60 protein-coding genes (2 of these 60 only partly in view) are annotated in these 54,457 nt (G+C 69.4%); 26 read left to right on the top strand and 34 right to left on the bottom strand.

Annotation, left to right across the window (positions count from 1 at the left end; genetic code table 11):
* The 9 genes from ribBA to tolA form a co-directional block, all read left to right on the top strand.
* Positions 1-223, top strand: partial view of a bifunctional 3,4-dihydroxy-2-butanone-4-phosphate synthase/GTP cyclohydrolase II gene (ribBA, locus tag HLB44_RS26935; protein ID WP_173130208.1) — the final stretch only. Its footprint begins 872 nt before the window's first position; 223 of the gene's 1,095 nt are visible here — the last part of the coding sequence; its start codon lies beyond the left edge, outside the window; the stop codon is at positions 221-223.
* A 25-nt stretch (positions 224-248) separates the two neighbouring features.
* Positions 249-713, top strand: a complete 465-nt coding sequence (gene ribH, locus HLB44_RS26940) for a 6,7-dimethyl-8-ribityllumazine synthase (RefSeq protein WP_173130211.1) — start codon at positions 249-251, stop codon at positions 711-713.
* Positions 710-1,198 carry a transcription antitermination factor NusB gene (gene nusB, locus HLB44_RS26945; RefSeq protein ID WP_173130215.1) on the top strand — a complete coding sequence of 163 codons (489 nt, stop codon included), beginning with the start codon at positions 710-712 and terminating at the stop codon, positions 1,196-1,198. Before ribH ends, nusB begins: the two co-directional genes overlap by 4 nt.
* 7 nt (positions 1,199-1,205) lie before the next feature.
* Entirely contained in the window at positions 1,206-2,384 is a 1,179-nt protein-coding gene (locus HLB44_RS26950; protein WP_173130217.1) for a pyridoxal phosphate-dependent aminotransferase, read from the top strand.
* A gap of 108 nt (positions 2,385-2,492) precedes the next feature.
* The gene (locus tag HLB44_RS26955) at positions 2,493-3,674 is read left to right on the top strand and encodes a protein kinase domain-containing protein (RefSeq protein WP_173130219.1); all 1,182 of its coding nucleotides are present in this window, start codon (positions 2,493-2,495) and stop codon (positions 3,672-3,674) included.
* A 122-nt stretch (positions 3,675-3,796) separates the two neighbouring features.
* Positions 3,797-4,222: a tol-pal system-associated acyl-CoA thioesterase gene (gene ybgC, locus HLB44_RS26960; protein WP_173130221.1), complete on the top strand. Its 426-nt coding sequence runs from the start codon at positions 3,797-3,799 to the stop codon at positions 4,220-4,222.
* The gene (gene tolQ, locus HLB44_RS26965; RefSeq protein WP_173130223.1) at positions 4,219-4,902 is read left to right on the top strand and encodes a protein TolQ; all 684 of its coding nucleotides are present in this window, start codon (positions 4,219-4,221) and stop codon (positions 4,900-4,902) included. The genes ybgC and tolQ overlap by 4 nt, the downstream gene beginning before the upstream one ends.
* A 19-nt stretch (positions 4,903-4,921) precedes the next feature.
* Positions 4,922-5,347 carry a biopolymer transporter ExbD gene (locus HLB44_RS26970; protein WP_173130225.1) on the top strand — a complete coding sequence of 142 codons (426 nt, stop codon included), beginning with the start codon at positions 4,922-4,924 and terminating at the stop codon, positions 5,345-5,347.
* A 10-nt stretch (positions 5,348-5,357) separates the two neighbouring features.
* A complete protein-coding gene (gene tolA, locus HLB44_RS26975; protein ID WP_343051576.1) occupies positions 5,358-6,149 on the top strand; it encodes a cell envelope integrity protein TolA in 792 nt (263 codons plus the stop codon).
* Positions 6,150-6,167: 18 nt separating this feature from the next.
* Here the strand turns inward: tolA and HLB44_RS26980 are convergent, their stop codons facing one another.
* Genes HLB44_RS26980 through HLB44_RS26995 form a run of 4 tightly spaced genes read right to left on the bottom strand, consistent with a single transcriptional unit; the run spans position 6,168 to position 8,644 of the window.
* Positions 6,168-6,644: a DoxX family protein gene (locus HLB44_RS26980; protein ID WP_217283820.1), complete on the bottom strand. Its 477-nt coding sequence runs from the start codon at positions 6,642-6,644 to the stop codon at positions 6,168-6,170.
* A complete protein-coding gene (locus HLB44_RS26985) occupies positions 6,641-7,462 on the bottom strand; it encodes an HvfC/BufC N-terminal domain-containing protein (RefSeq protein ID WP_173130227.1) in 822 nt (273 codons plus the stop codon). The genes HLB44_RS26980 and HLB44_RS26985 overlap by 4 nt, the downstream gene beginning before the upstream one ends.
* Positions 7,459-8,337 (bottom strand): MNIO family bufferin maturase, encoded by an 879-nt coding sequence (gene bufB / locus HLB44_RS26990; protein WP_173130229.1) that lies wholly within the window; start codon positions 8,335-8,337, stop codon positions 7,459-7,461. The genes HLB44_RS26985 and bufB overlap by 4 nt, the downstream gene beginning before the upstream one ends.
* 31 nt (positions 8,338-8,368) lie before the next feature.
* Positions 8,369-8,644, bottom strand: a complete 276-nt coding sequence (locus HLB44_RS26995; protein ID WP_173130232.1) for a BufA1 family periplasmic bufferin-type metallophore — start codon at positions 8,642-8,644, stop codon at positions 8,369-8,371.
* A 156-nt stretch (positions 8,645-8,800) separates the two neighbouring features.
* Between HLB44_RS26995 and HLB44_RS27000 the strand changes: the two genes are divergently transcribed.
* The gene (locus HLB44_RS27000; RefSeq protein ID WP_173130234.1) at positions 8,801-9,364 is read left to right on the top strand and encodes a sigma-70 family RNA polymerase sigma factor; all 564 of its coding nucleotides are present in this window, start codon (positions 8,801-8,803) and stop codon (positions 9,362-9,364) included.
* A complete protein-coding gene (locus HLB44_RS27005; RefSeq protein ID WP_173130236.1) occupies positions 9,361-9,555 on the top strand; it encodes an anti-sigma factor family protein in 195 nt (64 codons plus the stop codon). Before HLB44_RS27000 ends, HLB44_RS27005 begins: the two co-directional genes overlap by 4 nt.
* Here HLB44_RS27005 and pcp read toward each other — a convergent pair whose 3' ends face one another.
* From pcp to HLB44_RS27050, 9 genes are all read right to left on the bottom strand, one after another.
* Complete coding sequence (gene pcp, locus HLB44_RS27010; RefSeq protein WP_173130238.1) at positions 9,556-10,203, bottom strand: pyroglutamyl-peptidase I; 648 nt, start codon at positions 10,201-10,203, stop codon at positions 9,556-9,558. It abuts the gene before it with no gap.
* A 9-nt stretch (positions 10,204-10,212) separates the two neighbouring features.
* Positions 10,213-10,782 carry a nuclear transport factor 2 family protein gene (locus HLB44_RS27015; protein ID WP_246312496.1) on the bottom strand — a complete coding sequence of 190 codons (570 nt, stop codon included), beginning with the start codon at positions 10,780-10,782 and terminating at the stop codon, positions 10,213-10,215.
* A 20-nt stretch (positions 10,783-10,802) separates the two neighbouring features.
* Entirely contained in the window at positions 10,803-14,441 is a 3,639-nt protein-coding gene (locus tag HLB44_RS27020; protein WP_173130240.1) for a hydantoinase B/oxoprolinase family protein, read from the bottom strand.
* A 6-nt stretch (positions 14,442-14,447) separates the two neighbouring features.
* Positions 14,448-15,449, bottom strand: a complete 1,002-nt coding sequence (locus tag HLB44_RS27025) for a TRAP transporter substrate-binding protein (RefSeq protein ID WP_173130243.1) — start codon at positions 15,447-15,449, stop codon at positions 14,448-14,450.
* A gap of 49 nt (positions 15,450-15,498) precedes the next feature.
* Complete coding sequence (locus HLB44_RS27030) at positions 15,499-16,809, bottom strand: TRAP transporter large permease (RefSeq protein ID WP_173130245.1); 1,311 nt, start codon at positions 16,807-16,809, stop codon at positions 15,499-15,501.
* Between the two features lie 28 nt (positions 16,810-16,837).
* The gene (locus tag HLB44_RS27035; protein WP_246312518.1) at positions 16,838-17,428 is read right to left on the bottom strand and encodes a TRAP transporter small permease; all 591 of its coding nucleotides are present in this window, start codon (positions 17,426-17,428) and stop codon (positions 16,838-16,840) included.
* 39 nt (positions 17,429-17,467) lie between these two features.
* Positions 17,468-18,427 carry a TRAP transporter substrate-binding protein gene (locus HLB44_RS27040; RefSeq protein WP_173130247.1) on the bottom strand — a complete coding sequence of 320 codons (960 nt, stop codon included), beginning with the start codon at positions 18,425-18,427 and terminating at the stop codon, positions 17,468-17,470.
* A gap of 32 nt (positions 18,428-18,459) precedes the next feature.
* Entirely contained in the window at positions 18,460-19,275 is an 816-nt protein-coding gene (locus HLB44_RS27045) for a putative hydro-lyase (protein ID WP_173130249.1), read from the bottom strand.
* Between the two features lie 114 nt (positions 19,276-19,389).
* Positions 19,390-20,322 carry a LysR family transcriptional regulator gene (locus HLB44_RS27050; protein ID WP_173131095.1) on the bottom strand — a complete coding sequence of 311 codons (933 nt, stop codon included), beginning with the start codon at positions 20,320-20,322 and terminating at the stop codon, positions 19,390-19,392.
* Positions 20,323-20,407: 85 nt separating this feature from the next.
* Between HLB44_RS27050 and HLB44_RS27055 the strand changes: the two genes are divergently transcribed.
* The 11 genes from HLB44_RS27055 (at position 20,408) to HLB44_RS27105 (ending at position 31,427) form a co-directional block, all read left to right on the top strand.
* Positions 20,408-21,400 (top strand): TRAP transporter substrate-binding protein, encoded by a 993-nt coding sequence (locus HLB44_RS27055; RefSeq protein WP_173130251.1) that lies wholly within the window; start codon positions 20,408-20,410, stop codon positions 21,398-21,400.
* Positions 21,401-21,438: 38 nt separating this feature from the next.
* Positions 21,439-21,972: a TRAP transporter small permease gene (locus HLB44_RS27060; protein ID WP_173130255.1), complete on the top strand. Its 534-nt coding sequence runs from the start codon at positions 21,439-21,441 to the stop codon at positions 21,970-21,972.
* A gap of 24 nt (positions 21,973-21,996) precedes the next feature.
* A complete protein-coding gene (locus HLB44_RS27065) occupies positions 21,997-23,310 on the top strand; it encodes a TRAP transporter large permease (RefSeq protein WP_173130258.1) in 1,314 nt (437 codons plus the stop codon).
* 150 nt (positions 23,311-23,460) lie between these two features.
* A complete protein-coding gene (locus HLB44_RS27070) occupies positions 23,461-25,887 on the top strand; it encodes a GspE/PulE family protein (RefSeq protein ID WP_246312497.1) in 2,427 nt (808 codons plus the stop codon).
* Between the two features lie 174 nt (positions 25,888-26,061).
* The gene (locus tag HLB44_RS27075) at positions 26,062-26,694 is read left to right on the top strand and encodes a response regulator (protein WP_173130261.1); all 633 of its coding nucleotides are present in this window, start codon (positions 26,062-26,064) and stop codon (positions 26,692-26,694) included.
* A 169-nt stretch (positions 26,695-26,863) separates the two neighbouring features.
* Positions 26,864-27,292 carry a response regulator gene (locus HLB44_RS27080; RefSeq protein ID WP_173130264.1) on the top strand — a complete coding sequence of 143 codons (429 nt, stop codon included), beginning with the start codon at positions 26,864-26,866 and terminating at the stop codon, positions 27,290-27,292.
* 168 nt (positions 27,293-27,460) lie between these two features.
* A complete protein-coding gene (locus HLB44_RS27085; protein WP_173130267.1) occupies positions 27,461-28,522 on the top strand; it encodes a cytochrome-c peroxidase in 1,062 nt (353 codons plus the stop codon).
* Positions 28,519-28,902 carry a c-type cytochrome gene (locus HLB44_RS27090; RefSeq protein ID WP_173130270.1) on the top strand — a complete coding sequence of 128 codons (384 nt, stop codon included), beginning with the start codon at positions 28,519-28,521 and terminating at the stop codon, positions 28,900-28,902. Before HLB44_RS27085 ends, HLB44_RS27090 begins: the two co-directional genes overlap by 4 nt.
* A gap of 32 nt (positions 28,903-28,934) precedes the next feature.
* A complete protein-coding gene (locus HLB44_RS27095; RefSeq protein ID WP_173130273.1) occupies positions 28,935-29,249 on the top strand; it encodes a cupredoxin domain-containing protein in 315 nt (104 codons plus the stop codon).
* Between the two features lie 9 nt (positions 29,250-29,258).
* Entirely contained in the window at positions 29,259-29,831 is a 573-nt protein-coding gene (locus HLB44_RS27100; RefSeq protein ID WP_173130276.1) for an SCO family protein, read from the top strand.
* 15 nt (positions 29,832-29,846) lie between these two features.
* Complete coding sequence (locus HLB44_RS27105; RefSeq protein ID WP_173130279.1) at positions 29,847-31,427, top strand: methyl-accepting chemotaxis protein; 1,581 nt, start codon at positions 29,847-29,849, stop codon at positions 31,425-31,427.
* Here HLB44_RS27105 and HLB44_RS27110 read toward each other — a convergent pair.
* From HLB44_RS27110 to xseB, 5 genes are all read right to left on the bottom strand, one after another.
* Positions 31,424-32,647, bottom strand: coding sequence for an SUMF1/EgtB/PvdO family nonheme iron enzyme (locus HLB44_RS27110; protein ID WP_173130294.1), 1,224 nt, complete (start codon positions 32,645-32,647; stop codon positions 31,424-31,426). The two genes, HLB44_RS27105 and HLB44_RS27110, sit on opposite strands and share 4 nt — an antisense overlap.
* A 16-nt stretch (positions 32,648-32,663) precedes the next feature.
* Positions 32,664-33,455 carry a GTP cyclohydrolase FolE2 gene (folE2, locus tag HLB44_RS27115; protein WP_173130297.1) on the bottom strand — a complete coding sequence of 264 codons (792 nt, stop codon included), beginning with the start codon at positions 33,453-33,455 and terminating at the stop codon, positions 32,664-32,666.
* Between the two features lie 102 nt (positions 33,456-33,557).
* On the bottom strand, positions 33,558-35,474 hold the full coding sequence (gene dxs / locus HLB44_RS27120) for a 1-deoxy-D-xylulose-5-phosphate synthase (RefSeq protein WP_173130300.1): 1,917 nt from the start codon (positions 35,472-35,474) through the stop codon (positions 33,558-33,560).
* 8 nt (positions 35,475-35,482) lie between these two features.
* Positions 35,483-36,382, bottom strand: a complete 900-nt coding sequence (locus tag HLB44_RS27125) for a polyprenyl synthetase family protein (protein ID WP_173130303.1) — start codon at positions 36,380-36,382, stop codon at positions 35,483-35,485.
* A complete protein-coding gene (xseB, locus tag HLB44_RS27130) occupies positions 36,379-36,615 on the bottom strand; it encodes an exodeoxyribonuclease VII small subunit (RefSeq protein WP_173130306.1) in 237 nt (78 codons plus the stop codon). Before xseB ends, HLB44_RS27125 begins: the two co-directional genes overlap by 4 nt.
* Before the next feature lie 281 nt (positions 36,616-36,896).
* Here xseB and HLB44_RS27135 point away from each other — a divergent pair, with 281 nt between their 5' ends.
* Positions 36,897-38,024, top strand: a complete 1,128-nt coding sequence (locus tag HLB44_RS27135) for an aromatic ring-hydroxylating oxygenase subunit alpha (RefSeq protein ID WP_173131101.1) — start codon at positions 36,897-36,899, stop codon at positions 38,022-38,024.
* Here HLB44_RS27135 and HLB44_RS27140 read toward each other — a convergent pair.
* The 15 genes from HLB44_RS27140 to HLB44_RS27210 all read right to left on the bottom strand — a co-directional run bounded on the left by HLB44_RS27140 (position 38,021) and on the right by HLB44_RS27210 (position 51,382).
* A complete protein-coding gene (locus HLB44_RS27140; protein ID WP_173130308.1) occupies positions 38,021-38,272 on the bottom strand; it encodes a hypothetical protein in 252 nt (83 codons plus the stop codon). The genes HLB44_RS27135 and HLB44_RS27140 overlap by 4 nt on opposite strands.
* Positions 38,269-38,826 (bottom strand): RNA polymerase sigma factor, encoded by a 558-nt coding sequence (locus HLB44_RS27145; RefSeq protein WP_343051578.1) that lies wholly within the window; start codon positions 38,824-38,826, stop codon positions 38,269-38,271. The genes HLB44_RS27140 and HLB44_RS27145 overlap by 4 nt, the downstream gene beginning before the upstream one ends.
* Positions 38,823-39,035, bottom strand: a complete 213-nt coding sequence (locus tag HLB44_RS27150) for a YgaP family membrane protein (RefSeq protein WP_173130311.1) — start codon at positions 39,033-39,035, stop codon at positions 38,823-38,825. Before HLB44_RS27150 ends, HLB44_RS27145 begins: the two co-directional genes overlap by 4 nt.
* Before the next feature lie 91 nt (positions 39,036-39,126).
* Positions 39,127-40,275: an ABC transporter substrate-binding protein gene (locus HLB44_RS27155; RefSeq protein WP_173130315.1), complete on the bottom strand. Its 1,149-nt coding sequence runs from the start codon at positions 40,273-40,275 to the stop codon at positions 39,127-39,129.
* Positions 40,272-40,940: a TetR/AcrR family transcriptional regulator gene (locus HLB44_RS27160; protein ID WP_173130318.1), complete on the bottom strand. Its 669-nt coding sequence runs from the start codon at positions 40,938-40,940 to the stop codon at positions 40,272-40,274. Before HLB44_RS27160 ends, HLB44_RS27155 begins: the two co-directional genes overlap by 4 nt.
* An 8-nt stretch (positions 40,941-40,948) precedes the next feature.
* Positions 40,949-42,259: a phenylacetate--CoA ligase PaaK gene (gene paaK, locus HLB44_RS27165; protein WP_173130322.1), complete on the bottom strand. Its 1,311-nt coding sequence runs from the start codon at positions 42,257-42,259 to the stop codon at positions 40,949-40,951.
* A gap of 196 nt (positions 42,260-42,455) precedes the next feature.
* Positions 42,456-42,941 (bottom strand): MarR family winged helix-turn-helix transcriptional regulator, encoded by a 486-nt coding sequence (locus tag HLB44_RS27170; protein ID WP_173130325.1) that lies wholly within the window; start codon positions 42,939-42,941, stop codon positions 42,456-42,458.
* 14 nt (positions 42,942-42,955) lie between these two features.
* The gene (locus HLB44_RS27175; RefSeq protein WP_173130328.1) at positions 42,956-43,690 is read right to left on the bottom strand and encodes an ABC transporter ATP-binding protein; all 735 of its coding nucleotides are present in this window, start codon (positions 43,688-43,690) and stop codon (positions 42,956-42,958) included.
* On the bottom strand, positions 43,690-45,459 hold the full coding sequence (locus HLB44_RS27180) for a branched-chain amino acid ABC transporter ATP-binding protein/permease (protein WP_173130331.1): 1,770 nt from the start codon (positions 45,457-45,459) through the stop codon (positions 43,690-43,692). The genes HLB44_RS27175 and HLB44_RS27180 overlap by 1 nt, the downstream gene beginning before the upstream one ends.
* Positions 45,459-46,496 carry a branched-chain amino acid ABC transporter permease gene (locus tag HLB44_RS27185; RefSeq protein WP_173130334.1) on the bottom strand — a complete coding sequence of 346 codons (1,038 nt, stop codon included), beginning with the start codon at positions 46,494-46,496 and terminating at the stop codon, positions 45,459-45,461. Before HLB44_RS27185 ends, HLB44_RS27180 begins: the two co-directional genes overlap by 1 nt.
* Positions 46,497-46,517: 21 nt before the next feature.
* On the bottom strand, positions 46,518-47,654 hold the full coding sequence (locus HLB44_RS27190; RefSeq protein WP_173130337.1) for an ABC transporter substrate-binding protein: 1,137 nt from the start codon (positions 47,652-47,654) through the stop codon (positions 46,518-46,520).
* A gap of 35 nt (positions 47,655-47,689) precedes the next feature.
* Positions 47,690-48,109, bottom strand: coding sequence for an acyl-CoA thioesterase (locus HLB44_RS27195; RefSeq protein WP_173130341.1), 420 nt, complete (start codon positions 48,107-48,109; stop codon positions 47,690-47,692).
* Positions 48,106-48,915, bottom strand: a complete 810-nt coding sequence (locus tag HLB44_RS27200; RefSeq protein ID WP_173130344.1) for a crotonase/enoyl-CoA hydratase family protein — start codon at positions 48,913-48,915, stop codon at positions 48,106-48,108. Before HLB44_RS27200 ends, HLB44_RS27195 begins: the two co-directional genes overlap by 4 nt.
* A 113-nt stretch (positions 48,916-49,028) precedes the next feature.
* Positions 49,029-50,153, bottom strand: coding sequence for a M23 family metallopeptidase (locus tag HLB44_RS27205; protein ID WP_173130347.1), 1,125 nt, complete (start codon positions 50,151-50,153; stop codon positions 49,029-49,031).
* Between the two features lie 50 nt (positions 50,154-50,203).
* Positions 50,204-51,382: an MFS transporter gene (locus HLB44_RS27210; RefSeq protein WP_173130350.1), complete on the bottom strand. Its 1,179-nt coding sequence runs from the start codon at positions 51,380-51,382 to the stop codon at positions 50,204-50,206.
* A 72-nt stretch (positions 51,383-51,454) separates the two neighbouring features.
* Here HLB44_RS27210 and HLB44_RS27215 point away from each other — a divergent pair, with 72 nt between their 5' ends.
* On the top strand, positions 51,455-52,339 hold the full coding sequence (locus HLB44_RS27215; RefSeq protein WP_173130353.1) for a LysR family transcriptional regulator: 885 nt from the start codon (positions 51,455-51,457) through the stop codon (positions 52,337-52,339).
* Between the two features lie 77 nt (positions 52,340-52,416).
* Here HLB44_RS27215 and HLB44_RS27220 read toward each other — a convergent pair whose 3' ends face one another.
* On the bottom strand, positions 52,417-52,821 hold the full coding sequence (locus HLB44_RS27220; RefSeq protein ID WP_173130356.1) for a hypothetical protein: 405 nt from the start codon (positions 52,819-52,821) through the stop codon (positions 52,417-52,419).
* A 115-nt stretch (positions 52,822-52,936) separates the two neighbouring features.
* Here HLB44_RS27220 and HLB44_RS27225 point away from each other — a divergent pair, with 115 nt between their 5' ends.
* On the top strand, positions 52,937-53,659 hold the full coding sequence (locus HLB44_RS27225) for a helix-turn-helix transcriptional regulator (RefSeq protein ID WP_173130359.1): 723 nt from the start codon (positions 52,937-52,939) through the stop codon (positions 53,657-53,659).
* A 356-nt stretch (positions 53,660-54,015) separates the two neighbouring features.
* On the top strand, positions 54,016-54,457 hold the 5' portion of the coding sequence (locus tag HLB44_RS27230) for a response regulator (RefSeq protein WP_343051581.1). It continues 26 nt past the right edge of the window; the window shows 442 of its 468 coding nt (coding positions 1-442); the start codon lies at positions 54,016-54,018; the stop codon falls past the right edge of the window.

Genomic DNA, 54,457 nt, shown 5'->3' on the forward strand with positions numbered 1-54,457 from the left:
GAACTGCGGGCACGATGTGAAGACGCTGCTGCCGCAACTGCTCGGCGACGGCGCCGGTGTCCCTGCGGCGCGCAGCGGCCAGCTCGACCTGCGCACCTACGGCGTCGGCGCGCAGATCCTGCGCGACCTGGGCGTCGGCCGCATGAAACTGCTCGGCAGCCCGCGCCGCATGCCCAGCATGGTCGGCTACGGCCTCGAAGTCACCGGCTTCGTCACCGCCTAGCCACTGAAGAACAACGAAGGACTGAATGCAAAACGCCAACCAGGGCCGCGCAGCCAACCTCGACGGTGACGGTCTCGCGATCGGCATCGTGCAGGCGCGCTTCAACGCCGAGCTGACGGCCAAGCTCGCCGAAGCCTGCCTCGCCGAGCTGAAGACGCTGGGCATCGAGCCCAAGCTGATCACCCACGTCACGGTGCCCGGCGCGCTCGAGATCCCGGTAGCGCTGAAGGCGATGGCCGACAGCGAGGACTACGACGCCTTGATCGCGCTCGGCTGCATCATCCGCGGCGAGACCTACCACTTCGAGCTGGTCGCCAACGAGAGCGGCGCCGGCGTCACCCGCGTCTCGCTCGACCACCAGCTGCCGATCGCCAACGCGATCCTGACGGTCGAGAACGAGGCCCAGGCCTGGGCCCGCGCCGAGGACAAGGGTCGCGATGCGGCGCGCGTCGCGGTCGAGATGGCCAATCTGATGGACGAGCTGGAATGAGCGACGCTCCGAAAACGGCCGCGAAGGCAGCGGCCAAGCCGCCGCGGCCGAAATCGGCGCGCCGCCGCTCGCGTGAGCTGGCTCTGCAAGGCCTGTACGAATGGCTGGTCGGCGGCGCCGAAGTCACGACGATCGAGGCCCACATGCGCGAGCAGGAAGGCTTCGACAAGGCCGACCGCGTGCACTTCGATGCGCTGCTGCAGGGCTGCATCGCCGAAGCCGTCGACCTCGACGCGGTGCTGGCCCGCCACGTCGACCGCAAGACCACGGAGCTGTCGCCGGTCGAGCACGGCGTGCTGCTGATCGGCGCCTACGAGCTGAAGCACTGCATCGACATTCCGTACCGCGTCGCGATCAACGAGGCGGTCGAGCTGGCCAAGGCCTTCGGCGGCACCGATGGCCACAAATACGTCAACGGCGTGCTCGACAAGACGGCCGGCGATCTGCGACCGGTGGAAGTGGCCGCCAAGCGCGCTGCCGGCTGAAGCGCCGATGAAAACCGCGCGCCGGCTCGACCACATCGAGCCCTTCTACGTCATGGAGTGCGCGAAGGCAGCGTTCGAGATCGCCGCCAGCGCCGAGTGCGACCCGCGCCAGGGCGGCGAGCCGATGATCTTCCTGAACATCGGCGAGCCCGACTTCACCGCGCCGCCGCTGGTACGAGAAGCCGCCGAGCGCGCGATCCGCGACGGCCGCTCGCAGTACACGCAGGCCACAGGGCTGCCGGAACTGCGCGAGCGGCTGTCGCAGTGGTACGCCACGCGCTTCGGGCTGGACATCCCGGCCCGCCGCATCGTCATCACCGCCGGTGCGTCGGCCGCGCTGCAGCTGGCCTGCCTGGCGCTGTTCGAGGCCGGCGACGAAGTGCTGATGCCGGACCCGAGCTACCCGTGCAACCGCCATTTCGTCGCCGCCGCCGAAGCCGTGGCGCGGCTGCTGCCGGCGAGCGCGGAACACCGCTTCCAGCTCGACGCCGCGGCTGTCGAGGCCGCCTGGAGCCCGGCGACGCGCGGCGTGCTGCTGGCCTCGCCGTCGAACCCGACCGGCACCTCGATCCATCCCGACGAGATGCGGCGCATCGATGCCGTCGTGCGCGCGCGCGATGGGGTAACGATCGTCGACGAAATCTACCTCGGCCTGAGCTACGACGAGACCTACGGCCACAGCGCGCTGCAGCTCGGCGAGCACGTGGTCTCGGTCAACAGCTTCAGCAAGTACTTCAACATGACCGGCTGGCGCCTGGGCTGGCTGGTGCTGCCGGAGGCGCTGGTGGCGCCGGTCGAGCGGCTGGCGCAGAACCTCTATATCTGTGCGTCGACGATCGCCCAGCATGCGGCGCTGGCCTGCTTCGAACCCGAGTCGATCGCCGAATACGAGCGCCGGCGCGCCGAGTTCCGCCGCCGCCGCGACCACGTCGTGCCGGCGCTGAACCGGCTCGGCCTGAGCGTGCCGGTACTGCCCGACGGCGCGTTCTACGCCTACGCCGACTGCAGCGCGCACCATGCCGACAGCTGGGCGTTCTGCTTCGAGCTGATGAAGAGTGCGCACGTCGCGCTGACGCCGGGCCGCGATTTCGGCCGCGCCGAGCCGCGCCGCTGGCTGCGCCTGTCGTTCGCCAATTCGATGGAGCAACTGGACGAGGCTTTGCAACGGCTGACACGCGTGCTGTGACATTTGCACGCCGTGCGGGCGTGCAGGGGTGACAACCGGTAAACATCCGGCACAAGCCCACGCATTTGGAATCACGGTCTCCCCGCAGCGCCCTTTAAGCTGCGCCCGGTGAAGCCAAGCCGCCCCTCCGCCCGCGACATGCCGGCCTTCGCGCCGACGCAAATCGATCCGAATCCGCCGCCGCTGGCGCCGGACGAGTGGCCACCGGCCACCTTCGCCGACGATTCGGCGCCGGTGCCGCTGGACCTGATGCCCGAGCCCAACCAGGGCGAGCCGACGATCGGCCATGTCGGGCGCTATGCGCTGAAGCAGCGGCTCGGCGAAGGCGGGCTGTCGCGCGTCTACACCGCCTGGGATCCGATCCTGTCGCGCAACCTGGCGATCAAGACGCTGGAGCTCGGCGCGGTCGGCACGATGCGCGAGACGCTGAACGCGATGATCCTCAACGAGGCCCGCGCGGTCGCCGGCCTGTCGCATCCGAACATCGTCACGGTCTTCGACGCCGGGCTGTCCGAGCGCGGCGTCTACATCGCGATGGAGCAGCTGCCGGGCCAGGACCTGCGCGCGCTGCTCGCCGAAGGCTGGCGCCCCGACGTCTACCGCACCGCGAAGCTGGTGCGCCGCGTCGCCGATGCGCTGACCTATGCGCACGCCAAGGGCGTGATCCACTGCGACATCAAGCCGGCCAACATCCTGATGGTCGACCAGCGCAAGCCCAAGGTGCTCGACTTCGGCATCGCCCGCATCGCCCACCAGCCCGGCGCGCCGATGCTCGAAGGCCTGATCACCGGCACGCCGCACTACCTGGCGCCGGAGCAGATCCGCGGCGGCCCGGTCGACGAGCGCTGCGATGTCTATTCGCTCGGCGTCGTGCTGTACGAGCTGCTGACCGGCCGCAAGGCCTTCGGCGGCACCTCGCTGACTTCCATCACGCAGGCCGTGCTCGAGGGCAACCCGGTGCCGGCGCATGCGCTGGTGCCCGGACTGCCGGTCGAGCTGTCGGAGATCGCCAGCCGCGCGATGGCGCTCGACCCGGCACAGCGTTACCCGTCGGCACGCGAGATGTCGATGGCCATCCGGCGCTGGCAGGCCCAGGCCGCGGCGCAGGCGCAGGCGACGGCCAGCGCGCACGCGGCCGCCGTCGCGGCCAAGGCCAAGGCAGCCTCGCCCGCGGCGACCTCCATTCGGCGAGCCACCCGCCGGCGCCGCGGCGTCGCCCTGGCGGCGATGGCTGCGCTCTTGATCCTCGCCGCGACCGCGGCGCTGCTGTGGCCGGGCGCATCGCCCTGAGATGTCAGCCCCCAGCTCACTTCGTTCGCGGCCCCCAAGGGGCGCTCAGTCGGCTCGGGAGCGGCCCAGCGCCGACTGAGGCCCTGCAGCCGAAGAGCCCTCGGCTATCATCGCCCGGGCCGATGTCCGCGCCCGTCCCCCTGCCCACCCGCCAGCAGCCGTTCCGCTACACCGTGCGCGTGTACTGGGAAGACACCGACGCCGGCGGCGTGGTGTTCTACGCCAACTACCTGAAATTCTTCGAACGCGCGCGCACCGAGTGGCTGCGCTCGCTCGGCGTCCAGCAGCAGGCCTTGCGCGAGACGAGCGGCGCGATCTTCGTCGTCACCGACACGGCGCTGCGCTACAAGCAGCCGGCCCGGCTCGACGACCAGCTCGCGATCACCGTCATCGTCGATGAGTTCCGGCCGGCGTCGATGCGCCTGGCGCAGCAGGCCTGGCGCGGCGACGAGCTGCTGTGCGAAGGTGAAATCCGCATCGGCTGCGTCGACGCCGGAACCTTTCGCCCCTGCCGCATTCCTTCCGCGATCACCACCTTGTTCCAATGAATCAGGATCTTTCCATCGTCAACCTCGTGCTGCAGGCCAGCCTGGTCGTGCAGCTGGTGATCGCCGGGCTGATGGTGACCTCGCTGGCCAGCTGGACGGTGATCTTCTCGAAGGTCTTCGGCTTGCGCCGCCTGCGCGGCAACAACGAGGACTTCGAGCGCGAGTTCTGGTCCGGCAAGAACCTGAACGATCTGTACAACGCCGCCGGCACCAAGCCGAAGACGGCGCCGATGGAGCGCCTGTTCGCCTCCGGCATGCGCGAGTTCCTGAAGCTGCGCGAGCGCCGGCTCGAGGCCGCCTCGCAGCTCGACGGCGCGCGCCGCGCGATGCGCGCGAGCCTGCAGCGCGAGCTCGACATGATGGAGGGCAGCGTCGGCTTCCTGGCCTCGGTCGGCTCGGTCAGCCCCTACGTCGGGCTGTTCGGCACGGTGTGGGGGATCATGCATGCCTTCGTCGGGCTGGCGAACGTGCAGCAGGTGACGCTGGCCACCGTCGCCCCCGGCATCGCCGAAGCGCTGGTGGCCACCGCGATCGGCCTCTTTGCCGCCATCCCGGCGGTCGTCGCCTACAACCGCATCGCGCGCGACATCGACCGCATCGCGATCCAGCTCGAGACCTTCATGGAAGAGTTCTCGAACATCCTGCAGCGCAATGCCGGCGCGCCTCAGCAGCCGCACTGACGCGCACAAGGAGCGTTAGATGCCCGCCGTCGCGTCCCGAGGTTCGCACCGCCGCCGCGCGGTCAGCGAGATCAACATGGTGCCCTTCATCGACGTGATGCTGGTGCTGCTGATCATCTTCATGGTCTCCGCGCCGCTGATCCCCAGCGGCCTGGTCGAGCTGCCCTCGGTGGGCAAGGCGGCGCAGAAGCCGGACAAGGTGATCGAGGTCATCGTCGGCACCGACGAGCGCATCCGCCTGCGCGTCGACGGCGGTGAACCGACGCCGACGACGATGAAGCAGCTCGGCGAGAAAGTGAAGCAGCTGCAGGCCGGCAATGCGCAGGTTCCGGTGGTGATCTCGGCCGACAAGAACGTCAAGTACGAGCAGGTCGTGCAGGCGATGGACCGGCTGCAGAAGAGCCAGATCGCGCGCGTCGGGCTGGCGGTGCGGCAGGGCAATTGAGGCTTCTCTCGTGACCTCGGCCGTCCTCGGTCCGCGCGACATCTGGAAGCCCGAGCAGCCGGGCGGCTTCGGCGTCGGCGCGATGATGGCGCTGATCGCGCATGCCGCGCTGGTGGCGATGCTGGCGGTCGGCGTCAACTGGCGCAGCAGCAGCCCGACCGAGACGATCGTCGCAGCCGAGCTGTGGGCCGCGGTGCCCGAGATCGCCGCACCGAAGCCGGTCGAGCCGCCGCCGCAGCCGACGCCCAAACCGGTCGAGAAGCCCCAGCCCGACCCGCGCATCGAACAGCAGCAGCGCGACGCGCAGATCGCGATCGAGAAGGCCGAGCGCGACAAGAAGCGCAAGCAGGAAGAGCTCGAGGAAAAGCTCAAGCAGGACAAGCTGAAGGAAGAGAAGCTCAAGGAAGAAAAGAAGCGCACCGAGCTGGCCGCCAAGATGCGCGAGCAGCAGCTGGCGCGCCTGCGCGACCTGGCAGGCGCCACCGGCCCGGGCGCGCCGACCTCCACCGGCACCGCCCAGCGCGACGCCGCACCGTCGAAGGACTACGGCGGCCGCATCAAGGCGCGCGTCAAGCCCAACATCCTGCTGACGGCCGAGATCCTCGGCAACCCGATCGCCGAGGTCGAGGTGCGCTGCGCGCCCGACGGCCGCATCGTCGGCCGCCGCATCGTCACGCCCAGCGGCAACCCGCTGTGGGACGAGACCGTGCTGCGGGCGATCGACCGCACCGAGGTCTTCCCGCGCGACATCGACGGGCGTGTGCCCTCCCCGATGCTGCTGAAGTTCGCGCGGCAGGAGTAGCGCGAAGACCCCGGCCTGCTAACTCCGGATATCCCCGCCGGCGATCCAGCGCCGCAGCAGCCAATGGTCCACTGACCAGCGCCCCGGCCCCCACAGCAGCAGCCCGATCAGCAGGCTGCCCCAGAACATGTGCTGCTGCAGCGCAGCGTCGGTGATCTCGGGCAGCGCGATCACCGCAACCGCATTGACGACGAACAGCCCCAGCGCGCCGAAGCGGGTCGCGATGCCCAGCGCCAGCAGCAGCGGCAAGACCAGCTCGGCGGCGGTGCCGAGCATCGCGGCCAGCATCGGCGACAGCAGCGGCACGTGGTACTCGTCCATGAACAGCGCGAGCGTGGTGTCCCAGTCGCGCAGCTTGGTCAGCCCGGAATAGAAGAACACCTTCGCGACGTACAGGCGCGCGGCCAGCAGCGCCAGCGGCTGCAGGGCCTCGAGCAGGTGGGTGATGCGCATCGCTGGCACCGCCAGCGCGCGCAGGGTGGAAGTCCCGTTCATCGTTCCTCTTCTCCGGAAAATTCCAGGCACGGCAGCACCGCTGCCAGCCAGCCGTGCTGCAGCGCCTGCAGCAGCCAGGGTTCGAACTGAAATTCGGCGCCGGCGGCGTCGAGCGCCAGTGCCAGCGGCCGCGCCGCGAGCAGCGCGGTGGTGAAGGCGGCGTCGGCATCCGCCAGCGCCAGCACACGCGGGCGCCAGCCTTCGCGCCAGACCAGCGCGTGCTCGCCGGTGCCGGCCTCCAGCGCCGCGCGCACGCGGCTGAAACGGTCGGCCTCGCTGCTGCGGTGCGCGTGCCAGATCGCGGCCACCGGCCAGCGCGAGGACACCAGCAGCACACTCGGCCGCAGCACCATCGCCAGCGCCTCGGGCGCATCGGTGCCCAGCCGTGGCAGGCCTTCGGGCGGCTGGTGCACGTCGGCGGCGGCTTCGGCGCGGTGCACCGCCCAATCCAGCCGCGCGGCGTCGGCCAGATACGGCACGTCGGCCAGCTGCGGATCGGCGGCGATGAAGCCGGGCAAGGCCGCGCCATAGGCTGCCATATCACCGCAGGTGGGCGGCTGCGCGCGCCAGAAGGCCGCGGCCAGCGCCACGAAGCTCGCTTCGCCGACGAGCTGCTCGACGGTCGGGAATGCCGTGGCCAGCGCGCGCCCGGCCACGGCCTCGCCGTTGCTGCGGTAGGCCGCCAGCGAACGCTGCTCGCGTGCCGGCGTCTCGCGCAGCCAGCCGCGCAGCGCACCCTCGGGGGCCTCGCGCCACAGCGAGCGCAGCAGCAGTTGCTGGCGCAGCGCTTCGCGCTCGCGCGCGTCGGTGCAGCTCATGCGACCACCGCCTCTTCCGCGCGGCAGCACACCGCCTCGTCGACGATGCGCTGCGCGATCGCCGCCTCGTCGAGCAGCACGTCCAGCGGCGGCAGGTCGGTGTCCCATTCGATCAGCGTCGGCACGGCACCGAGCCGTTCGATCGCATGGCGATAGGCCTGCCAGACCGGCGCGGCGACGCGGCTGCCGTGGTCGTCGATGACGATGTCGCCCAGGTCGGCGTGGCCGGCCAGGTGGATCTCGCCGACCGCGGACGGATCCAGCGCATCGATGAAATCGCAGGTCGTGCGCAGCGCCGGCACGCCGGCGTTCAGCGCATTGACGACCAGGTTGTTGATGTCCAGCAGCAGGCCGCAGCCGGTGCGGCGTGCCAGCCGGTTGAAGAAATCGGCCTCGGCCAGGCTGTCGTCGGCCCAGCGCAGGTAGGCGCTCAGGTTCTCGACCAGCAGCGGCCGCTTCAGCCGATCCTGCACGCGCTGCACGTTGGCCGCCATGATGGCCAGCGACGCCGGCGTGAAGGCGATCGGCAGCAGGTCGTTGGCATGCAGAACCGGCTTGGCCGGAGCCAGCGGCGCGCGGGCGAAGCTGGCGTGATCGCTGACGCGCACCGGATCGATGCGCTCGACGAGTTGTGCCAGCCGGTCGAGGTGCCACGGATCGAGCCCGGCGGCCGAGCCGAGGGCCAGGCCGACGCCGTGCAGGCTGACCGGATAGGCCGCGCGGCCTTCTTCCAGCACGGCCAGCGCGGCGCCGCCCTCGGCGAAGAAGTTCTCCGAATGCACCTCGATGAACGCCAGCGCCGGCCGGCGCTGCATCAGCTCGGCGTAGTGCGGCTGGCGCCAGCCGATGCCGGCGTGGAGTTCGGGGCTGCTCATCGGAGAACCGCTTCGCGTGAGGTCGTGGCGATTACTTCTTGGCCTTGGCCTTGGCTTCCGCTTCGGACAAGCCCTTCATGTCCTTGCAGGTGCCCTTGGCGACGTACTTCCACTCGTCGGCGGCCATGTCGGCCTTCGACTGGCCGGCGCAGGAATGCGAGCCGGACAGGTTCGCGCAATCGTTCTGGCCCGCCTTGGCGATGCCGAAGCACTTCTCCTTTTCCTTGGCCTGCGCCGACACCTGGCCGACGAGACCGAGCGCGAGTGCCGAAGCCAGCGCGGAAGAGAGGATCAGACGTTGGTTCATGAAATGACTCCAGTGGGATGAGAGAACAGACAACAACGGATCAGCCTTGCGTTCCGTTCACCTCGTCTGCAAGGCAGCAGCGGGTGACGGACGTCTGTCGGCTGCCCCGGAGAATTCCTTACACTGCCGGTCGTTTCAATCCCTCCGAAACCCTTCGTGACCGATTTCGCGCGCCAGGTCGAAACGCTGCGGCCGCAGCTGTTGCGTTTCGCGCGCAGCCAGTTGCGCAACGACGCCTGGGCCGAGGACGCGGTGTCCGAGACGCTGCTGGCGGCGCTGGAGAAGCCGCAGTCCTTCGCCGGCCAGTCGCAGCTGAAGACCTGGCTGATAGGAGTGCTCAAGCACAAGGTGGTCGACCAGCTGCGCCGCCACACGCGCGAGGCGACGATCCTCAGCAACGACGACGGCGAGGACATCGACGAGGCGCTGTTCGACGAGACCGGCCACTGGCGCGACAAGCCCGCCGACTGGGGCGACCCCGAGCAGCACTGCGGCCAGCGCCAGTTCCTGATCGTGATGGAGGCCTGCATCGAGCTGCTGCCGCCGACGCAGGGGCGCGTCTTCATGATGCGCGAGTGGCTCGAGCTGGAGACCGACGAGATTTGTAAGGAACTGCAGATCACGTCGACGAACCTGTGGGTCTTGCTGCACCGCGCCCGACTGCGGCTGCGGGATTGCCTGCAACTACGCTGGTTCGACCGCCGGCCCGACACACGATGAAACTGCGCCGCACCTGCAAGGAAGTGACCCGGCTGGTCCTCGAATCGGAGGACCGCTCGCTCAGCGCCGTCGAGAAGATCGCGCTGCAGTTCCACTGGCGCGCCTGCGAGGCCTGCACGCGCTTTCGCGAACAGGCGCGCACGATGCGCCGGGCGATGGATCGCTGGCGCAGCTACCGCGACGAAGGCTGATCAGTCGATCGTTCCGGCGGCCAATCGCAGATCGGTCGCACGCGTCAGCGTGATCGCCACCGCCAGCTCGATCGCCTGCACCTGCTGCACCAGCGACAACGGCCGCGCGCCGGGGTGGCGTGCCGCCTGCTCAGGCAGCGGCGGCAGGTGGATGAAGCCGCCGCGGATGCCGGGCGTCGCCTGCAGATGCTGCATCAGGCCGAAGAAGACCTGGTTGCAGACGAAGGTGCCGGCGCTCTGCGACACCTCGGCCGGCAGCCCGGCTTCGCGCAGGCCGGCGCTGATCGCCTTGATGGGCAGGCTCGAGAAGAATGCCGCCGGCGCCTCGGCCTGCACCGGCTCGTCGACCGGCTGCGCGCCCAGGTTGTCCGGGATGCGCGCGTCGACGATGTTGATCGCCACCCGCTCGATCGACACCGCCGAGCGGCTGCCGGCCAGGCCGAGCGCGATCACGCAGCGCGGCTTCAAGCCGTCGAGCGCGTCGAACAGCAGCGGCAGCGCGGTGCGGAAGGCACACGGCAGGCGCCGCGCGACGATCCGGCGGCCAGCGATGCGCCGGCCATCGAGCGTGCGCGCGACTTCCCACGACGGGTTCACCACGTCGCCGCCGAAGGGCTCGAAACCGGTGATCAGGACTTGGTCGTTCATGGCATGGGTTCAGCCGAAGCCGCCGAGGCGCTGCAGCACCGGCTGCAGCGCCGGCAGGTCCGGCGCCTGCCGCAGCAGCCGCTCGGGCGGACACCAAGGATAGGGCAGCTTCGTGACCCAGCCGATCAGCGCGGGCAAGACCTCCGGCGGCAGCAGCTGCATCTGCTCGATCGTGATGTGCAGCGACTGCACCAGGCCTGAGTCCGGCGCGAAGCGCCAGTCGTAGCGGCCGCAGCCGACGCGGTTGATGCCCGAGCCCTTCTCCGACATCACCACCATCCAGTCGCAGCGCCACGAGGCCGACACCGCCGGCGGCGGAACGCCTAAGCAGAAGGTGTAGACGTTCTCGTAGCGCTGGTTGAAGCTCGTGACCAGCAGCTCGGCGATCGCCGCGCGGCCGGCGGTCAGTGCCGGGAAATGAATCGCCGCCGTCTGCACCTGCATCTGCAGCCGCGCGTCGGCGGTGAAGGCCTGGCTCAGCAGGTGCGGTCGGTTGTGGTCCTTGCCGTGCAGATAACAGGTGATTGAATCGGCAGCCGTCGGCATCGTGTCGACAGGCCGTGCGGTGGTTCCGGGCATGCTGGACATCGGACGCTGCGTCAGCCGCCGGTCGCCGGGCCGAAGCCGCCGCCGCCCGGGGTCTCGATGACGAAGACGTCGCCGGCGGCCATCTGCACCGAGCCGATGTGGCTCAAGCCTTCGCGCCGGCCGTCGATGCGCTCGATGCGGTTGACGCCCGGTGCGCCGGCCGAACCGCCGTCGAGCCCGAAGGCGCCGCGGCTGCGGCCATTGGACAGGATCGATGCGGTCATCGGCTGCAGGAAGCGGATGCGGCGCACGCCGCCGTCGCCGCCGCGCCAGCGCCCCGCGCCGCCCGAGCCGCGGCGGATCTCGTAGCTCTCCAGCCGCACCGGGTAGCGGAACTCGAGCACCTCGGGATCGGTCAGCCGCGAGTTGGTCATGTGCGTCTGCACCACCGCCGTGCCGTCGAAGCCGGGGCCGGCACCGGAGCCGCCGGAGATGGTCTCGTAGTACTGGTGCTCGTCGTCGCCGAAGGTGAAGTTGTTCATCGTGCACTGGCTCGCGGCCATCACGCCGAGCGCGCCGTAGAGCGCATTCGTCACGCACGACGAGGTCTCGACGTTGCCCGCGACCACCGCCGCCGGCGAGCGCGGATTGAGCATGCACCCCTCGGGCACGATGACGTGCAGCGGCTTGAGACACCCGGCGTTCAACGGAATGTCGTCGTCGACCAGCGTGCGGAAGACGTACAGCACCGCGGCCATCGTCACCGCCTTGGGCGCGTTGAAATTGTTCGGCAGCTGCTCGCTGGTGCCGCTGAAGTCGATCGTGGCGCTGCGCTGCTGCGCGTCGACCGACACGCGCACGACGATCTGCGCGCCGTTGTCCAGCGGCAGCTCGAACGAGCCGTCGTTCAGCGCGGTGATCACGCGGCGCACCGATTCCTCGGCGTTATCCTGCACGTGGCGCATGTACGCAGCGACCGTCTCACGGCCGAATTGCGTGACCATCGCGCGCAGCTCCTGCACGCCCTTCTCGTTGGCGGCGATCTGTGCGCGCAGGTCGGCAATCGTCTGGTCGGGGTTGCGCGCCGGCCAGTTTCCGCTGGCGAGCTGCGCGCGCAGTTCTTCATTGCGCAGATGCCCGTCACGCACCAGCAGGAAGTTGTCGAACAGCACGCCCTCCTCTTCGATCGTGCGCGAGAACGGCGGCACCGAGCCCGGCGTGATGCCGCCGATGTCGGCATGGTGGCCGCGGCTGGCGACGTAGAAGCTGGGCTGCTTGTCCGCAGTCTCCAAGTACACCGGCGTGACCACCGTGACGTCGGGCAGGTGGGTGCCGCCGTGGTACGGGTCGTTCAGCACGTAGACGTCGCCCTGGTGCATCGTCGGGTTGCGCTGGATCACTGTCTTGATCGATTCGCTCATCGAACCCAGGTGCACCGGCATGTGCGGCGCATTGGCGATCAGCTGGCCTTCGGCATCGAACAGCGCGCACGAGAAGTCCAGGCGCTCCTTGATGTTCACCGAGTGAGCCGTGTTCTGCAGCCGCAGGCCCATCTGCTCGGCGATGTTCATGAACAGGTTGTTGAAAACCTCGAGCATCACCGGATCGGCCTCGGTGCCGATCGCATGCGCGGTGAAACGCGCGCGGATGCGCTCCAGCGTCAGCGAGCCGTCGTCGCCCAGGCGCGCCTGCCAGCCGGGCTCGACAACGGTCGTCGCGTTGCGCTCGGCGATCACCGCCGGGCCGTCGATCATCGCGCCGGCGGGCAGCTCTTCGCGCACATGCAGGGCGGCCTCGCGCCAGGCATCGCCGGAGCCGTCGTCGGCCGCGGCGTACATGCGCACTGCCGCCAGCGCGGCCGGCCGCTGCGAGACGCTGAAGGCGTCCGGCACGGGTTCCACCAGCCCCTCGCCGGCGCCGACGGCCTCGACCGACACCGCCTCGATGATCAACGCTCGATCGGGCATCAGGAAGGCGAAGCGCTGGCGATACGCGGCCTCGAACTCGGCCTGCGCGCTGCGCGCGTCGCCGAAGGCCACTTCGAGCGCGGTGTCGGTGCCTTCGTAGCGCAGGTGCAGGCGTTCGCGCCGCGCGATGCGGTCGACCGGCACGCCCTGCGCGGCGACTTCGCCGGCCGCCGATGCGCCGAGCTCGGCCAGCTTGTCGCGCGCCACCTGCAGCCCGCCGGAATCGAGCGGCTGCTCGAGCGACGATTCGCGCATCGCGATCTGGTCGGCCAGGCCCATGCCGTAGGCCGACAGCACTCCCGCCAGCGGGTGCACCAGCACGCGCTGCATGCCCAGCGCATCGGCCACCAGGCAGGCATGCTGGCCACCGGCGCCGCCGAAGCACTGCAGCGTGTAGCCGGTGACGTCGTAGCCGCGGGCGACCGAGATGCGCTTGATCGCATTGGCCATGCTGGCCACCGCGATCTGCAGCGCGCCGGCAGCGACCGCCTCCGGCGTCGTCGGCTTGCCGGTGACGGCGGTCATGCGCTGCGCCAGCTGCGTGAAACCGGCGACCACCGCATCGCGGTCGAGCGACTGGTCGGCCGCGGGTCCGAAGACCTTCGGGAAATGCGCCGGCTGGATCTTGCCGAGCATCACGTTGGCATCGGTCACCGCCAACGGGCCGCCGCGGCGGTAGCAGGCCGGGCCGGGATTGGCGCCGGCCGACTCGGGGCCGACGCGCAGCCGGGCGCCGTCGAAGCTGATGATCGAGCCGCCGCCGGCAGCCACCGTGTGGATGCTCATCATCGGCGCGCGCATGCGCACGCCCGCCACCTGCGTCTCGAACGCGCGCTCGAAGGCACCGGCGAAGTGCGACACGTCGGTCGACGTGCCGCCCATGTCGAAGCCGATCACCTTGTCGTGGCCGGCCGCCTGCGCCGTGCGCACCATGCCGACGATGCCGCCGGCGGGGCCGGAGAGGATCGCATCCTTGCCCTGGAAGCGGTGCGCTTCCGTCAGGCCGCCCGAGCTCTGCATGAAAAAGAGACGCACCCCCGGCATCTGCCCTTCCACCTGCTCGACATAGCGGCGCAGGATCGGCGACAGGTAGGCATCGACGACCGCGGTGTCGCCGCGCGACACCAGCTTCATCAGCGGGCTGACCTCGTGCGACGCGCTGACCTGCGTGAAGCCGATCTCGCGCGCCAGCCGCGCCGCGGCCTGCTCGTGCGCGGTGTAGCGGTAGCCGTGCATGAAGACGATCGCGCAGGCGCGGACACCGTTGGCATAGGCCTGCTGCAGCGAGCGCTTGAGCGCCGGCTCGTCGAGCGGCTGCACCAGCTCACCGCGCGCGCCGACCCGCTCGTCGGCCTCGATGACCTGCTCGTACAGCAGCTCGGGCAGCACGATGTGGCGGTCGAAGAGGCGCGGCCGCGCCTGGTAGGCGATGCGCAGCGCATCGCGGAAACCGCGCGAGGTGACCAGCAGCGTGCGGTCGCCCTTGCGCTCGAGCAGCGCGTTGGTCGCCACCGTGGTGCCCATCTTCACGCACTCGACCAGCGCCGGCGTGATCGGCTCGCCGCGCTGAAGCCCCAGCAGGCGGCGGATGCCCTCGACCGCGGCATCGCGGTACTGCTCGGGGTTCTCGCTCAGCAGCTTGGCCGTCGCCAGGCTGCCGTCGGGGCGACGCGCGACGATGTCGGTGAAGGTGCCGCCGCGGTCGATCCAGAACTGCCAGCGCGGTTGAGTGGGGGTGTGCATGGATCCTCAGCCTTGAGTGAAATAGGAGATGAACATCTGGTTCGCTTCGGGTCCGACCGAGCGGACCCATTCGAGGGACAACTTCTCGCCGAGCCGGCGCAGCGCCTGCGACAGCTCGGAGGTGACGGGCTCGATGCGCATGCCGTTGCCGCGCAAGGTCTCGACCGATTCGCGCGCCGCCTGTTCGCTCAGGCGCCAGCCGCGCTGCTCGGCGCTGACTGCCGCCTGCAGCAGCAGGCGCTGCTGCCCGGCATCGAGCTTGTCGAAGGCTTCCTTGCGCACCATCAGCAGGTTCTTCGGGAACCAGGCGTTGATCGGATAGTAGAACTTCAGGCCGCTCCAGACCTGGTTTTCGACTCCCGTGACCGCCGAGGTGATCATCGCGTTGATGCGCCCTTCGGCGAGCGCCTGGCCGACCTGGATCATCGGCACGTCGACGGCCTTCGCCTGCAGCAACTCGGCGATGCGCACGGTGGTGGAGTTGTAGGTGCGCATGTTGAGGCCGCGCAAGTCGGTGGCGCCGTTGATCGGGCGCTGCGAGAACAGACCCTGCGGCGGCCACGGCACCGCCATCAGCACGCGCAGGCCGCGACTGGCGAGGTTTGCCTCGATCAACGGCCGCTGGTGGCGCCACAACCGCCGTGCATCGTCGTAGCTGCGCACGATGAAGGGCACGCTGTCGGCGCCGGCCAGCGGCAGGTCCTTGACCAGCCCGGTCATGATCGCCTCGCCCAGCTCGGCCTTGCCGCTCATCAGCCCGGGCAGCATCTGCGGCAGCGGCAGCAGTTTGCCCTCGGTGTGCAGCTCGATGCGCAGCGCACCGGCGCTGAGCTGGGCCAGCTCGTCGGCGAACTGGCGCAGGTTCTGCCCGTGCAGCGAATCGGCGCGGTAGCCGGTGGCCAGGCGCCAGGTGTCTGCGGCCCGGGCCGGGATTCCCCAGGTGGCCCCCGCGGCCGCCAGCGCCAGCGCCAGGCAATCGCGGCGGGAGGAAGTGAGCTGCTCGGACATCGACATCTCCTTCGGGCGCTAGGGAATTCGGACCGGAATCAGCGTGCGTTCAGCGTTCCTTGCCCATCACCAGGTCGGGAACGATCGTCACGATGCTCGGGAACAGCGTGATCAGCGCGATGCACACCACCAGGCAGGCGAAGAACGGGATCGCCGCCTTGGCGATCGTGTTGCTGTCGCGCCCGGTCATGTTCTGCAGCACGAAGAGGTTGAAACCGACCGGCGGCGTGACCTCGGCGATCTCGACCAGCAGGATCACGAAGATGCCGAACCACACCAGGTCGAAGCCGGCCTTCTGCACCATCGGCATCACGACGGCCGCGGTCAGCACGATCATCGAGATGCCGTCGAGCGCGGTGCCGAGCACCAGGTAGACGACGACGAGCACCGAGATCAGCGCGTAGGGCGACAGGTGCATCGCATGCACCCACTCGGCCAGCTCACGCGGGATGCCGGTGAAGGCCATCGTCTTGGTCAGAAAGGCCGCGCCGGCGAGGATGAACATGATCATGCAGCTGGTGCGGGCGGCGCCGAACAGGCTGTCCTTGAAGTTCTGCCACGACAGCGAGCGGCTCCACAGCGCCAGGCCCAGCGCACCGACGACGCCGTAGGCCGCGCATTCGGTGGCCGTGGCGAAGCCGGCGACCAGCACCCAGATGATGAAGATGATCAGCGCGCCGGTGGGGATCAGGTTGCGCGAGCGGCGCAGCTTCTCCATCAGCGTGGTCGGCGGCTCGGGCGGCGGCATCTTGTCCTTGTTGGCCAGGCTCCACCAGGCGATGTAGCCGGAGAACAAGAGCATCAGCAGGATGCCGGGCAGGAAGCCGGCGAGGAAGACGCGGATGATCGACGCATCGGCCGCCACCGCGTAGACCACCATCGTGATCGACGGCGGGATCAGGATGCCCAGCGTGCCGGCGGTGGCCAACGAGCCGAGCGCCATCTTCTCGCTGTAGCCGCGCTTGCGCAGCTCCGGCAGCGCGACCTTCGAGATCGTCGCGCAGGTCGCCGCCGACGAGCCCGACACCGAGCCGAAGATGCCGCAGCCGAGGATCGTCGTGTGCATCAGCCGGCCGGGGATGCGGTTCAGCCACGGGCTCAGGCCTTCGAACATCTCTTCGCTCAGCTTGCTGCGAAAGAGGATCTCGCCCATCCAGATGAACAGCGGCAGCGCGGCCAGCTCCCACGAGGCATTCGATTCCCAGAACGCCGAAAACAGGTTCTTGCCCGGCTCGGTCGTCGTGAAGAAGGCCTGGCCCACCCAGCCGCAGATGGCCAGGGTCATCGCGATCCAGACGCCGCCGGACAACAGCATCAACATCAACAGCAGCAGCGCGCCGCCGACCATCAGGGTATCCATGCTTCAGATCCTTAGCGCGAAGTGCGCTTTAGAGGTCGGAGGAGAAGTCGCCGGCTGCGTGGCGCTCGGCCACCAGGCGTTCGTAGGTCGGCAGCCCGCCGGCCAGCACGATGAAGAACTCGTCGATCACCGCCACCAGCAGCAAGAGCGATCCGAGCGCGAAGCTCATCTGCGGGATCCAGATGGGGATCACCAGCAGCCCTTGCGCCACCTCGTGCACCTGCCAGCTCTCGAAGGTGAAGCGGCAGGCCCACCAGGCGAGGTAGCCGACGGCGACGATGCCGATGGCCAGCGACAGCAGCTCGGCGACACGCCGCGCGCCGGGCGCGAGGCGCTCGGTCAGCAGCGACACGCGCACGAAGTCGCCGTGCTTGAAGGCATGCGCCATCGTCAGGAACGCCGCCGCCGCGCAGAACCACGCGACGACATCGTTGGTGGCGCCGGTGGAGACGCCGAACTCGCGGGCGATGCTCTGCCACACCATCGCCGCGGCGATCAGCGCGACGAACGTGGCGCCGAGCGCGCCCGCACCCAGGTACAGCGCATCGAGCGAGCGCCGCAACGACAGCCGCCGCGCCGGTGCCGTTACTTCTTCATTGCGCACCATTGGAGCGGCCATGCTGTCCATCGTTGTCTCCGTATCGCCCGTTGGGGGGTCTTATTTCCTGAACGCTTCGATGATGGTCTTGCCGTCGTCGCCAGCGGTCTTCATCCACTCGACCGTCATGCGGCCGCCGATGATCTTCAATTCCTTCTTCAGCCCCTCGCTGCTGGTGTCGACCGTCATGCCCTTGGCCGCCAGCTCCTTCATGTACTCGGCGTCCTTCTGCTCGCTGAGCTTCCAGCCGCGCGCGCCGGCGTCTCCGGCGGCCTTCAGCACGGCATCCTGCGTCGCCTTGTCGAGGCCCTCGAAGGCTTTCTGGTTGACGATCACCGCATTGCGCGGCAGCCAGGCATTGACGTCGTAGAAGTACTTGACGTGCTCGTAGAGCTTGCTGTCGATGCCCGAGGCGCTGGAGGTCAGGAAGTTCTGCACCACGCCGGTGGCCAGGCCCTGCGGCAGCTCGGCGAGCTGGATCGTCACCGGCTGCGCGCCGACGTATTCGGCGATGCGCGAGGTGGCCGGGTTGTAGGCGCGCATCTTGGTGCCCTTGAAGTCGGCCATGGTGGCCACCGGCTTCAGGGTATAGAGGCCCTGCGGCGGCCACGGCACGGTGTACAGCAGCTTCAGGCCCTGGTCCTTCAGCGTCTTCTCGAGGTAGGGCCGCGACAGCTCGTCGAGCTTCTTCGATTCGGCGTAGCTGGTGGCCAGGAAGGGGATCGAATCGATGCCGAACACCGGGTGCTCGTTGCCGGCGCTGGAGAGGATGAATTCGCCGATCGCCGTCTGCGACGACTGGACCGCACGCTTGATCTCGTTGGCCTTGAAGAGCGACGCATTGGCATGCACCTGGATCTTCAGCTTGCCCTTGGTCGACTTGTCGACCTCCTCGGCGAACCACTGCAGGTTCTGCACCTGGAAGGTGTTGGTGCCGTAGCCGGAGGGCAGGTCCCACTTGGTTTGCGCAAAGGCGGGAAGCGCAGCGGCCAAGGCCAGCGTGAACGCAATCTTCTTCATCGGTGTCTCCTTCAGGCGGTTCAGGGGTGGGGTCAGAAGCTGGAGAGCTGGTGGTTCAGCAGGTCGGTGATCAACATCGCGCCGGGCGCATGCGTGATCGCGAACGGCGGGCGCGCCTGCGCGAGCGCCGCCTGCGGCGTGACACCGCAGGCCCAGAACACCGGCAGCTCGTCGGGCAGCACGGCCACGGCGTCGCCGTAGTCGGGCTGCGACAGGTCGGCGATGCCGATCAGCGCCGGGTCGCCGATGTGCACCGGCGCGCCGTGCACGTTCGGAAAGCGCGAGGTGATCTGCGTCGCGCGGATCGCGTCGGCGGCCTTCATCGGCCGCATCGTCACGACCATCGGCCCGCTGAAGCGGCCGGCCGCCTTGGTGGCGATGCTCGTGCGGTACATCGCGACGTTCTTGCCTTCGTCGACATGGCGCAGCCGGATGCCGTCCTCGATCAGCGCCTGCTCGAACGAGAACGAGCAGCCGAGCACGAAGCTCACCAGGTCATCGCGCCAGATTCCGCGCACGTCGCCCGGCTCGTCCACCAGCACGCCTTCGCGCCAGACGCGGTAGCGCGGCACGTCGGTGCGGATGTCGAGGTCACCGGCCAGCGTCGGCAGGCGATGGTCGCCCGGCTCGCTGACCGCGAGCACCGGACAGGGCTTCGGATTGCGCTGGCAGTAGCGCAGGAACTCGTCGGCGACGTCACGCGGCAGAATCACCACGTTGCCCTGCACGTGGGTCGTTGCGAGGCCGCTGGTGTGGCTGCTCAGCCAGCCGGCGCGGGCGGCGAGGCGGACCTCGAGGCCGGTCGATGCGGGGCCGAGCGCCTGCGGGTCGGGGGACGGTGTCGACATTGAGTCGGATCGTTGTGCCACGCTTGAATCTCCTGTGCCGGCCCCGATTCGGGGTCACCATGGAGACACATTGTGGGCAGCGGCCCTCACGTCCGCTAACGCAAAATCCTTCGCTCAGCTCATCGACTTTTTCGATAACGGCGTGGTGCGTGCCGCACCGCGGCGGGGCGCCTTCAGCCCGGCGAACGCCGCCGCCGCCTCGAGCGCGGCGAGGGTGATCGTCGAGGTCGGATCCTCGCGGTAGCTCGCGTGCAGCGGCAGCGGCGACAGCGCATCCGTGCAATTGAGCACACGCAGCGGCTGGCGCTGCGCGAGCCGCTCGGCTGCCACGCGCGGCAGCGTCGCGATGCCGAAGCCGCCTTCGACCAGCTGCACCATCGCCGAGATCGACGAGATCGCATGCACGCGCGGCGGCTCGATGCCGCCCGAGCGGAACATGTCGAGCAGCGCGACATACGGCTGCGACGCGCGCTGAAAGGTCAGCAGCTCGAAGCGCGCCAGGTCGGCCAGCGCATAACGCTTGCGCGGATGCAGCACCGCATGGCCGACGAACACCATCTCCATCGGCTGCAGCGCGCGCGTGCGGATGCCCTCGCCGCCGGCCGGCAGCGCGGCGAAGACCAGGTCCAGCGTGCCGCGCCGCACCTGCTCGGTCAGCAGCGGCGTGGTTTCGACCGTCAGCTCGAGCTCGAAGGCCGGGTGGTCGACGCGCATCTGCTGCAGCCATTCGGTGAGCCAGCTGTGCACCACCGACTCGATCGCCCCGATGCGCAGCAGCTGCGCACGCGCCGAATCCGATCCGAGCTCGCCCTTGATCTGCCGCTGCAGCTCGAGCAGGCGCTGCGCATAGCCGAAGAAGCGCGTGCCGACGACGGTGACGCGGAACTGCTTGTCGCGCCGGTCGAGCAGCAGCACGCCGAGCTCTTCCTCGAGCGCGGCGATGCGGCTGGACAGCGCCGACTGCGTGATGAAGAGCTTTTCCGCCGCGCGGGTCACGCTCTTGAGCGACACGGCCCAGTAGAAGGCCTCGACGAAGCGCAGGTTCATGTGCGGGCGGTGTTCGGAGAGATACCCATGGAAGCCGGTGCCGTTGTCGGTATTCTCGGCCCCATACAGAACCGGAGCCACGACGATGTTCCTTCGCACGCTGACCGCCGCCGCGCTGATGCTCGCTTCCAGCGCTTTCGCCCAGACCAAGTGGGACCTGCCGGCCGCCTACCCGGCGACCAACTTCCACACCGAGAACATGACGCAGTTCGCCGCCGACGTCGACAAGGCCAGCGGCGGCAAGCTGAAGATCCAGGTGCACGCCAACGCGTCGCTGTTCAAGGCCAACGAGATCAAGCGCGCGGTGCAGGGCGGCCAGGCCCAGCTGGGCGAGATCCTGCTCGCCAACTTCGCCAACGAGGCGCCGATCTACGCGCTCGACGGCGTGCCCTTCCTCGCCAGCTCGTACGACGAAGCCAAGCTGCTGTACGACCTGCAGCGCCCGCAGCTGGACAAGCAGCTCGCCGGCCAGGGCATGAAGCTGCTGTTCTCGGTGCCGTGGCCGCCGCAGGGCATCTACACGAAGAAGCCGATCCAGTCGGTGGCCGACATGCGTGGCATCAAGTGGCGCGCCTACAGCCCGGCGACCGCGAAGATCGCCGAGCTGATCGGCGCGCAGCCGGTGACGATCCAGGCCGCCGAGCTGTCGCAGGCGCTGGCCACCGGCGTCGTCGACAGCTACATGTCCTCGGGCTCGACCGGCTACGACTCGAAGACCTACGAGCACATCAAGAACTGGTACGACACGCAGGCCTGGCTGCCGAAGAACGCGGTCATCGTCAACAAGAAGGCGTTCGACGCCCTCGACAAGCCGACGCAGGACGCCCTGATGAAGGCCGCCGCCGAGGCCGAGGCCCGCGGCTGGAAGATCAGCATGGAAAAGAACGACTGGTACAAGAAGGCGCTGACCGACAAGGGCATGACCATCCATCGCCCGCACGCCAAGCTCAAGCAGGACCTGAAGCAGGTCGGCGAGATCATGCTGGCCGACTGGGAGAAGACGGCGGGCGCCGACAACGTCGCGGTGGTCGCGGCGTACAAGAAGGCCCAGGCGGCGAAGCCGGCGGCCAAGAACTGAGCGGCGAAAGCACCGAAGAACGGAAGCCGGCTCGCTGCATGCGCAAGGTCCTCGACACGCTGTACCTCGCCGCCGGCGCGATCGCGGCACTGATGGTGCTGGCGATCGGCGTGTTGATGATCTACCAGAGCATCGCGCGCGAGCTCGGCATCCGCACCGGCGCGATCAACGACATCGTCGCCTGGTGCTGCGCGGCCGCGGCCTTCATGGCGATGGCGCATGCCTTCAAGCACGGCGACTTCGTACGCGTGACGCTGCTGCTCGAGAAACTGTCACCCGCGTGGCGCCACCGCTTCGAGCTCTTCGCGCTGGCCATCGGCAGCGCCGCCACCGCCTACCTCGCGTGGTGGGCGAACCGCTTCACCTACGAGAGCTGGGAGTTCAACGAGCTCGCGCAGGGCCTGCTGCCGATCGCCATCTGGATCCCGCAGCTGAGCTTCGCGCTCGGCTCGATCCTGCTGCTGATCGCGGTGCTCGATGAATTCGTGATCGTGCTGCGCGGCGGCCGGCCGACCTTCGTCACCGCGGTCGAGGAGCGCCACGCCAAGGGCGACTTCTCGGCCGATCTCTGAACCCGCTGCGAAAGCCCCGAGCCGATGGACAACATGCTGATCGTCGGCGCCGTGCTGCTGGCACTGATGCTGGTGCTGCTCGCGGCCGGCGTGTGGATCGCGATGACGCTGGCGATCTGCGGCTGGGTCGGCCAGACCTTCTTCACCAGCACGCAGCCGGGCAAGAACCTGTTTTCGGCGTTCTGGGAATCGAATGCCTCGTGGGAGCTGGCCGCGCTGCCGCTGTTCATCTGGATGGGCGAGATCCTCTTTCGCACCAAGCTGAGCGAGGAAATGTTCGAAGGCCTGCGGCCCTGGCTCAACCGCATCCCCGGCCGGCTGATGCACACCACCATCCTCGGCTGCGGCATCTTCGGCTCGGTGTCGGGCTCGTCGGCCGCGACCTGCGCAACGATCTCGAAGGTCGCGCTGCCGGAGCTCAAGCGCCGCGGCTACGACGAGCGCCTGGCGATCGGCTCGCTGGCCACCGCCGGCACGCTGGGCATCCTGATCCCGCCGTCGATCACGATGGTGGTCTACGCGGTGGCGGCCGATGCGTCGATCATCCGCGTCTTCCTCGCCGGCTTCGTGCCGGGCTTCCTGCTGATGCTGCTGTTCTCGGGCTACATCATGTGGTGGAGCCTGCGTCATCCGCACAAGGTGCCGGCGGCCGACCCGCCGTGCAGCTTCGCCGAGAAGATCCGGCGCTCGGGCAACCTGATTCCCTGCGCCGCGCTGATCGTCTTCATCGTCTGGGTGCTGATCGCCGGCTGGGCCACAGCCACCGAGTGCGCGGCCTACGGCGTGCTCGGCGCCCTCGGCCTCGCCGCCTGGAGCCGCACGCTGACCTGGGCCAATTTCTGGGACGGCCTGATGGGCACGACGCGCACCAGCTGCATGATCATGTTCATCCTCGCCGGCGCGGCCTTCCTGACCAAGACGATGGCCTTCACCGGCATCCCGCGCGCGCTCGCCGAATGGGTCACGGCGATGCACCTGAGCCCGATCGCGCTGATCGCCGCGCTGACCGTCGTCTACCTGGTGCTCGGCACCGCGCTCGACGGCATCTCGATGATCGTGCTGACCAGCGCCGTCGTGCTGCCGATGATCCAGCAGGCCGGCTTCAACCTGGTGTGGTTCGGCATCTTCATCGTGCTGCTGGTCGAGATCGCCGAGGTCACGCCGCCGGTCGGCTTCAACCTCTTCGTGCTGCAGAACATGACCGGCAAGGACGGCAATGTGATCGCCCGCGCGGCGCTGCCGTTCTTCGGCTGCCTGGTGCTGTGCATCGCGCTGATCACCGCGTTTCCGGGCCTGGTGACCTGGCTGCCCGATCTCGTGATGGGCCCCGAACGCTGACAGGACCTGAACGCGAACTGCCGTGACAGCGCGGCGCTGTTCAGGCGATCATCCGCACATCTTGCGGTCTAGCATCCCGCACCGCGAGCCCTTTGTCGCATGCCCGCCTTGTCGCCCGCCGTGTCCTCGCCACCCTCGCCCACTTCGCGCATGACGCCGGACCGCCGCGGCGGCGAGGTCTTCGTCTGGCCGACGCCGCCCTACGCCGCCTACCCGACGCCCTGGCCGCAGCAGGCGCCCGAGCCCTGCGAGATCGAAGGGCCGAACGGCCGCGTCACGCACGGCCGGCTGGCGATGTTCGATGCCGAAGCCGGCATTGCCTACCTGATCGTGCCGCCGGCGCGCGGCACGCTGGCGCTGCGCATGACGCAGTTCCGCCGGCTGACGCTGCTGAATCCGCTGCCCGCACTCGGCGAGACGGCCCCCGCCGGCTCACCGCTCGAAGCGCTGTGCGCCGCGCCGCGCAGCCGCTGCACGCTGCACTTTCGCGGCGGCGACAGCACGACGCTGCAGACCATCGGCCAGGTCGAGCACGCGCTCGGCGTGTTCCTGTTTCCGCCGCTGTCCCCGCAGCCCGGCAGCGGCGATGCCGTGCTGCGCAGCTTCTATCCGCATGGCGGCATCCAATCGCTGGACATCGGTCCACGCGTCGGCGAGCTGCTGGTCGAGCAGCAAGCCGCCAGCGCCGACGACGTTCAGCAGGCCGCCGACGAGCAGAACAGCCTGCGCCAGCGCCGCATCGGTGACCTGCTGCTGTCCGAGCGCATCGTCGTGCCCGAGCAGTTGCTCGAGGCGATCGAGCAGCAGTCGCGCATGCCGATGGTGCGCATCGGCGAGGCACTCATCGCCCTGGGCATCATCGACGAGCGCGCTCTCGGCGATGCACTGCAGCAGCAAACGCGCGACCGCAACGTGCCGCTCGGCGAACTGCTGGTGCAGCGCGGCGTCGTCACCCGCGGCGAGCTGCAGGCGGCGCTGGCGCGCAAGATGGGTTATCCGGTCGTCGACGCCGGCGCCTTCCCGGTCGAGCCCGAAGCGGCGCTGAAGCTGCCGCATGCGCTCGCGCGGCGCCTGCCGGCGCTGCCGCTGATGATGCGTGGCGGCCGTCTCGTCGTCGCGCTCGAAGACCCCTCGGCGCGCATCCTGATCGACGAGATCGAGTCCGGTGCGCAGGCCAAGGTGGTGCCGGTGCTGGCGCGTGAAGGCACGCTGCTGCCGGCGATCGACCAGTTGTACCAGCGGCTCGGCAAGCTAGCGGCGGCCGCGCCGCCGCCCGCCACCGCGACCCCGAATCCGCGGCCTGCTTCGCCCGCCATCGTGCAGGTCGAGCCTGACGACACGCTCGAGCGGCTGATCGACACGACGATCGCCGAGGCGCACCGGAGCGGCGTGTCCGACATCCACATCGAGTGCCCCGGCGGCGACGATCCGCTGCGCATTCGCTTCCGTCGCGACGGCGTGCTCGAGCCCTACCTCGAAGCGCCGCCGGACCGCGGGCCGGCCCTCGTCGCGCGGCTGAAGGCCCTCGGCGGGCTCGAGACGTCCGAGCGCCGCAAGCCGCAGCACGGCAAGCTCCAATTCGGTCATGTCGTGCAGGGCGACATGCCCGAGTGGCGCCTGGCGACGATTCCCACCACCCACGGCCTCGAAGATGCCGTGCTGCGCCGGCTGGCGCCGATGCAAGCGCTGCCGCTCGATGCCATCGGCCTGGCACCTGCGGTGCTGGCGGGCGTGCAATCGGCCATCACGCGCACGCAGGGCCTGCTGTTGTGCGTCGGCCGCGCCGGCAGCGGCACGACGACGACGCTGCACGCGGCGCTCGCGCACATCAACACGCCCGAACGCAAGGTCTGGACCGCCGAAGACCCGATCGAGATCACGCAGCCGGGGCTGCGCCAGGTGCAAGTGAACCCCCGCATCGATTGGACCTTCGCGAAGGCCGTGCGCGCGTTCACGGACGCCGATGCGGACGTGGTGATGGTCGGCGAGCTGCGCGATGGCGAGACCGCGCAGGCGGCGATCGATGCCGCGCTGACGGGCCACCTGGTGTTCTCGGCCGTGCCGGGCACCCGCGCTGCCGATGGCATCGTGCGGCTGCTCGATCTCGGACTCGACTCGTTCGCATTGGCCGATGCGCTGTCGATGGTGCTGGCGCAGCAGCTGGTGCGCAGGCTGTGTCGCCAATGCGTCACCCGCCGTCCCGCACGCGACGATGAAATCGAGGAGCTTCTCGACGATTGGCAATCAAGCTTTCCCGACAACGCAACAGCGCCGACGCCTGAATCCACACTCTCGCAATGGCGCCAACGCCATGGCCGCGACGGTGTATTGCAGCTGCATGAAGCCCCAGGCTGTCCGCATTGCCGCCACAGCGGCTTCAGCGGCCGCATCGGCCTGCACGAAGCGCTGCACATCGATCGCGACCTGCGCCGCCTGATCCAGGCCAGTGTGCCTGCGCAGTCGCTGCACAGCGCTGCGATGGCACGCGGTATGCGTACGCTGCGCCAGGATGGAATCGAGAAAGTGCTTGCCGGATTGACGACGGCCCGAGAAGTTCGTGCCCGCAGCAACACCTGAGAGAAGCGTCCACGCCAGGGGCGCAAACCACACGGTCCGTGGTACAAAACTTCTCTTGACACGCCGCAGCAAAGCGGCGATTTGGTATCTTGTCGAGACAAGCGGTTCGCGAAGCCGCTCTCAAGGGAGTTCCATGTTTCACCGCCTCGTGTCGTACCGCGCAATTGGCCGCCCATGACACGCCTGTACCTCGTCGATGACCAGCTGCTGTTGCGAGACGGCCTGCATGCGTTGCTCGAAGGCGCCGGCCACACGGTGGTCGGCGAAGGCAGCGATCCGACGCATGCGGTGGTCGATGCGCAGCAGCGCAGTGCCGAAGTGATGCTGCTCGACCTCGGCCTGGGTGAACGCTCGGGCTTCGAGGTGCTGCAGGAACTGAAGCGGCGTGATTCGCCGGTGCGCGCGATCGTGCTGACGATGTCGGCGCAGCCGCGCCATGTGGCCGAAGCGGTGCGCCTGGGCGCCGCCGGCTATGTGCTGAAGGACTCGGGCGCCGCCGAGCTGCTGCAGGCCATCACCACCGTCACCGCCGGACGCCGCTTCTTCGGCCCGCAGGTGGCCGATCTCGCATTGCAGGCACTGGCCGACGATGCACCGCCCGACCCGTTCTCGACCTTGTCGCCGCGCGAGCGCCAGATCGTCACGATGGTCGTCAACGGCATGAGCAGCGCGGCCATCGGGCACGACCTGCATCTGTCGCCGAAAACGGTGGACACCTATCGCAGCCGCATCATGACCAAGCTCGGTGTCAGCGGTGTCACCGCACTGGTGCGCTTGGCCGTGCGCGAAGGCCTGATCGAAGGCTGAAGCGGCCGCTGCGTAGTTCCGCTAGTGAGCGGTGGCCTCCCCCGTCCGGGGGATCTCTTGTCTTGTCCTACAGCAAGGGTCAAGGTCTCCCCGCAGCGCGTTGCGACGGGGCGTGCCAACAATGGCTCGACGGCAACGTTGGGCTGCCGCACACAGGGAGAAGATGGTCATGGACAGGGTGCCCAGTGCCACCAGGCCATGGGTGTCGGCATTGACACCTCCGGTGACGACCGGGTTCGGTAGCGTACTGATCGTCGACGACAACCCGATCAATCTGCTGCTGCTGGAGGAATTTTTCCGGCTGCGCGGTCGCGAATCGGTGCGCTCGGCCTGCACCGTGCGCGAAGCGCTGGCGCTGGCGCGCGAGGAGCCGCCGCTGGCGATCCTGCTCGACCTGCACCTGCCCGACGGCAGCGGGCTCGACCTGCTGGCCTGGCTGCGCGCCGATCCTCGGCTGCGCCACGTGCCGGTGGCGGTGGTCTCGGCCAGCCACGACGAGGCCGCACACCAGGCCGCGCTGGCGCTCGGCGCACGCGCGTGGTGGCCCAAGCCGCTGGACCTGCCGGCGCTGGATGAACGGCTCGAGGAGCTGTACTAGAGCAGTCCAACGCCCGCATCGCGCACCGCGTGACGCGGTGCTCAGGAAAGCCGGCCCAAAGGCCGGCTTTTTTTCCATTTCCAGTCTCTTGTCGCAGATCAAGATGCCGATAAGCCCGGTGTGCACCCCGGCGCCTCGCCGTGATTCGTCGTCTTTGAAAGGCAGTACATGAAGACTGGACGCATTTTCGACCGCACCTGTTCGTTCACAGGTTTGTCGGCAGCGGTGGGCGCGATCGCGCTGCTGGGCTTCGCCGGCGCGGGTGCCGACAATCTTCCGCCGCCCGCGACGCCGGCCGACAAGGTCTGGCTGCTCGGTGAGCCGCCGGCCCCGGCCGACAACCTGACGACGCCGGCGCGCGTCGAGCTCGGCAAGGCCTTGTTCTTCGACCCGCGCCTGTCGGGCAACGGCACGGTCTCCTGCGCCAGCTGCCACAACCCGTCGCTGGGCTGGTCCGACGGCCTGAAGACCGGCATCGGCATCAACGGCACCGTGCTCGGCCGCGCGACGCCGACGGTGGTCAACACCGCCTACAACACGCAGTTCATGTGGGACGGCCGCAAGAAGAGCCTGGAAGACCAGGCGCTCGGGCCGATGAAGACGCCCGAGGAAATGAAGACCGATTTCAGCGCCGCGCTGCAGCTGCTGAACGATCGCGCCGGCTACCGTGCGATGTTCCATGCGGCCTACCCCGGCGAGGCGATCAGCGAAGAGACGGTCGCCAAGGCCATCGCCGCGTTCGAGCGCACCGTGGTCTCGAAGGACTCGCGCTTCGACCGCTGGGTCGCCGGCGATCGCACCGCGATCACGGCGGCCGAACACCGCGGCTACCAGGTCTTCAGCGACCCGGCCAAGGGCAACTGCGCCGCCTGCCACAAGCCGCCGAATTTCACCGACAACGGCTTCCACAACATCGGCATCGCGCATGCACCGGGACAGGACGACGAGGGCCGCTTCAAGATCCGCGGCGTCGCCGTGTTGAAGGGCGCGTTCAAGACGCCGACGCTGCGCGACGTCGAGCTGACGGCGCCGTACTTCCACACCGGCACCGCGACCACGCTGATGGACACCGTCGAGCACTACGCGCGCGGCGGCGACGACCGGCGCAACCTCTCGCCCGAGGTGCGCAAGCTGAACCTGAGCGCTGCCGAGAAGGCCGACCTGGTCGCCTTCATGAAGACGCTGACCAGCCCGGTCAAGAGCGCCAGCGTGCCGGCGTTGCCGCAATGAAGCGTGTCGCTGCACTGGTCGCCGCGCTGCTGGTCGCCACCGCGGCCGGCGCCGCGGCCGACAAGCGCACCGACGGCGCGCTGCTGCCGCGCGACAGCCGCGATGCCGCGGTGTTTCGCGGCGGGCTGGTGTACGCGAACTATTGCGTCACCTGCCACGGCATCAATGCCGACGGCAACGGCCGCGCAGCGCGCCTGCACACGCCGCGGCCGGCGAACCTGCGCGCCTCGGACAAGAACGACCAGTACATCAAGCTGATCATCAGCAAGGGCGGTGAGCCGATCGGCCGCTCGCCCGGCATGCCGCCGTGGGCCGAGGAGCTCACCGACGAGCAGATCAACGACGTGACCGCCTTCGTGCGCTCCGTCAACCAGCGCTGATTCCCTTCCCTCTTCTAACGAGCAGTACCGTCATGAAGAACCTCCTGATCACCGGCCTCCTGTCGCTGCTGCCGTTCGCGGCCGGCGCCGCCGAACACGTCGTCACGCAGAAGGACAAGGCCTTCTCGGCCAAGACCTTGTCGATCAAGGTCGGTGACAAGGTCACCTTCCGCAACGACGACGCGTTCTCGCACAACGTCTTCAGCCTGAGCGATGCGATGCCCTTCGACCTGGGCACCTATGCGAACGGCCAGGCCAAGTCGGTCACCTACGCCAAGGCGGGCAAGTTCGAGATCGAGTGCGCGATCCATCCGGACATGCGCCTCGTCATCAGCGTCGCGCCGTAAGAGGCCGTGATGCCGACACGCCGCACGCTGCTGCTGCGGGGTCTGGCCGTTGCCATCGCCGGCGCGGCCGTGCCCGCCGCACTGCAGGCCATGCCGCAACACGGCCACGCGCCGGTGGCCGGCCTGGGCGGCGCGCTGGACCTGGTCGACCATCACGGCGCCCCCTTCAACCTGCAGCGCCTCGCTGGCCGGCCGAGCCTGGTGTTCTTCGGCCTGACGCGCTGCGGCACCACCTGTCCGATCGCGCTGGCTGTCGCGCGCCAGGTGCTCGATGCCTTCGGCGCGCAAGCGGCGCCGCCGATCGTCTTCGTCACCCTCGACCCGCTGAACGACGGACCACGCGAGCTGAAGACGCATCTCGGGCGCATCGATGCGCGGCTGATCGGCCTGACCGGCACGCCGCCGCAGGTCGCCGACGCCGCCGAGCGTTTTGGCGTCGGCACCCGCGTGCGCGCCGACGGTGTCGACCACAGCTCGATGTGGTACCTGCTCGACGAGCGTGGCCGCGTCAGCCGCGTCTATGCCTACACGACCCCGTCGGCCCATCTGGTCGACGACCTGCGGCGCCTCGCCGCGCATTGAATCGAGGCTTGAGCCATGCCGCGCCTGTCCGCCCTCACCCACCTCAGCGTACGCCGACTCGGCACCCGGCTGGCACTGGGCTTCGGCCTGATGTGCCTGCTGCTGCTGGGCATCGGTGCGCTGGCGATCGGCCAGTCGCGCGTGATGCAGGCGCAGTTCGCCGCCGCGCTCGACGGGCGCGTTCCGGCGCTGGTGCGGCTGCAGGCGCTGGACCGCGAAGTGCAAAGCGTCAACCTCGCGGCGCGCGACGCGCTGCTCGCCGCCGACGAGGCGGCGGCCACCGCCGCGCTGGCACGCATCGAGGCCGGCCGGCAGAAGATCGGCAGCGAGATCGAGGCGTTGCAGAAGTCGGTCGAAGGCAGTGCCGACCCGTTCGCGCCGGTGGTCGAGGAGCTCGGCACGCAGAGCAGCGGTGCGCTGGTCATGCTGTTGAAGTTTTCGCGCCAGCTGAAGGCCGGCCAGGCCGACGGCGCGAAGACGCAGCTCGCCAGCGCGCTGACCCCGCGCATGAACAGCTTTGCCGCGCTGATTGCCAAGGCGCAGGGGCTGCAGCTCGGCCAGCTCGACGGCGCGCGCCAGAAGTCGGAAGAAGCGGCACGCTGGGGCCAGGGAGCGACCGCCGCCACCGTGGCGGTGGCGATGCTCGTCGCGGCGCTGCTGGCCTGGCGCATCACGCGCGGCATCACGCAGCCGATCCAGGCCATCGTCACGCTGGCCGAACGCATCGCCGCCGGCGACCTCGGCCATCCGATGCAGGCGCCGACGCGACAGGACGAGCTCGGTCAACTGCAGACCGCGATGCTCGACATGCGGCACCAGCTGTGCGAGCTGGTGGCCGGCATCCGGCAGTCGGCCGACAGCATCGCCAACGCCAGCCAGGAGATCGCCGGCGGCAACCATCACCTGAGCCGGCGCACCGAAGAAGCCGCCGCCTCGCTGCAGCGCACCGCGAGTGCGATGGACGCGGTCACGCGATCGGTCGGCGACAGTGCCGCGTCGGCGCAATCGGCCGGCACGATGGTCGCGTCGGCAAGCCAGGCCGCGCACCGCGGCGGCACCGTGGTGCTGCAGGTGATCGACCGCATGGGCGAGATCACGACGGCCAGCAAGCGCATCGCCGACATCACCGGCGTGATCGACAGCATCGCCTTCCAGACCAACATCCTGGCGCTGAACGCCGCCGTCGAGGCGGCGCGTGCCGGCGAGCACGGCCGCGGCTTCGCGGTCGTCGCCAGCGAAGTGCGCGCGCTGGCGCAGCGCTCGGCCACGGCGTCACGCGAGATCAAGGGCCTGATCGGCGACAGCGTCGACAAGGTCGAGGCCGGAAGCAAGCTTGCCGAAGGCGCCGGCTCGGCGATGCGCGAGATCGTCGCCGACGTCGAACGCGTGTCGTCGGTGGTCGGCGACATCTGTTCCCGGGCTTCCAGCCAGAGCAGCGGCCTCGGCGAAGTGAACGCCGCCGTGCGCCAGATCGACGACGTGACGCAGCAGAACGCCGCGCTCGTCGAGCAGAGCACCGCCGCGGCCGAAAGCCTGCGCGAGCAGGCACAGGGGCTGCAGGAGCTGGTGAACCGCTTCCGGCTCGAAGTCGCCTAGATCGCGCAGCTGCGAAAGCCGGCGAAAGCCGCGTCCATTGTCGGCGGCAGGAAGCGCCGCGCCGCCGGATGGCGCTGGCGCGCTGCGGTCCAGTACGACGCACCGCGCAGCACACGCCAGCCGGGCTGGTCGGGCAATGCGTTCTCGCCGGTCGGGCCGCGCCGGTAGCCGGGAAAGTCGCGCGCGCGGCCGGCCACCCACTCGAACACATCGCCCCAGACGAAGCCGCGACCGGTGGCCGCCACGGCGCAGGCCCACTCGGCCTCGGTCGGCAGCCGGCGGCCGGCCCAGCGGCACCAGGCCTCGGCCTCGTGCACGCTCAGGTGCAGGACCGCCTGCACGCCAGGCACGCGCTGCAGCCGGCCGGCGCGATGCACCAGCACGCCGCCGCCGAGCTGCTCGACGTAACGCGGCGCGCGCCGGCCATCGGCCTGCAACCACTGCCAGCCCTCGGCGCTCCACCAGGCCTCGTCGTCGTAGCCGCCGTCCTCGGCGAACTCGGCGAACTGCGCCCAGCAGACGGCTTGCGCGTCGATCTCGAACTCGGGCAGCGTGAGCTCGTGGGCGTGGCGCTCGCCGTCGGGAACGAAGCCGCCCGGCGGCGTGCCCAGCTGCACGCGCTGCGACGGGAACCACAGCGCATCACGGCGCGCACGCACCGGCAGTTCGGCGGCCAGGCCCGGCGGCAGGGCCAGTCCCAGGTGCTGCGCCACCTCGGCCAGCGTCTCGGCAAGCCGGTCCTCGTGCGCCAGCGCAATGCGGAAGAAGTACAGCCCGGGGTCGCTGGCCTCGGCCTTGTCGAGCAGCTCCAGCGTGCCTTCCAGCGTCTCGGCAAGGTAGGCGCGCATCGCCTCGGCTCCCGGTACGCTGCCGGCCCAGCGCTGCGCGCGCGTGCCGGCGGCCGGATCGAGCCACCAGTCGAGCACCGGATCGATGGTCGACAGCCGCACGCCTGGGTGGTCGCAGGCCTCGCCGCGGCCGCGTTGCAGGTGGCGCGAGATCCACAGCTCCTGGAAGCGCCCGGCCTGGCCGATCAGCCAGGCCGGTGGGTCGAACTCGACCGGCGGCGTGGTCTGCGCGGCGACGCCATCGAACAGCGTCAGCCACTGCAGCGTGCGGTTGCGGGCATCGAGCAGCGCCAGCGACAACAGGTCGGCGCCGGCCTGCCGCATCGCGGCGGCATCGTGGATATCGGCGGCGATGAAGCGCGTGGAGCTCATCGCTTCAAAGGTTCTTCTAGCCGCGTTCGATGCGCGCGTAGGCGCTGTGGTTGTGGATCGACTCGAAGTTCTCGACATCGACGCTGTAGCGCCCGATGCGCGCATCGGCATTGAGCTTCAGCGCGACGTCGCGCACCAGGTCTTCGACGAACTTCGGGTTCTCGTAGGCGCGCTCGGTGACCCACTTCTCGTCGGCACGCTTGAGCAGCGGCCACAGCTCGCTGGAGGCCGAATCCTCGGCGAAGCGCACCAGCTCGTGCCACTCGATCGGTGCTTGAAGCTCGACGCGAATCGTCACCAGCGAGCGCTGGTTGTGCGCGCCGTAGTCGGAGATCTCCTTCGAGCACGGGCACAGGCTCTTGACCGGCACGCCGACCTCGGCCCAGACAGCAGTCACGCCGGCGCGCGCCTCGGCGATCCAGCGGCCCTGGTAGTCCATCAGGCTCTGCACGCCGGAGACCGGCGCGCGCTTGCGCAGGAAGAACGGAAAGCGCGCCTCGATGCGGCCCTCGGTCGCCCCCAGCTTGTCGAGCATCCCGCCCAGCCCGGCCTCGAGCTTCGCCGCATCGATCGCCTCGTCCTGCGCATCGAGCCAGGCGACGAAGCGCGACATGTGCGTGCCCTTCTGGTCGGCCGGCAGCGCGACATCGAGGTCCCACATCGCCACCGTGTCCTGGTCGTGGCCGGCGACGCGCAACGTGACCGGCCAGCGCACGTCCTTGATGCCGACGCGCTGGATCGCGAGGTGGCGCTGGTCACGTTCGCTTTGCGTATCGGGGATGTGCAGGGCGTCGGTCAGGTTGGTCATGGGTTCTTCCGGGGGCCGGTCCGGGAGCTTGGCATCAATTCTGTAACCGCGCCACGGCGGGGGCATGTCGCCGGGGCGTCAGTGGCGTCGGCTCGGGGGCCATCAGTGGTTGGCGGCGGGCCGCACCAGTGTCAGGTGGATGCCGAAGCGCTGGCGCACCGATTGTTCGATGCCGGCGGCGTCCAGGCCCTGCAGCGCGAGCAGCTTGACCGGGTCGCCATGTTCGATGAACTGGTCGGGCAGGCCGAGCGACAGCAGCGGCACCGCCAGCCCCGCGGCATGCAGGCACTCGCCGACCGCGCTGCCGGCGCCACCGGCGAGGCAGCCTTCCTCGATGGTTACCAGCGCGTCGTGCGTGCGGGCGAGCTCGGCGATCAGCGCGGTGTCCAGCGGCTTCGCGAAGCGCATGTTGGCGACGGTCGCGTCGAGCTTGGCCGCCGCGTCGAGCGCCGGGTACAGCACGGTGCCGAAGGCCAGCAGCGCGATGCGCTTGCCCGCGCCGGCGACGGTCGACGACTCGCGGCGGATCTCGCCGCGGCCCCAGGGCAGCTCGTCGAGCTGCGCTTCGGGCTGCTTGCCGGCACCAGCGCCGCGCGGATAACGCACCGCCGCCGGCTGCTCGCGCCGGAACGCGGTGGTCAATGCGCGCCGGCACTCGGCCTCGTCGGCCGGTGTCAGCACCGCGAGGTTCGGAATGCAGCGCAGGTAGGCGATGTCGTAGGCACCGCAGTGTGTTGCGCCATCGGCGCCGACGATGCCGGCGCGGTCGAGCGCAAAGGTCACCGGCAGGTTCTGGATCGCGACGTCGTGGATCAGCTGGTCGTAGCCGCGCTGCAGGAAGGTCGAGTAGATCGCCACCACCGGCTTCAGGCCCTCGCAGGCCAGGCCGGCGGCGAAGGTGACCGCATGCTGCTCGGCGATGCCGACGTCGTGGTAACGCGCCGGGAAACGCTTCTCGAACTCGACCAGGCCCGAGCCCTCGCGCATCGCCGGCGTGATCGCCACCAGGCGCAGGTCGGCCTCGGCCATGTCGCACAGCCAGCTGCCGAAGATCTGCGTGAAGCTCGGCTTCGGCGCGGTGGCGGGCTTCTTGAAGCCCTCGGCCGGATCGAACTTGCCCGAGGCGGCGTGGTACTGCACCGGATCGGCCTCGGCCAGCTTGTAGCCGTAGCCTTTGGTGGTCACGACGTGCAGGAACTGCGGGCCCTTGCGGTCGCGCAGGTTCTCCAGCGTCGGGATCAGCGAGTCGAGGTCGTGGCCGTCGATCGGGCCGACGTAAGTGAAGCCGAGCTCCTCGAAAATCGCACCGGGCACCACCATGCCCTTGGTGTGCTCCTCGAAGCGCTTGGCGAACTCGTACAGCGGGGTGCCCTTGAGCACGCTCTTCGCGCCTTCGCGCACCGCGCTGTAGGTCTTGCCGCTCATCAGCCGCGCCAGGTGCTTGTTCAGCGCGCCCACCGGCGGCGAGATCGACATGTCGTTGTCGTTGAGGATCACCAGCAGGTCGGCCGGGCCGACGCCATGCGGCGCGCCGCCGTGGTTCAGCGCCTCGAAGGCCATGCCGCCGGTCAACGCACCGTCGCCGATCACCGCCACCGCGCGGCGGTTCTCGCCCTTCAGCTTGGCCGCATGCGCCATGCCGAGCGCGGCGGAGATCGAGGTCGACGAGTGCGCGGTGCCGAAGGTGTCGTATTCGCTCTCGTCGCGGCGCGGAAATCCCGACAGACCACCGATCTGGCGCAGCGAGCCCATGCGCTCGCGCCGGCCGGTGAGGATCTTGTGCGGATAGGTCTGGTGGCCGACGTCCCAGACGATGCGATCGGCGGGCGTGTTGAAGACGTAGTGCAGCGCGATCGTCAGCTCGACGGTGCCCAGGTTCGACGACAGGTGGCCGCCGGTCTTGCTGACGCTGTCGAGCACGAACTGGCGCAGCTCGCTGGCCAGCGTGCGCAGCTCGGGGCGCGACAAGCGCCTCAAATCCGCGGGCGTGTGAATGGTTTGCAGCAGGGGCGTGGCCATGGCGGCTTTCAGTGTTCGCGGTCGACCACCATGTCGGCCAGGAGGCGCAGGTGTTCGCAGGCGGCGAGGCCGCTGCGGTCGAGGGCGGCGAGGGCTTGAACGTGCAGGCGGCGCGCCTCGGACCGGGCGGCATCGAGCCCGAGAACGGTGACGTAGGTCGGCTTGTCCTGGTCGAGGTCTTTGCCTGCCGTCTTGCCGAGCTTGTCGGAGGCCTGCGTGACGTCGAGGATGTCGTCGACGACCTGGAACGCGAGGCCGATCGCATCGCCGTACTCCGCCAGCGCGTTCCACGCGGCCTCGGTCGCGACGCCGGTGGCCGCGCCCATCAGCACGCTGCCCTGCAGCAGCGCGCCGGTCTTGCGGTGGTGCATGTCGCGCAGCTGTGCTTCGCCCAGCGGCTTGCCGATGCTGGCCAGGTCGATCGCCTGGCCGCCGGCCATGCCGGCATGGCCCGCGGCGCGCGCGAGCAGCGCACACAGGCGCGCCTGCAGCGCGGGCGGCAGGCTGCCGTCCTCGGGCGTCAGCACCTCGAAGGCCAGCGCCTGCATCGCATCGCCGGCGAGCATCGCGCCGGCTTCGCCGTAGCGCACGTGCACAGTAGGCTTACCCCGGCGCAGCACGTCGTTGTCCATGCACGGCATGTCGTCGTGCATCAGTGAATAAGCATGAATCAGTTCGACCGCCACGCCGGCCCGCAACGCTGCCTCCGGTGCACCGTCGACCGCCTCCGCCGCCGCGCGCACCAAGAGCGGCCGCAGCCGCTTGCCGCCATCGAGCACGCCGTAGCGCATCGCTTCGCCCAGGCCCGCCGGCGCATCTGCAGGCACCCAGCGCTCGAGCGCCTGCTCGACATCGCGCAGCGCCTGGCGCATCCAGGCCTCGAAGGAGGCTCGGGCCGCGCTGTTCATTCCGGCGCCCAGTCCTTCAGCTGTCCCTGCTCCAGCACCTGCACCTGCGCCTCGACGGCCTGCAGCCGCTCGCGGCACAAGCCCAGCAACTCGACGCCGCGGCGGTAGTTGTCGAGCAGGTGGTCCAGCGGCAGCTGGCCGCCTTCCATCGCCTGCACCAGGCGCTCCAGCTCGGCCAGCGCGTCTTCGTAGCGCGGGGCCTCGGCCTGGGGGGACGGCAGTGAATCGGTCATCAGTCGGTGTTCGGGGCGAAGCGAGGGATTTTACGGGTTGGTATCCCCTGGAGCCCCTACGGCGCGCTGCGCGCGCCGGTCCCCCGAGGGGAGCGACTGCCTTGGGAACGGCCCGGCGGCAATCCCATACAGACCCCGCCTCGGACCCCCCGGCTACAATCCCCGGCTCGGTCGCTCGTGGGCGTCGCTCCCGGCGGCCGATTTCATCATCGTTGAACTAACCCATCCCGCGGGGCCACCGGGTGGGGGGTATGACATCCTTTCTGGAGATCCTGGGGATCATGTCGGACCTGAGCATCAGTCTCGAAGCTCTGGCGTCGCGCAGCCTTGCGCGACCCGTCACGCAGCTTTCCGTATCCACCTATTTCGCAGACGAGCTGTTTCGTCGCGAGATGGAGCTCATCTACCAGCACGGTCCACGCTACCTCGGGCACGAGCTGGCGGTGCCCGAGGTGGGGGACTACTACGCGCTGGCACACGAAGGCGAGGGCCGCGCGCTCGTTCGCACGCCGCAGGGCGTCGAGCTGATTTCCAACGTCTGCCGGCACCGCCAGGCGGTGATGCTGCGCGGGCGCGGCAATACGAAGTCGAACATCGTCTGCCCGCTGCACCGCTGGACCTACGACCTGCAGGGCCAGCTGCTCGGCGCGCCGCACTTCGACCACGACCCCTGCCTGCACCTGAACAACTACCCGGTGCGGAACTGGAACGGCCTGGTGTTCGAGGACAACGGCCGCGACGTCGCCGCGGAGCTGGCCGGGATCGGTCCGCGCGCGCAGCTCGATTTCGAGGGCTACGTGCTCGACAAGGTGCACCTGCACGAGTGCCACTACAACTGGAAGACCTTCATCGAGGTCTACCTCGAGGACTACCACGTCGGGCCGTTCCATCCGGGGCTCGGCCGCTTCGTCAGCTGCGACGACCTCGAATGGGAGTTCGGCCGCCACCACTCGGTGCAGACGGTGGGCGTGCACCAGGCGCTGCAAAAACCCGGCAGCGACACCTACCGGCGCTGGCACGACGCGGTGCTGGGCTTCAACGGCGGCCAGCCGCCGAAGCACGGCGCGATCTGGCTGACCTACTACCCGAACATCATGGTCGAGTGGTACCCGCACGTGCTGGTGGTGTCGACGCTCTACCCCAAGGGCCCGCAGAAGACGCTCAACGTCGTCGAGTTCTACTACCCCGAGGAAATCGTCGCCTTCGAGCGCGAGTTCGTCGAGGCGGGCCAAGCCGCCTACCTCGAGACCTGCATCGAGGACGACGAGATCGCCGAGCGCATGGACGCCGGCCGCAAGGCCTTGTTCGAGCGCGGCGACGACGAGGCCGGGCCGTACCAGTCGCCGATGGAAGACGGCATGCGCGCCTTTCACGAGTGGTACCGGCGCGAGATGGGGATGGGGCGCTAGACGCGGTGCTGGCCGGCCGACCAGCGCTGCTGCACGGTCTCGACCAGTCCGATCGCCCAGCACATCGGGCAGCCGCGCATCACCACCAGCGCCAGCAGCCCGGCGCCGAGCGAGAGCGCGCCGTGCGCGTGCTGCTGGCCGATGGCGAAGGCGAGCAGGCCGAAGGCCACGGCACCGCGCACGAGGTGGCCGCCGATCGTGCGCGTCGCGAACAGGCCGGCGGGGCTCTTGCCGAGGGCCTTGATCATCGGCGCACCTCCCGGGCATCCCGTGCGTCCCGTGCATCAGGACCCAGGAACTCGCGCACCAGCGCGCGGGCCCGCAGCAAGCGGCTCTTGGTCGCCTCGCGCGTGATGCCCAGGCAGGCGGCGGCTTCGCTGATCGTCAGCTGCTCCATGTCGCGCAGCAGGATCACGTCGCGGTACATCGCCGGCAGCGACTCGAGCGCGCGCACCAGGTCCAGGCGCAGCTCGTCCGTCGGCAGGCGGGCGAAATACTCGGCCTCGTGCCGCTCGGTCAACGCTTCCACGCCGCGCAGGAAGCCCAGCACCGGCAGCATGCACAGGCGGGTGACGACGCGGAAGATCCACGCCGCCAGCGCCAGCGGATCACGCACCTTGCCGACGCGCCGGTACAGCACCAGCAAGGCCTCCTGCACCACGTCTTCGATCGCCGAGGCGCGGTGGCACTGGCGGCGCGCGTAGCGCCGGATGTCGGGCTGAAGCTCGCGCAGCAGGCGGTCGAGCGCGACCGGGTCGCCGGCCTGGGCGGCGACGAACAGCGCGCGGTCGGGCCGGATCACCGGCGCTCCTCGATCGGCCGCCGGCCGGCCATCGCGCAGGCCGGGCAGAAGCCGAACAGCGCCGTCAGCCCGGCCACCACGCCGCTGGCAGCCAGCACCCAGCCGAGCGGCGTGAAGCCGATCTGCGTCAACGCGCAGCCAACGATCAGCGCGCCGCCCAGCAGGCGCGCCGCGCGTTCCTTGCCGCCCATGTTCTTGCGATACAGCATCTCTTCACCTCGATCTGCCCGTTTCGATGGGCATCACGGGCAAGGAGAGGCGAAACGCGCAAAAGGATTCAGGCCGGCCAGAAATTTCTCCTCAGGGCTGGTAGGCCCAGGCGCCCTTCTCGATCCTGACCATCACGCGGGCGCGCTGGTCGAGGCCGTTGTGGTCGTTGGGCGACATGTTGAAGATGCCATGCGCACCGGCGACTTCCTTCACCGTTTCCAGCGCATCGCGCAGCGCGGCGCGGAACGCGGGCGTGCCGGGCTGGCTCTTCTTGACCGCCGCCGTCACGGCCGCCTGCATCAGCAGCCCCGCGTCCCAGGCATGGGCGCCGAAGGTCGAGACGCTGCCCTTGCCGTGCTTGGCCTCGTAGGCGGCGATGTAGTCGAGCGCCGTCTTCTTCGCCGGGTGCGTCGCCGGCAGTTGCGCAGCGACCAGCACCGGCCCCGACGGCAGCAGCGTGCCCTCGCCATCGCTGCCGACGACGCGCAGGAAGTCGTTGTTCGCGACGCCGTGTGTCTGGTAGATGGCGCCCTTGTAGCCGCGCTCCTTCAGCGTCTTCTGCGGCAGCGCGGCCGGCGTGCCCGAGGCGGCGATCAGCACCGCCTGCGGATTGGCGCCGACCAGCTTCAGCACCTGGCCGGTGACCGACGAATCGGTGCGGTTGTAGCGCTCGGTGGCGACCAGCGTGATGCCCTTCAGGCCCGCGGCCTTGCCGAACTCCTGCAGCCAGCCTTCGCCGTAGGCATCGGCGAAGCCGACGAAGCCGACCGACTTGATGCCGTGGTCGGCCATGTGCGTGGCGATCGCCAGCGCCATCATGATGTCGTTCTGCGGCGTCTTGAAGATCCAGCGCCGCTTCGCATCGACCGGCTCGACGATGCGTGCCGACGCCGCCATCGAGATCATCGGCGTCTGGCTCTCGGAGACGACGTCGAGCATCGCCAGCGAGTTCGGCGTCGTCGTCGAGCCGATGATCAGGTCGACCTTGCTCTCGGTGATCAGCCGGCGCGCGTTGGTCACCGCGGCCGTCGTGTCCGACGCATCGTCGAGCACGATGTAGGTGATCTTGTGGCCGGCGATCGTGCGCGGCATCAGCTCGATGGTGTTCTTCTCCGGGATGCCGAGCGAAGCGGCCGGCCCGGTGGCCGACAGCGTGACGCCGACGGTGACGTCGGCCTGTGCCAGCAGCGCGGTGGCGCCGAGCGCGGCGGCGGTGAGCAGCGAGCGGAGGGTCTTCATGGCAGGGTCTCCTTCTTCGTCATCGTCGAACGTCGGGATTCGGCCCGTTGGCGCGCCGCAGCCTCGGGCGGCGGCTGCACCGCGGCGAGCCCGCCCAGGAACAGGTCGACCACCACCGGCGCCATCGCCGCGTGGCTGTGCGCTCCGTCGGGCTTCAGCCAGGTGAACATCCAGTTGATCATGCCGAACAGCAGCATCGTCAGCGGCGTCGCCAGCGCCGCGTCGCCGAGCTCGGGCCGCAGCGCCCGCACCGCCTGCGCGAACGCGGCGACGACGCGCCGCTCGCCGCCGAGCACCCGCTCGCGCGCCTCGCCGTCGAGGAACTTGACGTCCTCGGTCAGCACGCGGTGCTCGTGCTGCGCGTCGGCGTACGCCATCACGAAGCGCGTGATCAGCGCCGCAAGCCGCTCGCGCGGCGGCAGCGCCGTGGCCGCGACATCGGCCACCAGCGCCTCGAGCCGCGCGATGTGCGCTTCGGCGACGCGCAGCAGCAGCTCGTGCTTGTCGCGCACGTAGTGGTAGAGCGTCGGCTTCGAGATGCCGCACGCGGCCGCGACCTCGTTCATCGAGGTCGCCGTGTAGCCCTGACGTGCAAAGAGCGCGGCCGCCTGCGCAAGGATCAACTCGCGCTGGTCGTCGTAGCCGGCACTGCGGACGCGGGCCATGCGGGGCTTCAGCGGGGCCGCCGGTCGATCACGCGCCGCGCCTTGCCGACCAGCGTGCGCTCGATCGAATCCGGCAGCCCGACATCGACTTGCGCACTGACGCCGATCAGGTCCTTGATGCGCTGCTGCAGCACGGCGGCGATCGCCGCGCGGTCGGCTGTTTGGGCCTGGCTGGGCAGCAGCTCGCAGCGCACCGTCAGCTCGTCGAGCAGCGCCTCGCGGCTGACCACCAGCTGGTACTGGCCGGCGAGCGCGCCGTGCTGCAGCACCAGCTCCTCGATCTGCGTCGGGAACAGGTTGACGCCGCGGATGATCAGCATGTCGTCGCTGCGGCCGACCAGCTTGGCCATGCGCCGCATGCTGCGCGACGTCGGCGGCAGAAGACGCGTCAGGTCGCGCGTGCGGTAGCGGATCAGCGGCAGCGCCTCCTTGGTCAGCGTGGTGAAAACGAGCTCGCCCTCCGATCCGTCCGGGAGTACCGCGCCGGTCTCCGGATCGATGATCTCGGGCAGGAAGTGGTCCTCCCAGATCACCGGCCCGTCCTTGCTCTCGATGCACTCGTTGGCGACGCCCGGGCCCATCACCTCGGACAGGCCGTAGATGTCGACCGCATCGATCGCCGCGCCGGCCTCGATCTCGGCGCGCATCGCCTCGGTCCACGGCTCGGCGCCGAACACGCCGATCTGCACCGACATCGCGCGCGGATCGAGCCCCTGGCGCCGGAACTCCTCGATGATCACCTGCATGTAGCTCGGCGTGACCATGATGACGTCGGGCTTCAGGTCCTGGATCAGCTGCACCTGCTTCTCGGTCTGCCCGCCCGACATCGGGATCACCGTGCAGCCCAACGCTTCAGCGCCGTAGTGCGCGCCCAGGCCACCGGTGAAGAGGCCGTAGCCGTAGGCCACGTGCACCAGGTCGCCGGCGCGCGCGCCCGAAGCGCGCAGCGAACGCGCCATCAGGCCGGCCCAGGTGTCGATGTCGTTCTTCGTGTAGCCGACGACGGTGGGCTTGCCGGTGGTGCCCGAAGACGCATGCACGCGCGCCACCTGCTCGCGCGGCACGGCGAACAGGCCGAACGGATAGTTCGCGCGCAGGTCGGCCTTGTTCGTGAACGGAAACTTCGCCAGGTCGGCGAGCGAACGGCAATCCGCCGGCTGCACGCCGCCGGCGTCGAAGGCCTGCCGGTAGTGCGGCACGTGCTGGTAGGCACGCACAAGCGTCGCCTGCAGCCGCGCGAGCTGCAGCGCCTCGATCTCATCGCGGCTGGCGCGCTCGATCGGCTCCAGCTCCTCGGCTCGTGATCGCTTGACGGGCATCGGCCTCTCCTGCACTGCGCGCATTCCGCGCCCTGCCCTGCGAAGGTTCAGGCGCGGTCGTTGCATTGACCGACCGGTCGGTCGTGCAACGGTCGGATGCTAGGGGCGGCAGTGGGGACGGCGCAAGCCCGCGCCGACTAGGGGCTTTCCCAGGCTCGGAGATGGCGGGGCGGGATGGGCCCGAGGGGCCGCCCGGCTAGCGGCCGGCGACCTTGCGCAGCAGCTCGATCAGCAGCGCGCGCTCGGCGCTGCTCAGCCGGCTCTGCAGCTCGCGCTCCATCGGCTGCGCGGCTTCGGCGGTCTGCTGCGCGAGCTCGAGACCGGCCGCGGTCAGCACGATGTTGTGCGAGCGGCGGTCGACCTGGCTGCGCTCGCGCAGCAGCAGCCCGCGCTCCTGCAGGCGGTCGAGCAGCAGCGTCAGGTTCGGCGGCGTCAGCGCCAGCGTCTGGCCGAGTCTTTTGGGCGTCAGCGCGCCGTTGGCCTGCAGCAGCATCAGGATCGAGAACTCGACCTTGCGCAGCCCGAAGCGCTCGCCGATGTGGCGCTCGAACATGTCGACCGTCGTCACCGAGGCTTGCGCGACGTGGTAGCCGAGCACGTCGGCGAGCGTGCCGAGCGCGAGCCGGTCACCATCCACCACTGCTGGCAGCAGCTCGTCGAGGGTCGAGGTCGGGCGTGCCATCACGATCCTTCGTTTCAGTCACGCCGGCGCGCGGCGCCGAGGTAGGTGTCGATGACCCGCGGATCGCCGGCCAGCTGCCGCGCCGGCCCGTGCAGCGCGAAGCTGCCGGTCTCCAGCACGTAGCCGTGGTCGGCGACATCGAGCGCGGCGCGTGCGTTCTGCTCGATCAGCAGGATGCTGACGCCCTCGCCGCGCAGCCGCTCGATGATGTGGAAGACCTCGCGCACGATCAGCGGCGCCAGGCCCAGGCTGGGCTCGTCGAGCATCAGCAGCTTCGGTTTCGACATCAGCGCGCGGCCGACCGCCAGCATCTGGCGCTCGCCGCCCGACAAGGTGCCGGCCAGCTGCGCGCGGCGCTCCTTCAGGCGCGGGAACAGCGTGTAGACGCGCTCGAGCTCGTTGCGCCAGCCGGGCACGCGCTGCTTCATCGCGCGGTAGCCGCCGAGCACCAGGTTGTCCTCGACCGGCATGGTGCCGAAGAGCTCGCGCTTCTCCGGCACCAGCGCCAGGCCGAACATCACGCGCTCCTCGAGCGACATGTCGGACAGGTCGTGGCCATCGAAGACGATGCGCCCGCGCGAGGGCAGCATCGCCATCAGCGCGTTCAGGGTCGTCGACTTGCCGGCGCCGTTGGGGCCGATGATCGTCACGACCTGGCCCTGCGGCACCTCGAAGTTCAGGCCGGTCAGGACCTCGGCGCGGCCGTAGCCGGCGTGAAGATCGCCAACACTCAAAAGGGGCGAGGCCATCAGTGCTCCGTCCCGAGATACGCCGCCCGCACCGCCGGACTCGCCTGCACCTCTTCCGGCGTGCCCTCGATCAGCCGCGTGCCGAACTCCATCACGACGATGCGGTCGACCAGGCCCATCACGAAGTCCATGTCGTGCTCGACCAGCAGGATCGACAGGCCTTCGGCCTTCAATTGCCGCAGCACCGCGGCAAGCGCCTCTTTCTCCTTCAGCCGCAGGCCGGCGGCCGGCTCGTCGAGCAGCAGCAGCGCCGGGTCGGTGCACAGCGCGCGGGCGATCTCCATCAGCCGCTGCGGGCCGAGCGCCAGGTTGCCGGCGAGCTCGTGCATGCGATCGGCCAGGCCGATGCGCTGCAGCTGCGCCTCGGCCTCGGCGAAGAGCCGGCGCTCCTCCGCGCGATCGAGCCGCAGCATCGCGCGCACCGCGCCCGATTCGGTGCGCAGGTAGCCGCCGAGCGCGACGTTCTCGAGCACCGTCATCTCCGGAATCATCTTGACGTGCTGGAAGGTGCGCGAGATGCCGCGCCGGGCGATGGTGCGCGAGGGCAGCCCGTCGATGCGCTGGCCGTTGAAGCGCACCTGGCCGCTGGTCAGCGCGAGCACGCCGGTGATCAGATTGAAGGTCGTCGACTTGCCGGCGCCGTTCGGGCCGATCAGGCCGAAGATGTCGCCGGCGCGCAGCGCGAACGACACGTCGTTGACGGCGACCAGCCCGCCGAAGGCCTTGCGCACCGCATCCACTTCGAGCAGCAGCGCGCCCTTGGCCGGCTTGTCGCGCGCAGGCAGCGGCGCGGCGCCTTCCCAGTCGCGCTGTCGCGGGCTGCGCGGCAGGCGGTCGGTGACGAAGGTCCACAGCCCGTTCGGCGCGTACTTCAGCACCGCGATCAGCACCAGCCCGAAGACGATGATCTCGAAATTGCCGCTGGTGCCGATCAATCTGGGCAACAGCACCTGCAGTTGGTCCTCGACCAGCTTGACGACGCCCGCGCCGATGAAGGCACCCCAGACATGGCCGACGCCGCCGAGCACCGCCATGAACAGGTACTCGATGCCCTTGTGCAGCCCGAACGGCGACGGGTTCACGGTGCGCTGGAAGTGCGCGAACAGCCAGCCCGACACGGAGGCCAGCACCGCCGCCAGCACGAAGGCCAGCACCTTGTAGCGCAGCGTCGAGATGCCCATCGCCTCGGCCATCGTGGTGCCCGCCTTCAGCGCGCGGATCGCCCGGCCGGGGCGCGAATCGAGCAGGTGCGTGACCGCGACGGCCGACGCCAGCGCGAAGACCCAGATCAGCCCGTAGATGCCGCGCCCGCTGCCCAGGCTGATGCCGCCCAAAGTGATCGGCGGCACGCCGAGGATGCCGTCGTACTTGCCGAGCCACTCCATGTTGGACATGGTGTAGTAGATCGTCAGGCCCCAGGCGATCGTTGCCAGCGGCAGGTAGTGGCCCGACATGCGCAGCGTGATCGCGCCCAGCACCAGCGCGACGAGCACGCTCAGGGCCACGCCGACGAAGAGCGTCAGCCACGGCGACACGCCCATCTTCACTGCGAGGAACGCCGCCGTGTAGGCACCGACGCCGACGAAGGCCGCCTGGCCGAACGAGGTCAGGCCGGCGACGCCGGTCAGCAGCACCAGGCCGAGCGAGACGATGGCATACAGGCCGATGTAGTTGAGCTGCGTGATCCAGAAGTCCGGCAGCGGCAGCAGCGGCAGCGCCAGCATGAAGAGCGCAAAGGCAGGAAATCCGAAACGGTGCACGGCTTGCATCAGTGCTCCTCGCCGTGCGGATCGGCGAGCGAGCGCCACAACAACACCGGAATGATCGAGCTGAAGACGATCACCTCCTTGAACGCGCTGGCCCAGAACGAACCGAAGCTTTCGAGCAATCCGACCACCAGCGCGCCCAGCAGCGCCTGCGGATAACTGGCGAGGCCGGCGAAGACCGCGGCGACGAAGCCCTTCAGCCCGATCAGGAAGCCGGAGTCGTAGAAGACCGTGGTCGTCGGGCCGATGAGCAACCCGGACAAGGCGCCGATGAAGGCGGCCAGCGTGAAGGTCAGGCGGCCGGCCGAATCGGACGAGATGCCCATCAGCCGCGCGCCCAGCCGGTTCACCGCGGTCGCCCGCAGCGCCTTGCCGACCAGCGAGCGCTCGAAGAACAGCCACAACGAGACGATCAGCAGCAGCGACGCGAAGAAGATGATCAGCGTCTGGCCGGTGAAGGTGAGCGGCCCGACGTTGAAGCGCGCGTCCCAGAAACTCGGGTTGCGAAAGCCCTCGGCGCCGAAGAAGAACAGGCCCAGCCCGGTCAGCGCGAAGTGCACGCCCACCGAGACGATCAGCAGCACCAGCACGCTGGCATCGGCCAGCGACTCGTAGGCCAGGCGGTAGATCAGCGGGCCGAACGGCGTGACCAGGGCCAGCGTCAGCAGCGCCTGCGCGAGCAGCGGAAATTTCTGCGGCGCGGCCCAGATCGCGAACAGCGAGATCACCACCGGGTAGCCGAGCGTGCGCAGCATCCGCAGCGCGATGCGCCGCGCGCCGTGGTGGTGCTGGATGCCTTGCGTCAGGTCGGCCAGCGCCGCGGCACCGGCCAGGATCAGCAGGAACCACACCGTGCCGGGCACCTGCCCGAGCTGCAGCAGCGCGAGCGTCAATGCGCCGAAGGCGACGAATTCGCCCTGCGGGATGAAGATCACCCGCGTGACGGCGAACACCAGCACGGTGGCAAGCGCCAACAGCGCGTAGACCGCACCGTTGGTCGCGCCGTCCAGCGCCAGGATGGCGGCGATCGAGAAGTCCATCTGGGACGCGTACTTCTGGATTTACTCTTCGTAGGCCCAATCGCCGTTGACGACCTTCAGCATCACGCCGGTCTTGGTCGTGTAGCCCCAGTGGTCGTCCTTGGTCCAGTTCATGATGCCGTGCGCGAACACCGTGCGGCCCATGTTCTCGATGGCCTCCTTCAGTGCGGCGCGGAATTCCGGCGTTCCAGGCTTTGCTTTCTTCAGCGCCACCGGCACCACCTTCTCGAGCACGATCAGCGCGTCGTAGGCGTGGCCGGCGAACTGGTTGCGCGAGCCGGCGCCGTAGGCCTTCTCGTACTTGGCGACGAAGTCCAGCGCCAGCGGCTTCGACGGGTGGCTGTCGGGCAGCAGCTCGCCGACGACGGCGGGGCCGGAGACGACGTAGGTGCCCTCGACGTCCTTGCCGCCGATGCGCATCAGGTCGCGCGTGGCCGCCGCATGCGTCTGGTAGATCTTGCCCTTGAAGCCGCGCTCGACGATGGCCTTCTGCGGCATCGCGGCGCCCGAGCCGGAGGCGACGATCAGCATCGCATCGGGGTTCGCGGCGACCAGCTTCAGCGCCTGCGCGGTGACGCTGGTATCGCTGCGCGCGAAGCGCTCGGTGGCGACCACCTTGACGCCCTGCTTCTCGGCCAGCGGCGTGAATTCCTTCAGCCACTGCTCGCCGTAGGCATCGGTGTAGCCGAGGAAGCCCACCGTCTTGATGTTGTGCTTCCTCATCAGGTTCAGCATCGCGTGCGCCATCACCGAGTTGGACTGCGGCAGGCGGAAGGTCCACGCATCCTTGCCCGGCGGCAGGCCGGCCGGCGACGCGGCCAGCTGCACGGTGCCCGATTCGGCGGCCACGTCGGCCATCGGAATCGCCACCGGCGTCGCCGCCGAGCCGATGATGATGTCGACCTTGTCCTCGGTGACGAAGCGGCGCGCGTTCTGCACCCCCTTGGTCGGGTCGGTCGCGTCGTCGAGGATGATGACCTTCAACTTCTCGCCGCCGACCGTCTGCGGCCAGAGCTTGAAGTAGTTCTGCATCGGGATGCCGAGGCCCGAGGCCGGGCCGGTCAGCGGCAGGCTGATGCCGACGGTGACGTCGGCCCACACGGGGGCGGCAGCCAGCAAGGCCGCCGCGGCGGCCAGCACGTTCTTCAGCAGCTTCATCGTCTTGTCTCCAGTCGTTGTCACAGGCAGTGGAATCACAGGCACAGCGCCTTGATGTCCTCGGGAATCGGGATCGCGCGGATGCGCTCGGGGTCGTCGGGATCGCGCACGACGAAGGCGCGCACCTCCGTGCCTTCGCACAGCAGCTCGTCACCGCGGCGCACCACGTGGCGATGGCGGAAGGTCTTGACCGCCCACTCCTCGACGGTGGTGTGCACCTGGATCTCTTCGCCGTAGGTGGCGGGGCGCAGGAAGCGGGTGTGGATCTCGAGCAGCGGCGTGCCGACGATGCCGCGCGTCTTCACCAGCTCGCGCCACGGCGGCACGCCGCAGGCCATGAAGAAGTTGAGCGAGGCCTGGTCCATCCAGCGCGAGAAGTTCGGGAAGAAGACGATGCCGGCGGGATCGCAGTCGCCGAACGTGACATTGACCCTGTGGACGTGGACTCGGCTCATGGGCGTTCCACCTTGCCTGCCCGCTTGTCGAGGAACGCGCGCAGCCGTTCCTGGGCTTCCGGCGTACTCTCGGCCACCGCGGCCATCAGCGACTCGGTGAACAGGCCATCGCTCTGCGACTGGTCGGCGATGCGGGGCAGCGCGTGCATCACCGCGAAGTTCGACATCGGCGCGTTGCCGGCGATGCGGCGCGCGAGCGCGATGCCGCGCGCCAGCCCCTCGCCGTCGGGCACCAGGTACTGCGCCAGGCCGGCCTGCACGGCTTCGTCGGAACCGAGCGTGCGGCCGGTCAGCATCATGTCGGACATGCGCGCGACGCCCATCAGCCGCGGCAGCCGCGCCGAGCCACCACCGCCGACGAAGAGGCCGCGCTGCCCTTCCGGCAGCCCGAAGTAGGCCGAGGCCTCGGCCACGCGCACATGGCAGGCCGCAGCGAGCTCCAGGCCCCCGCCGACCACCGCGCCGTGCATCACCGCGACCACCGGCACGCGACCGAACTGCACGGCATCGAAGGCCGCGTGCCACATGCGCGAATGCAGCACGCCGCCGACGACATCGCGCTCGACCAGCTCGGCCAGGTCGAGCCCGGCGCAGAAGTGCGCGCCCTCGCCACTGATCACTGCGGCACCGATGTGCTCGGGCAGGTTGACGAACGCGCTGTGCAGCTGCTGCACCAGGGTGTCGCTCAGCGCGTTGCGCTTGGCCGGGCGGTTCATGCGCACGTGCGCCACGGAGCCGCCCAGCGTGACCTGCAGCAGGTCCAGCGAGCCGAGCAGGCCATCGGCAGGAAGGAATTCGGAAGTCATCGGCCGTTCTGTGTTGGGCCGAATTTAGTTCATACAGTTAACTTAAAGATTGGGGCAAACCCGCAATCTCTTATCGAAGCCTGGCGCGGCACATAGTTAAGGGGAGTAATGAATCAGGCGGGGAACTGCAGCACCGCGTTGGGCGGCGGCAAGGCGCTGCGCGACTCCGCCGCCGCGTCGACCGGGCGCCACGGGCGCCCCGATTCGGCCTCGTCCATGCTCGTGTAGCTGCCAAGCACCCGAAAGCCGCCGAGGCCCCAGGGCCGGCCCTGCGCATGCAGCAGCGATGGCCCGGCAGCGACATGGAAGTGCAGGTGCGGCCCCGACGAATTGACGCCCGATCGGCCGACCAACGCGATCACCTGGCCCGCCTTGACCGACTGGCCGGCGGCGACGCTGACCGAGCCGCGCAACAGGTGCTCGTAGAAGACGAAGCGGCCGGCACCGGCTTCGAGGCAGACGTAGTTGCCGGCGACGTCCTCCGGCGACCAGCGCGTCGCGGGCCGCGGCGCGTCGAGCACGTCGTCGCGATCGTTGCGCACGGCCACCACCGTCGCATCGGCCACCGCCAGCACCTCGTGGCCGAGGCCGTGCCAGCGGTCGAAGCGCGCCTGCTCACTGTCGGGCGCGGCGCGGCCGCGTTCGTCGAGCCGGATCCAGTCGATCGCGAAACGCGCCGGGATGAAGCGCCGGCCGTCGCGCTCGAAGGCGGAGCGACGGTGGCCGAACGGGAACGCGGGGTCGTACACCGCCACCCACGGGCCGCCGCGCAGGGGCGGGCGCAGCGCGATCGGCGGCTGCACGGCGACGTCGAGCGCGGCCGTGCCGGCATCGGTGGCGAGCTCGAGACGCAGCGCGGGCGGCGGCGAGTCGTCACCCGTTAGCGCGTGCCAGAGGTAGAGCGTGGCCGACTCACCGCCGGCGAGCGCCGCGCGCTCCAGCGGCTTGCCGCGCGGCAGCGCGCCGGCGGCCTGGAGCTCGGCGGGGGTGAGCGTCAGCAGCCGGGGCGCTGCGGCACCGGGGCCGAACGCATGCAGGCCGCGCAGCTCGATCGTGCCGCCGCCCGGATGGGCCGCGAGCAACTCACCCACCAGCCACCAGCGGCCGCTGCTGCGCACGATCGCAAAGTCATCCAGCGCGCTCAAGGCGACCGGCGATGCAGCGAACGCCGGGGCCGTGACCAGCGCGGCGCCGCTCAGCAGCACCTGGCGACGGGACGGCAGCAGCGATGCAGGCATGGCGGCGGATCGAGTGCGGAGCGGGCGATCCTAGCGCCGCCCGGTCGCCGCTAGCGCCTGAACCACACGGCGCCGATCGACAGGCTCCCGCCCAGCGACCACAGCAGCATCGACACCCCGGCGGCCGCGCCCAGCCCACCCAGCAGCAGCGGCACGGCGAGATAGCTGGCGTTGAGCATCACGATGCGCAGCCCCAGCGTCTCGGCCTGGCGCTCGGCGGGTGACTGCGCATGCAGCAGCGCCATCACGCTCGGCAGCGCGATGCCCAGCCCGACGCCGAGCACGAACTGCAGCAGCAGCGCCCAGGTCAGCGCCGGCAGCAGCGGCAGCAGCGCGAAGCAGCCGCCGGCGCTGATCAGGGTCGTGCGGATCGTCGTCCAGTCGCCGACGCGCCGGCGCCAGGCGGCGCTGCCCAGCCGCACCAGCCCGACGCCGAGGCCGAAGGCCGCGCCCAGGTCGCCGACCGTGGCCGCCGACCAGCCCTGCTGCGTCGCGTACAGCGGCAGCAGAAAGCCGTTCGCATTCCAGCCCAGCGCCATCAGCAGGTCGGCGATCAGGATGCGGCGCAGTGCCGGATCGCGGAGCACCGCGCCGCCGGCTGCGGCCGCTGCGCGCTGTGACGCCGCGCTGCCGCGCCGGGCGTGCAGGTGACGCCGACCGAAACCCGCGCCGACCGCCGCGGCCAGGGGCAGCAAGCCGAGCAGCGCGAAGGTGAACGCCGCGCCGGCCGAGGACAGGCCATGGCCGGCGATGAACGGCCCGAGGCCGATCGACACCGAGGTGCCGATGCCGAAACTGGCGAAGGCCGCGCTGCGCTGCGGCTCGTCGCGCCGGCCGAGCTGGCTTTGCAGCGCGAGTAGCGCCATCGAATAGCCACCCCCGCCGAGCACCGCAGCAGCGCCCAGCCCCACCAGCGATTGCGGCGCCAGCGCCGCGGCCGCCAGTCCGCTCACCTGCGCCGCCAGTCCCAGCAGCAGCGGGCGGCGCGTGCCGATGCGATCGATCCAGCGCCCGATCGCCAGCGAGCCGAGCGTCGGCACGATGGCGAACGACGCCAGCAGCAGCCCGAACCCGAGCGCCGGCGCGCCGAGCGCCAGCGCCTGCAGCGACACCGCGACGCGGGCGCCGGTCAGCGCGGTGTGCGCCAGCACGCACAGCAGCACCAGCGCATGGTGGCCGAGGGGATGGGGCCGGAGGTGGGGCCGGGGATCGATCGACGACGAAGCCATGGCCGGCTATGCTGCCGCCGGATCACCCATTGGGGAAGTCAAGTGTTCTGAGCTTCCCGATCAGGAATCCTGATGCGCGCATTGAACCTGGACCAACTGCGAACCCTCGTCTCGGTGCTCGAGCTCGGCAGCTTCTCGGCCGCGGCGCGCGCGCTGCATCTGGCGCAGCCGACGATCAGCCTGCATGTCGCCGAGCTCGAATCGAAGCTCGGCACGCCGCTGCTGCTGCGCGGCGGGCCGCGCGTGCAGCCGACCCCCGCCGGCGAGCTGCTGGCCGAGCGCGCGCACCGGCTGCTGCGCGATGCCGACGAGGCGATCGAGCTGGTGCAACGCCAGCGCGACGGCCGCGCCGGGCGCGTGCGGCTGGGCAGCTCGACCGGCGCGATGGTGCACCTGCTGCCGCAGCTGCTCGAGGCGCTGGACGCCGCGCTGCCGGAGATCGACGTGCAGGTGACCATCGGCCGCTCGAGCGAGCTGATGGCCAAGCTCTTCGTCGGCGACGTCGACCTCGCGCTGGTCGCCTTGCCGCAGCCGCGTTATCCGCAGATCCGCGTCACGCCCTGGCGCAGCACGCCGATGATGGCGATGCTGCCGGCGCGCTGGCCGGCGCCGAAGCTCATCACGCCGCAGTGGCTGGCCGACAAGCCGCTGATCCTCAACGAGCCGGACACGCACGTGCGGCGCCAGGTGATGGACTGGTTCGCCGGCGCCGGCGTGCTGCCGCGTGCGCGCATCGAGATGAGCTTCAACGAGGTGACGCGGCGCCTGATCGCTGCCGGCTACGGCGCGGCCATCCTGCCCTTCGAACACCCGAGCGAAGCGCTCGACGGCCGCATCCAGGTACTGCGCCTGAAGCCGGCCATGCCACGGCGCCTCGGCGTCGCCTGCCGTTCGGCGAAGACGCTGGCCGCGCCGATCCGCAGCGTGCTCGACGCGGTGATGGCCTTCCGCGAGTGACCCACCGCAGGGCTTTCGGCTCGCCGCCGAAGCAGCGGGCCGGCCGGCGGGGCTTGCTGCGCCAGGACGCCTTCAGCTCAGAGCGCGACAGCCTCCCGCTGCGCCATGCCGAACGGTTGAGCGCTCTCGCGCAGCTGCCGGCGCACGGCGCGCTGCCACGGCAGGCGGTTGACGACGTCGTTCAGCACCACGACGCAGGCATCGCGGTCCAGCGCCTGCCCCGGCGCCAGCTCGAGCGCGACGTTGCTCGAGATCTTCATCGGGTTGCTGAGCACGACGATCCAGGGCAAGGCCTCGCTCCAGTCCCAGGCCAGCACCAGGGTCGGCGACTTGCCGCTGACCCAGGTCGTCCGCCCCGATCGGCCCCCCGGCAGGTTGTCGGGGTTCTTGATCAGGGTTCCCCAGTGGCGAAAGCTCGCCCGCACGAAGTCCTGTTGTGGCGACAATACCGCCGGCCAGGCTTTGATGTTCAAAGCTCCCATGTCATCCTCCGAACGAAAGTGACGGTCACGCTGCTCGAGCGTGTGCACTGATCTTCGTCCGCCGATGCATATCCGATAACTCCCCAGGGGCGCAGCTAGACAAGTTCGACGGTTTATGCCAACGCTCAACGACTATCAGGCAGTTGCGGAGGCTCGCACCAAGGACGAGTTGTTGGACGCGTTGCTGTCGGTGGCGAACCAACTCGACTTTGGGTTGCTGACCTCCCTGCTCGTGCTGGAGCGCCCACAGCAACCCAATACGGTCGTATCGCTGGCGAACTTTCCGACGGGTTATGCGGACGCGGCCAATGACCCCGCCGCCTCGAAGCGCGATCCTGTTCTCGACCGACTGAGGCGACTCAGCGTTCCCATCGTCTGGGACCAAGCCACCTACATAAACGATGGGGCCGCAGACCTGTGGGACATTCAGGCCCCTTTCGGATACCGAACCGGTGTCGCTGTCTGTCTGCACCTGCCCGGCGCGCGTCACTTCGTACTTGGCATCGATCGCGAAAAGGCCTTGCCGAAGAACGATGTTCGACTGACTCGGCTCCTTGCCGATGTTCAACTCCTTGCAGTGCATGCGCAGGACGCCGCCATCCGTGTGCTTGCACCCCTTGCCCAGCCCGCCCGGGTCGCATCCTTGACCCGGCGTGAAACCGAAGTCCTGCGCTGGACCATGCTGGGGAAGGACACCAACGCCATCGCGCAGATTCTGAGCCTGAGCCCTAGCACGGTGAAGTTCCACGCGGAGAACGCGATCGCCAAACTCGGCTGCGAAACCAGACATGCCGCTGTCCTTCGGGCGATCGAGTTTGGCCTCTTGGCAAGTCGGTAGCACATCCAAGTTCGCCCGTCAACCTCTGCCCGGGCGCAGTTACGCGACTTTCCCCTGCTTGATGGAATCGGGTTGCCGATCTCGTCACGGCGCAACGCCAAAGGGGCCCCACATGTCGCACGCCGCTTACACCTTCATCCCGTCCCTTCCGCGCACCGGCTTCTAGGCCTGCCAAGACCGAGTCTTCAGAACACACCGCTCAGGGAACCCCTTTCCGCCGAAACCCACGCCAGCGTCCGTCCTCCCTCCCTCCCTCTCATTTGGACGTTGGATTCGGCTTTTTTCCAATCCGGGCAGCATCGCCTTCTGTCATCGGGCACCTGCCTATCGCGACTCCCGCAACCACCCCGGCCACCGTGATCGACCACCAAGCCGACGTGCCGGATGGAACCCTGATCGGGACGGTTCTCTACATCGAGGACGATCCGGTCAGCAGCTCGCTCGTCGAAGAGATCCTTCTGACGCTGCACCCGCACCTGACCTTGCTCCGCGCCGCCACCGGCGCGGAAGGCGTTCGCCTCGCGCGCGAACAACACCCCGACCTGGTGCTGCTCGACATGCACCTGCCGGACACCTCCGGCCTCGAGGTCATTCGCGAGCTCAATCGCGAGATCGCCGCCGGCGCTTTCCGCATCGTGCTGCTGACCGCGGACCGGATCTCCGCCGACGTCATCAAGGCCCTCAGCCTGGGCGCCTACGAGTACTGGGCCAAGCCGATCAACATCCCGCAGTTCGACCGCGGCGTGCGGCGCGCGCTGTCCGGCGCGCCGGCGCTGCTGCCGATGCACCTGGCGCAGG

The organism is Pseudaquabacterium terrae, from assembly GCF_013266755.1.
Classification (GTDB): domain Bacteria; phylum Pseudomonadota; class Gammaproteobacteria; order Burkholderiales; family Burkholderiaceae_C; genus Pseudaquabacterium; species Pseudaquabacterium terrae.

Bases quoted from the DNA above. Each gene is read 5' to 3' on its own strand.
- ribH (WP_173130211.1), top strand. From the start codon at position 249: ATGCAAAACGCCAACCAGGGCCGCGCAGCCAACCTCGACGGTGACGGT.
- nusB (WP_173130215.1), top strand. From the start codon at position 710: ATGAGCGACGCTCCGAAAACGGCCGCGAAGGCAGCGGCCAAGCCGCCG.
- HLB44_RS26950 (WP_173130217.1), top strand. From the start codon at position 1,206: ATGAAAACCGCGCGCCGGCTCGACCACATCGAGCCCTTCTACGTCATG.
- ybgC (WP_173130221.1), top strand. From the start codon at position 3,797: ATGTCCGCGCCCGTCCCCCTGCCCACCCGCCAGCAGCCGTTCCGCTAC.
- tolQ (WP_173130223.1), top strand. From the start codon at position 4,219: ATGAATCAGGATCTTTCCATCGTCAACCTCGTGCTGCAGGCCAGCCTG.
- HLB44_RS26970 (WP_173130225.1), top strand. From the start codon at position 4,922: ATGCCCGCCGTCGCGTCCCGAGGTTCGCACCGCCGCCGCGCGGTCAGC.
- HLB44_RS26980 (WP_217283820.1), bottom strand. From the start codon at position 6,644: ATGAACGGGACTTCCACCCTGCGCGCGCTGGCGGTGCCAGCGATGCGC.
- HLB44_RS26985 (WP_173130227.1), bottom strand. From the start codon at position 7,462: ATGAGCTGCACCGACGCGCGCGAGCGCGAAGCGCTGCGCCAGCAACTG.
- bufB (WP_173130229.1), bottom strand. From the start codon at position 8,337: ATGAGCAGCCCCGAACTCCACGCCGGCATCGGCTGGCGCCAGCCGCAC.
- HLB44_RS26995 (WP_173130232.1), bottom strand. From the start codon at position 8,644: ATGAACCAACGTCTGATCCTCTCTTCCGCGCTGGCTTCGGCACTCGCG.
- HLB44_RS27005 (WP_173130236.1), top strand. From the start codon at position 9,361: ATGAAACTGCGCCGCACCTGCAAGGAAGTGACCCGGCTGGTCCTCGAA.
- pcp (WP_173130238.1), bottom strand. From the start codon at position 10,203: ATGAACGACCAAGTCCTGATCACCGGTTTCGAGCCCTTCGGCGGCGAC.
- HLB44_RS27015 (WP_246312496.1), bottom strand. From the start codon at position 10,782: ATGCCCGGAACCACCGCACGGCCTGTCGACACGATGCCGACGGCTGCC.
- HLB44_RS27020 (WP_173130240.1), bottom strand. From the start codon at position 14,441: ATGCACACCCCCACTCAACCGCGCTGGCAGTTCTGGATCGACCGCGGC.
- HLB44_RS27025 (WP_173130243.1), bottom strand. From the start codon at position 15,449: ATGTCCGAGCAGCTCACTTCCTCCCGCCGCGATTGCCTGGCGCTGGCG.
- HLB44_RS27030 (WP_173130245.1), bottom strand. From the start codon at position 16,809: ATGGATACCCTGATGGTCGGCGGCGCGCTGCTGCTGTTGATGTTGATG.
- HLB44_RS27035 (WP_246312518.1), bottom strand. From the start codon at position 17,428: ATGGCCGCTCCAATGGTGCGCAATGAAGAAGTAACGGCACCGGCGCGG.
- HLB44_RS27040 (WP_173130247.1), bottom strand. From the start codon at position 18,427: ATGAAGAAGATTGCGTTCACGCTGGCCTTGGCCGCTGCGCTTCCCGCC.
- HLB44_RS27045 (WP_173130249.1), bottom strand. From the start codon at position 19,275: ATGTCGACACCGTCCCCCGACCCGCAGGCGCTCGGCCCCGCATCGACC.
- HLB44_RS27050 (WP_173131095.1), bottom strand. From the start codon at position 20,322: ATGAACCTGCGCTTCGTCGAGGCCTTCTACTGGGCCGTGTCGCTCAAG.
- HLB44_RS27055 (WP_173130251.1), top strand. From the start codon at position 20,408: ATGTTCCTTCGCACGCTGACCGCCGCCGCGCTGATGCTCGCTTCCAGC.
- HLB44_RS27060 (WP_173130255.1), top strand. From the start codon at position 21,439: ATGCGCAAGGTCCTCGACACGCTGTACCTCGCCGCCGGCGCGATCGCG.
- HLB44_RS27065 (WP_173130258.1), top strand. From the start codon at position 21,997: ATGGACAACATGCTGATCGTCGGCGCCGTGCTGCTGGCACTGATGCTG.
- HLB44_RS27070 (WP_246312497.1), top strand. From the start codon at position 23,461: ATGACGCCGGACCGCCGCGGCGGCGAGGTCTTCGTCTGGCCGACGCCG.
- HLB44_RS27075 (WP_173130261.1), top strand. From the start codon at position 26,062: ATGACACGCCTGTACCTCGTCGATGACCAGCTGCTGTTGCGAGACGGC.
- HLB44_RS27080 (WP_173130264.1), top strand. From the start codon at position 26,864: ATGGACAGGGTGCCCAGTGCCACCAGGCCATGGGTGTCGGCATTGACA.
- HLB44_RS27085 (WP_173130267.1), top strand. From the start codon at position 27,461: ATGAAGACTGGACGCATTTTCGACCGCACCTGTTCGTTCACAGGTTTG.
- HLB44_RS27090 (WP_173130270.1), top strand. From the start codon at position 28,519: ATGAAGCGTGTCGCTGCACTGGTCGCCGCGCTGCTGGTCGCCACCGCG.
- HLB44_RS27095 (WP_173130273.1), top strand. From the start codon at position 28,935: ATGAAGAACCTCCTGATCACCGGCCTCCTGTCGCTGCTGCCGTTCGCG.
- HLB44_RS27100 (WP_173130276.1), top strand. From the start codon at position 29,259: ATGCCGACACGCCGCACGCTGCTGCTGCGGGGTCTGGCCGTTGCCATC.
- HLB44_RS27105 (WP_173130279.1), top strand. From the start codon at position 29,847: ATGCCGCGCCTGTCCGCCCTCACCCACCTCAGCGTACGCCGACTCGGC.
- HLB44_RS27110 (WP_173130294.1), bottom strand. From the start codon at position 32,647: ATGAGCTCCACGCGCTTCATCGCCGCCGATATCCACGATGCCGCCGCG.
- folE2 (WP_173130297.1), bottom strand. From the start codon at position 33,455: ATGACCAACCTGACCGACGCCCTGCACATCCCCGATACGCAAAGCGAA.
- dxs (WP_173130300.1), bottom strand. From the start codon at position 35,474: ATGGCCACGCCCCTGCTGCAAACCATTCACACGCCCGCGGATTTGAGG.
- HLB44_RS27125 (WP_173130303.1), bottom strand. From the start codon at position 36,382: ATGAACAGCGCGGCCCGAGCCTCCTTCGAGGCCTGGATGCGCCAGGCG.
- xseB (WP_173130306.1), bottom strand. From the start codon at position 36,615: ATGACCGATTCACTGCCGTCCCCCCAGGCCGAGGCCCCGCGCTACGAA.
- HLB44_RS27135 (WP_173131101.1), top strand. From the start codon at position 36,897: ATGTCGGACCTGAGCATCAGTCTCGAAGCTCTGGCGTCGCGCAGCCTT.
- HLB44_RS27140 (WP_173130308.1), bottom strand. From the start codon at position 38,272: ATGATCAAGGCCCTCGGCAAGAGCCCCGCCGGCCTGTTCGCGACGCGC.
- HLB44_RS27150 (WP_173130311.1), bottom strand. From the start codon at position 39,035: ATGCTGTATCGCAAGAACATGGGCGGCAAGGAACGCGCGGCGCGCCTG.
- HLB44_RS27155 (WP_173130315.1), bottom strand. From the start codon at position 40,275: ATGAAGACCCTCCGCTCGCTGCTCACCGCCGCCGCGCTCGGCGCCACC.
- HLB44_RS27160 (WP_173130318.1), bottom strand. From the start codon at position 40,940: ATGGCCCGCGTCCGCAGTGCCGGCTACGACGACCAGCGCGAGTTGATC.
- paaK (WP_173130322.1), bottom strand. From the start codon at position 42,259: ATGCCCGTCAAGCGATCACGAGCCGAGGAGCTGGAGCCGATCGAGCGC.
- HLB44_RS27170 (WP_173130325.1), bottom strand. From the start codon at position 42,941: ATGGCACGCCCGACCTCGACCCTCGACGAGCTGCTGCCAGCAGTGGTG.
- HLB44_RS27175 (WP_173130328.1), bottom strand. From the start codon at position 43,690: ATGGCCTCGCCCCTTTTGAGTGTTGGCGATCTTCACGCCGGCTACGGC.
- HLB44_RS27180 (WP_173130331.1), bottom strand. From the start codon at position 45,459: ATGCAAGCCGTGCACCGTTTCGGATTTCCTGCCTTTGCGCTCTTCATG.
- HLB44_RS27185 (WP_173130334.1), bottom strand. From the start codon at position 46,496: ATGGACTTCTCGATCGCCGCCATCCTGGCGCTGGACGGCGCGACCAAC.
- HLB44_RS27190 (WP_173130337.1), bottom strand. From the start codon at position 47,654: ATGAAGCTGCTGAAGAACGTGCTGGCCGCCGCGGCGGCCTTGCTGGCT.
- HLB44_RS27195 (WP_173130341.1), bottom strand. From the start codon at position 48,109: ATGAGCCGAGTCCACGTCCACAGGGTCAATGTCACGTTCGGCGACTGC.
- HLB44_RS27200 (WP_173130344.1), bottom strand. From the start codon at position 48,915: ATGACTTCCGAATTCCTTCCTGCCGATGGCCTGCTCGGCTCGCTGGAC.
- HLB44_RS27205 (WP_173130347.1), bottom strand. From the start codon at position 50,153: ATGCCTGCATCGCTGCTGCCGTCCCGTCGCCAGGTGCTGCTGAGCGGC.
- HLB44_RS27210 (WP_173130350.1), bottom strand. From the start codon at position 51,382: ATGGCTTCGTCGTCGATCGATCCCCGGCCCCACCTCCGGCCCCATCCC.
- HLB44_RS27215 (WP_173130353.1), top strand. From the start codon at position 51,455: ATGCGCGCATTGAACCTGGACCAACTGCGAACCCTCGTCTCGGTGCTC.
- HLB44_RS27220 (WP_173130356.1), bottom strand. From the start codon at position 52,821: ATGGGAGCTTTGAACATCAAAGCCTGGCCGGCGGTATTGTCGCCACAA.
- HLB44_RS27225 (WP_173130359.1), top strand. From the start codon at position 52,937: ATGCCAACGCTCAACGACTATCAGGCAGTTGCGGAGGCTCGCACCAAG.